The following is a 57,671-nucleotide window of genomic DNA, read 5'->3' on the forward strand; positions in this document are numbered from 1 at the left end:
GAAGGATATAATTGAATGTAGAGGTGGCAAAATACCATTAAAAAGTTTTGCATGCTTTTAAGATAATATATCCACATCCTATGGATGTGAATTTTAATAAAAAACTAATTTTAGCAACTATTCCTTTTGATGCCCAACACGGAACATACCAATCTGTTATTTCTTATTTTGGCGGCGAAGATAATATCTTGAGTGGTCCGGGGTTATGGGATAGTGCTAAAGAAGATGTCGATGAGCAGAAAGATACATTTAGTGTAGGGGACACAATCTACTTAGGAAAAATATCATCCAATGGGAAATATGTTGCACCTAACGATTTAGATTGTTCAGCTGATTCATTCCCTGGTGTATGGGATGTGGAAAAAAGATGAAGGTTGTATTTACATCAGATAAAGATGATTCAGTTGTTGAAAGTAAATGCCAGGAACTATTTTTAGGAAGTAAGACTCTGAATGAGTTAGGAGGGATTCTCCTCCCCAGGAACATTGGGCATGGGGCTAAGTGAATAAACCATCTATCATGGGAGGACTCAGTAGTACGGAGAATAAATCCAGGGAAAATGGCGTTTAAGGACGTAAGATGGCCTGCGTTTAAGCACGGCTGGTATGTGCTTAACGATTCTACAGAACAAGAAGCCGATTATTTTGCCATTAAGGAATAAATATGAAATGTTTAAAGCCGCTAGTCGTGTTATTTTTGTCGATGACCTTTTCTGCATTTGCAATGAGTTCAAATTCAAAATTAACTCCTCAGCAGACTGTCATTAATTTTATAAGTGATTATGAACGGTGGAATGAAGAAGCTACGCAAAATCTAAGTCAAGACACAGATTTCCAGGCAAAAGATGAGTACATTAAATTACTTGACAAATATTGCACTCAATCTACAAGCAGGATTGGTTATGATGTCTATGGGCAATACTCGTTGCATATTTCTGATGGGGAAAAAATACTCAGCACTAAAAAAAATGATCAAGAGATTATAATTAAAACAGGAATGCCGTCAAAATTTGGAGAGACGGACACTGATATGGATTATTTTGAATACCACCTAGTTTTGGATAAAAATAAATATTTAATTAAAGAAGTATATCAGTTATCAAAATCTGGTAAGAAAACCAAAACATTATAACTCCATGAGTTTGATTCTTAGATACTCTCTTGCAAAATGTTTGCTAGTGCATCTGATTTGAAGCTTGTTAAGTATAGTGTTTGAAGTTTTATTGTAGTTATTTGGCTGAGAAAATATGTTTTATTCCCTAAAGCATCTTCCTGAATGTTATCCACGACCCACCACACCAAAAATATCCCGCTGGTTTGCTGTCCTGGCGGCAATGCTGGCCATCAGTGTGATCCTCATGCGGATATTCGGGCGATACATCGATAACAACCACTTCTGGTTGTTTGCTATAGGCTCGCCTGTTGTTGTGTGGATTTTTAGTTTCGGTTTTCGCATGTGGCTCTGGTCATTACAGGACAGTAAAGCGAATAGTTTTGACAGGCGCCGGGAACAGTGGATTTTGCGTGAGACCCGCAGGGCACGCCGTGCGCTTCAGATACTGAATACGACATTTATAACTGCCCATCAGGAAGACGAACAGCGTTCTGTCGCTGTTGAGATGCTCAATAATCAAAGCATTATCATTTCTCAGTCCGACTGGGAAGGTGAAAAAAGCAAGAGGCTGAGCCGTATTACCACAGAGCCTGAAGATACTCCTGAATCGGTCGTCTCACGTCTGTTCTCTGAACTCATTGCTGATCTGCCAGTTGACCAGTTTCCGGAAAACGCCTCGCTTGTTGTCATCCTTGATGTTTCGTCATCACTGCCATTCCCTGCTGTCAGAGATATCTGGCAGGAAGCCTGGCACGAAAGTGGCATAACCTGTGCTGTTGAGTACATAGACAGTAATGGGCCGGGGGTAGTCAGCCACTGGCTGGATCACCGTATTAAAGATGAGGCGATGCTTTTGATTATCAGTCTCCAGATTGATCCGGTTGAATCAAACAATACTGCTGAAGCAGCCGTTGCGCTGCTTCTTGGTAACCGCCTGACACAGGAGGCACTCGAACCTCTCGCGTTGTTACACCGGCCAGATGCTTCCCCTCCAGGTGAACTGAGCGAGGGAATGAACATGGCCGCCTGGAACGTCCCGCTCAAAGAAAATATCGTAAAAAATTTATGGCTTGCCGGAATGACGGGTGAGCAACGCGCAGAAGTGATCGCGTGCCAGAATGCGCATCCTGCGCAGTCTGTAGCGAACGACTCCGTTATTTCACTCGATATATCCATGGGGCATGCCGGAGCCGCAGCCCCCTGGCTGGCCATCGCAGCCGCCACTGAAATCGCCCGACAAACACAGTCCCCACAGATGATTATCTGCGGTGATACGACACAGAATGTGCTGTGGAGCACGCTCATTACCCCGATTGCTTCCCGACAGGAGATGGATCCGTGAAGCTACCTTTTGTTTTTGCACCGAAGTCTACGGAAGGCCGCTATCTTGCTGTCACATTGATTTTCTTTTTGTTGTTAGCCGCTATGACGTTCATGGTCTGGAAGCATCCGGATATTGCCGGGATTCAGGACGGTAGTCAGCAGCAAACTTACTGGCTTATCGCTGGCGGATGTATTTCAGGATGCACACTTATCATGCAGGTTGTGCACCTGTGGGCTGCTCTCAGTGCCGGTAAAAAGGAGTTTAATGCGCTTGTCGCCAATACCCGTGGTGATGATGAGAAAAAGAAGTGGGAAAATGATAACGTCCCTGTTAACCCTGCGGTGGTCATGTGTGACAGGATTCGGGTGCATCTCCGTTCCCGTATTAGTCTTTACTGGCGTGGCAAAGTCCGTCTTCTGCTGATCACCGGTGATGAAGCCGCAATTGAACAGCTGGTACCCGGCCTGCAACAGCAGCAGTGGCTCGAAGGTAACCGCACCGTGCTGATTTACGGCGGCAGCCTGACAACAGAACCCGACCGCGAAAAATACGCCGCGCTGCGTAAACTGCGTCGCGGGCGTCCGCTGGACGGGATTGTCCGTGTACTGCCGCAGTCGCTTAAGCTGACCCCACAAATCAGTGACAACGATTTACGCGGTCTGGAAAAAATCAGTGAACTGCTGCGCTATTCCGCTCCGGTCTGGCTGTGGCAGCTGTGCGACAGCAACTGGTCTCAGAGGACGCGTCCTGAGCAGGCAGTCGGGGCAACCTTTTCTCTGCGCGCAAAAGAAGACGATATTATCCGCCAGCTGGAGCGGATGCTGCCTGCATTGCGAACGCAGGGTGTGAGTCAGGTCACTGAGAACAACCGCCACGACTTCCTGCTGCGCCTGGGCCGGCATCTCCGGGACGGCGGTATCGTCCGCTGGGCTCAGCAACTGCTGCCATGGCTCCCTGTTTCTCAGCAACGCGTTCCGCTGCGGGGGCTGATGTTCAGCCTGCCGGAGAATCAACCTGCCGGTACGTCAGCGGGCACCGCCGATGCTGAACAGTATATCCCGGAATCACAGCGCCATGCCCTGACCCTGCCGGCAACCTGGCAGGGTATCGTTGACGACTGCACCCGCGTGCGTGGCCGCCGTGTCGGTATGGCGTGGGAACAGACACTTGCCTGGATCCTGATGGCCATCATTGGTGTCTGGGGGGCAGGGACGCTGCTGTCGTTTGCGGTTAACCGTTTACAGATAGTCTCTGTTGCGCAGCAGGCGCATGCCCTGGTGGAGCATCCTTCCGTATCGGATTACCAGCTGACGGCCCTGCATACTCTGCGCAATGATGCCGGCCGCCTGCAACACCGTATCCAGGACGGAGCGCCGTGGTATCAGCGCTTTGGCCTGGACCATAATCAGCAGCTGCTTGATGCGATGCTGCCCTGGTACGGCGTGGCAAACAACCGCCTGATACGCGACCCGGCAAATGAGGCCCTTAAGCAGAAGCTCAGCGCGCTGTCGAATACTCCCCCCAACAGCGACCAGCGGGTACAGTTGGCGAAATCGGGTTACGATCAGCTGAAAGCCTGGCTAATGATGTCCCGTCCTGATAAAGCCGATGGTGCATTCTATTCGCAGACTATGAAAACCGTGCAGCCGACACGGTTGGGCATATCAGCCGGCCTGTGGCAAAGCCTGGCGCCGGATTTGTGGGCGTTCTATATCACCGAACTACCCGCACAGAGACAGTGGAAAATCACACCGGATGAGCAACTGGTCAGCCAGAGCCGACAGGTGCTGTTGCAACAAATTGGACGGCGCAACGCAGAAAGTACTCTGTACGAGAATATGCTCAAATCCGTTCGTCGTAATTTTGCCGATGTTTCTCTTGAGGACATGACTGGCGGTACCGATGCCCGTCGCCTGTTTAACACCGATGAGGTGGTGCCAGGCATGTTCACCCGCCAGGCATGGGAGGGAGGCATTCAGCAGGCCATTGAGAAAGCGGCAAGCTCACGCCGTGAAGAAATTGACTGGGTACTGAGTGACAGCCGGAAAACGCTCTCCTCAGATCTGTCGCCGGAAGCTTTGAAAGCTCGCCTGACGCAACGTTATTTCACGGACTTTGCCGGTAGCTGGTTGAGCTTCCTTAACAGCCTGCAACTAAATCCGGCAGACAATATTGCAGACGTCACCGACCAGTTGACGCTGATGAGTGACGTCCGCCAGTCGCCGCTGATTGCCCTGATGAATACCCTCGCATGGCAGGGGCAGACTGGCCAGAAGAGTGAAGGGCTTTCGGACTCCATCATCAAATCGGCTAAAGACCTGGTAGGAGGGCAGGACAAACCGGCGATTGACCAGTCAGCGTCAGGCCCGCAGGGGCCATTGGATGAAACCTTTGGGCCGTTGCTGATGCTGATGGGTAAAAACACAGGCGGAAATTTCATGTCAGCTGATAACTCACTGAGCCTACAGACGTATCTGACACGCATCACCCGGGTGCGTCTGCGTCTGCAACAGGTAGCCAGCGCCACTGACCCGCAAGAAATGATGCAGACCCTGGCGCAGACCGTGTTCCAGGGCAAAAGCATAGACCTTACCGACACCCAGCAGTACGGCAGCCTAATTTCGGCAAGCCTTGGAGAAGAGTGGAGCGGTTTTGGCAACACGATGTTTGTGCAGCCACTGACCCAGGCCTGGGAGACCGTGCTTCAGCCATCGGCAGCGAGCCTCAATGACAAATGGAGCCGCTCTGTAGTGGCGAACTGGCACACCGCATTTGACGGACGTTTCCCGTTTGCCGTCAGCAAAAGTGATGCCTCCCTGCCGATGCTGGCTGAATTTGTGCGCAAGGACAGCGGACGTATTGAGCGCTTCCTGACTACGGAGCTCAGCGGTGTGTTGCACAGGGAGGGCAGTCTGTGGGTACCGGATAAGGTCAATAGTCAGGGGCTGAGTTTTAACCCAGCCTTCCTGCGAGCTATTAACCAACTGACCCAGCTGTCGGACATTCTCTTTACCGACGGTAGCCAGGGCATCACCTTTGAATTACAGGCGCGTCCGGTACCACAGGTGGTGGAAACGCAACTGACTATTGATGGGCAAAGGCTACATTACTTCAACCAGATAGCTGACTGGCAGTCCTTCCGCTGGCCTGGTGACACGTACAAGCCAGGAACCATGCTGACATGGACCACGGTTAACGCCGGTGCGCGTCTTTTCGGGGATTTCAGCGGACCTTGGGGTTTTATTCGTTGGCTGGATCAGGGTAAGCGCCAGCAGCTTGACCGCAGTCAGTGGATGATGAGTTTTACCGCGCCTGATGGTCGCACCTTACAGTGGGTACTGCGCTCACAGCTGGGCCGCGGCCCGCTTGAGCTACTGGCGTTGCGTGGCTTCACGCTGCCGGATCAGATATTCAGCGTCGACAGTGTGGCTATGGCGCAGGCTCTGATGAATAACACAGAAAACAGAGACATGGACGGAATCGAATAATGGACTCTTTGCAGAATCTTATCATTGCCTGTCAGGTGGATGAAACCCTGCTGCGACAGCAGGCGCGGTCACGTACCGAAAGCTGGAAACTCTGGCTTGCTCCGGTCAGTGAGACCAGTCCTACAGGAGAAGACCCGGGTTATGACGATGATTTTCAGCGTATCCGGGAGGAGGTCAATAAACTTTCCGGGATTGATACCGGGCTAATTTGCCAGCTGGCTGAAAAGTTGCTGACCACTGTCGCCAAAGATCTCCGGGTTGCGACTTACTACTGCTGGGCGCGCCTGCACCAGGACGGTGAAACCGGTTTTGCTGAGGGGCTTGAGCTACTGGCAGGATTGCTAAAGCGTTATGGAACGCAACTCCATCCACAGCGCGAGAGAAGCCGTAAACCGGCGCTGGAGTGGATCGCAGGCTCTCGTCTGCTTGACAGTCTGTTGCTCTGGCCGGAAGTGGTACGCGACGATGTCCTCCGTACGACAGGTGCGCTGCTGCTCATCCAGGACAGTCTGGAAACTGAGTCAGAAGCTTCGCGTCCAGATCTCAGTGCCCTGTACAGCGCGCTGGGCTCCCGTCTGATGAAAGCCGGTGGTCTTGATGCTGTAATACCGCAGAATGCCAGCAATCAGTCACGCGCTAAGTCAGCATCTCACACAACAGAACAGGATACGCCATTACTGAACCGCATCACGTCCGGTCAGGATTTGCTGGCTCAGGCACGAACCCTCACGAGATATCTGCGTGAGCAACCTGATGGCTGGCTTGCCGCGCACCGGCTGATGAAAAGTCTTCGTCACGACACGCTGAGAGCTATCCCTGCACCGGACGCCGAAGGGAAAACGCGCATCGAACCGCCTCGGGCTGACCAGCGGGCGATGCTCAAGCGTTTGTACTTGCAGCAAAGTTGGATGGAGATACTTGAGCAGGCGGACAGCACTTTCTCACGTGGTGCCAATCATCTCTGGCTGGATTTACAGTGGTACATCCATCAGGCCCTGATCAAGTCGGGCCAGGAAGTGCTGGCCGATATCATCACCGCTGATCTGAAAGGACTGTTGCTGCGTCTCTGCGGTCTTGAAACGCTGGCCTTTAACGACGGCACACCGTTTGCCGATGAAATCACGCTGAACTGGATAAACCAGAGTGTGATGGACCAAATGTCCAGTTGGCGGAATGAGCCGGTCACTACTGTCAGTGAGACGAACAACGATATTCTGGCCCTTGAGCCGGAAGCGCTGGAGAAAGCAGACACCGATGGACTGGATGCCACACTCCACTGGATTCAGACGCGCCCGGGTATGGACTCTACGAAAGACAAATGGTTACTGCGCCTGCTGATGGCACGTGTGGCAGAGCAAAAAGGTAAAAATGAACTAGCCCTTCATCTGCTGGGTGAACTTGACGGTGCAGCACAGTCCATCACCCTCACGCAGTGGACGCCGGCGCTGTTGTTTGAAGTTAAATCGCGACGTCTCAGGCTGCTGCGCATGAAAGCTGCCCGCAGTGAGACTGATAAATCGCGGCTTCAGCCAGAGATGGACCAGCTTCTGGCCGGTCTGATTGCACTTGACCCGGCCGGCAGTGCGGTACTTTGCGGATAGACAGGACTGAATTCAGCGAAAAGGAGAACATATGCCAGCAAAAGGCTTTTATCTGGTGCAGGGCGACAGAACGACCTGCGGGGGGAGAATTATCACGGGCGCAGAAGATCATACTCTGTTTGGTAAACCTGTTGCCCGGGAACAGGACGGCGTGACCTGCGGTCTATTTATAGGGCTTTACAAGGTAGCCGGTGGCATCGATAACGATACCATTCACGGCAGGCGAATGGCCGGGACTCTCGACAGCTACAGCTCCTGTCCGTGTAAGGCAAAGTTCATTCCATCGATGATGGATGATACGTACGAGAAGAGTGTAGGGAGCGCTAATTCTGCAGGGGGAACAACGGTAGCCACAGCCACTACACCGGCAACTACCTCTTCAGCAACGACTACCGTTCAGTCGTCAGATCTTAAGGGTAATCCGCATTGTCAGCATACTGATGGCGCAATAAAGGTCGCTGAATACATTCTCAAAGAAATTAAGACGAATGTCATAAGTCAGACTGCTGAAACAATCAGATATTTAATCGATGAGGATACTTTGAATCTAAGGCGTGCCGAGTGGAGTAAACTTCCTTTTTATGCAAAGTTGGGTACATATCCAAAACCAGATTTGCCTGCTGCAATGGCTGTCTGGTATCAGACTGTAAAAACGGGATCTACCTGGGATCACAAATCGAAGATTCGCGATATATTTTCGTCGGTTGCAGTTGCACGACCATTACCCAGAAAAGGGAAACCATCAAGATCTTATTACCACAAGTTCAAACAGCGTGATTATTTTTATGATGTTTGGTAAAATATACATTATGGCTATGTTGGCCTTAGTGTCGGATTTTCAGAATCATTGCTCTTAAAGGGTTCCACCTGGGAACAAAACATGACGCCTGGAGCAACTGGTGACGATACGGTGGACGATGTTACGAGCATGAAAATCGGTTTTGCGCTGTTCCATCAATACGGGAAATATGCAGATGGTTTGACTGTTGTTAATATACTTGACGCGCTCGAGCAAACGTCTGAAGTACTACTACCTCACTCAAAGGAAAAACATTGGTGCTGGAATACAGATAATCCAAATAAAATTGAGGAATGATTATGAAAAAGAAAATAGCTATGGGTTACCTGGTATTGTTTTCGGGGCTATTGGTGCTAATTTCTCACATCTTCCCGATACGTCCTTTCGTTACTATTACAAATAATACTAACAAACCTGTTTTCATATATGCTGGCGAGAGCATCTATGGCGTCGACCCCGAACCTGAAGAAGTTGAGCGAATTGTAAGGTCAAAACCTGAAATTATAGCTCCAGGCGAGAAAAGCAAATTTACTGCCTCATTTATATCTCTGATTAGAAGCGATGCAGCATTAGATATTGGATGGAGGATCGGTGGCCGATATGCATATAATTCAACTGGTGGTGGAGGCCAGAATTTCATTCTTTCCTCAACAGCAGGTGCGTGTTCTGTGTCGATCAAAATAAATAACGGGTTTAATAATGAGATTCTGGAGAATGTTCCTGGCGATTTGTGTTTTAAAAAAATAAAAGCATTTAAGTACAAATATTGACCTGCAATCTATTGTTTGGAAAAGACTATTTAAAGTTGAAATTTCCAATGTTTAATAAATGATAATGAATTAATATAAATATATGAACGATTTAACCCTGCGTTACTACGGCGCTGAAATGCGCTACCTACTTGAAGCCGGCGAGGAATTCGCCCGTGCTCACCCTGAGCAGGCGGCAATGCTCAATCTCGATAAAGCGGGCGCACGCGACCCGCACGTGGAGCGCCTGTTCGAGGGCTTTGCCTTCCTGATGGGCCGTCTGCGCGAGAAACTTGACGACCTGCCTGAACTGACCGAAGGACTGGTCAGCCTGTTATGGCCACATTATCTACGCACCATTCCGTCGATGTCGTTGGTGGAGTTCACACCCGACTGGCGGGAGATGAAAGAGCCGATGCGTATCGTTAAAGGCTTCTAAGTTAGCTCCCGGCCAATCTATACGGAAAAATAAATATTATTGGTTGGTGAGGGTTAAGGAATTCAGAGGATGAGTTAGGTTACATTTCAAACTGACAAAACACAGTGTATGAATACAGATAATTCAGGAAAGATAGGGTATTTTTTGGGAAAATAAAAAATCCGTTATCTATTGCATTCTTTTGGGGTTATTAATGTTAGTAGCACATATTATCCAGTTACGTTCTTTCGTTACAATTATATATAATACTAATAAATTGCGGCTCGTATAAGCAGGTGAGAACATCTCTGCTGGGTGAACTTGACGGTGCAGCACAGTCCATCACCCTCACGCAGTGGACGCCGGCGCTGTTGTTTGAAGTTAAATCGCGACGTCTCAGGCTGCTGCGCATGAAAGCTGCCCGCAGTGAGACTGATAAATCGCGGCTTCAGCCAGAGATGGACCAGCTTCTGGCCGGTCTGATTGCACTTGACCCGGCCGGCAGTGCGGTACTTTGCGGATAGACAGGACTGAATTCAGCGAAAAGGAGAACATATGCCAGCAAAAGGCTTTTATCTGGTGCAGGGCGACAGAACGACCTGCGGGGGGAGAATTATCACGGGCGCAGAAGATCATACTCTGTTTGGTAAACCTGTTGCCCGGGAACAGGACGGCGTGACCTGCGGTCTATTTATAGGGCTTTACAAGGTAGCCGGTGGCATCGATAACGATACCATTCACGGCAGGCGAATGGCCGGGACTCTCGACAGCTACAGCTCCTGTCCGTGTAAGGCAAAGTTCATTCCATCGATGATGGATGATACGTATGAGAAGAGTTAAGCCGGGGCAATTTCAGTTGCAGAAGGATCTGGAAAGAAATCGTTTCTGGCTGGCTCACAGACTGATACAATGTCAGCGCCGGGCACTGATAGTAGCCAGTCTGGTCAAAATGACCTCGTGCGAATGTGTATTGCAGAACAGAATGAACTGGACGATGGCGTTTTCCTTTGGACAGAAACCCAAGGTGCAGGACATGATTTCGTTTCAATACACATTAAAAATATAATCTATGTGTTCACCTACGGACGATATGATCATGAAGCATTTAGCCCTGTAGGTGAAGGAGTGTTGATTAAATATTCCGGCGAAAGAGCAGAAGGATTTTACACAAAAGAACTTTATCGAATGAGAGCGTCAGTTTTTAAAATACTGGACGTTAATGAATATAAAACACTATCAATATTTAATGCTTTATGGGCATCCAGCAGTATTCACCCTGATGAAAAAAATACCAGTGCGGAGATAAAAGAAGATGGCCGCGTTATTGATGAATATAACCTGGTAGTCAACAACTGTACTACAACGTCAGTTACGGGACTTAAAAAAGCAGGCACAGGAATATTTGACGTGAGACTACTTGACTCTTTTGGCTACAGTGAAGACTTTGCGATCCCATCGTCCCTGAATGCTTATCTGGAGGATTTAGCTATAAATCCAGCTGATATGCGAATAATAAGAATGACTGACGAATTTAAGAATAACTATCATAACGCTTCAAATTATAAGGAAATTGAAGGTGCAGGTAGCGGTAATGAGACTGCTGGGGCAATAGGTAAGGTAAGTGGGCTCGCCGGAAAAGGTTCGAGCGGTTATGCTCCCACAACATTCAGCCAGTCCCAGGGAGTTGAGAATGATTAAACATCTGTTGCTTATTTGTGCACCCGTAGCTTTATTTTTACTGGTCAGTACAGCCGTTCTTTCCCTTTCATTTATAGATATCAAATACACGTATGAACCTGTGTTAACTGGAACACGCCTGGATTATCTTGTTGACGAAACCTATTCCATGGCTTGGTTATTCTTTTGTACGTCAAATATTGCATTTTTTGCTATTTATAACGTATTTTTACTGGTTTTTAAGCGATTAAGTAAAAAATGTTAGTCGGTAATATCTCATTTCATTAAGTTGTAAGCTGTCATGGCTTCGCTTTATTCCTGAACACAGTAAAACACTCAATCATATTGGTTATCTATGGACAACTTAACCCTGCGTTACTACGACGCTGAAATGCGCTACCTGCTTGAAGCCGGCGAGGAATTCGCCCGTGCTCACCCTGAGCAGGCGGCAATGCTCAATCTCGATAAAGCGGGCGCGCGCGACCCGTACGTGGAGCGCCTGTTCGAAGGTTTTGCCTTCCTGATGGGCCGTCTGCGCGAGAAGCTTGACGACGACCTGCCGGAACTGACCGAAGGGCTGGTCAGCCTGTTGTGGCCGCATTATCTGCGCACCATTCCCTCGATGTCGGTGGTGGAGTTCACTCCTGTCTGGCGTGAGATGAAAGAACCGATGCGTATTGCCAGAGGTTTCGAGGTCAATTCGCGGCCGATCGGTGAAAAAGGGACGCGTTGTCGCTACACCACAACTAAAGAGATAACCCTTCAGCCACTGGCGTTGGAGCATGCCCGCCTGTCGACTGATCCTGATGGGCGCTCGGTCATCAGCCTGCGCTTTAGTTGTAGCAATCTTGCCGACTGGAGCTGTGTCGACCTCAGCCAAATCCCGTTCTACTTCAACGCTGACGCACCGCTGGCCTGCGCCATGCATGAAGCCTTCACCATGAACACTGCACGCCTCTGGCTGCGCATGCCGGGTGTAGTAGACAGAAGGCTGCTGGACGGGTATTTCACCGCACTGGGATTTGGTGATGATGACAGACTTTGGCCGAAGGGTGAGAGCAGTTTCAGCGGTTACCAGTTGCTGCTGGAGTATTTCACCTTCCGCGAGAAATTCATGTTCATGGGGCTGCGCGGGCTTGAGAAGGTGGTCTTTCCCGCCGAGCTCCCTTGGTTTGAAATCGACGTGGTGCTGGCGGAACGCTGGAAGCATGACTTCAGCTTTACCGAAAAGCATCTGCGCCTGAACTGTGTGCCAGTGATTAACCTGTTCCCGCTGGAGTCCGATCCGCTGACGCTCAACTCTCTGCAAAACGAATACATGCTGCGCCCGATGCGTGTGCAGGATGGCCATACCGAGATATACACCGTGGATTCGGTGATGTCGTCGAGTCAGCATATCTACGTGCCGTTCTCAAGTTTTCGCCATAAAGGCGGAATGATGCGTCATGAAGCGCCGGAATATTACTACCATACCCGCGTGCGCCGCGGCCCTTCCGGTCTGCATAACACCTGGCTCATCCTCGGCGGCGAAGCATTTGACAACCATACCGTCCCGGAAGACGAAAGCCTGTCGCTGACGCTCACCGGCACAAACGGTCAACTGCCACGACGTGCGTTGCAAAGCACCGTGCTTGATACGGTGATGAAAACCACTTCGGTCAGCATTGCCGTGCGCAACCTGTGTGCGCCGACGCTGCCATGTTACCCACCGGCGCAGGACCGTTTCCACTGGCGCGTGCTGAGTCACCTTGGCAGCGGATTCCTGTCCATGATCGATAACGCCGACGTGCTGCGCGGTACCCTGGCGCTGTACGAGTGGACCGACAGCGAGATGAACCGCCGTCGGCTGGAAGCCATAATTGACGTGAAGCACAGCGAAACCGAACGCTTTGAGCAGGGCTACCTGGTGCGTGGCGTGCAGATTGAGGTGACGCTGGACAGCCACGGCTTTGCCGGACGCGGCGAAATCTGCCTGTTTGGTGAGATGCTGAGTCGTTTTTTTGCGCTCTACACCGACATTTATCTGTTTAACCGCCTGATTATCATCCTGCAACCTACCGGAGAGCGCCTGGCATGGGAAGAAAAGCACAACCGCCGCATTCCCGGTTGACCTCGCGGCTGGAAGCCGACATGCACCGCATGAATTTTTATCGTTTCTGCCAGTTGCTGGAAAAGCGTAATCCGGGCTGCCCACTGATTGGCTCAACCAGTCATCCCGCAGATGACCCTGTACGCTTTGCACCGCATCCGGGGATGGGGTTCCCGTCTGGTGAACTGAAGAGTGTCGAATATGACGAAGAAGACGACAGCAAGCCTCCGGTTATCCGTACGACATTTATGGGGATGTACGGCGTCGATTCCCCTCTTCCGACGTCGTATCTTGATGACATCACTCAGCGTCGTGAAGGGCATGAAGCGCTACAGGGCTTTCTGGATATCTTCAGTCACCGCATTCTGACGCAGTTCTATCGTATCTGGCGAAAATATTCTTACCCGGCCACGTTTGAGCCTGGTGGAACCGACAGCATTTCGCAATCGCTGCTGGGGCTGGTAGGACTCGGTATTCCCGGCACCGCAAACCACATTGCCACACCCGTATCCCGCTTTCTGGCGCTGTTAGGTGTGCTGCAACAACCGGGGAAAACTCAGGAGGGGATACAAAGCCTGGTTACCCTGTTGGCGCCGAATACCACCGTGAACGTCAGCCCGTACTGCCTGCGTCCAGTGGAGGTCAGTCAGCCACTGGGTTTCTTTGGTGATAACGATTTTCTGCTGGATGGCAACACCCCACTTGGCGATGAAGCGATGGATGCCAGTAGCCAGTTGCTGATCGCACTGGCTACCGATAACGAAGAGGAGTCGCAGGGCTGGAAACCGGATGGTCTGCTCTACCAGGATTTTCTGGTCATGCTGCGTGTCTACCTTGGGTGGCGTTTTAAGGCAAAAATCACCCTGACTACTCTGACCTGCCTGCTGGCTGTTCCGCCGCTCGGCGAGGGACCATTCTGGCTCGGCATGAACGGCGTTCTGGGGGCTGGTGAGGATGAGAATGCAGCTGATATTCCGCAGAACTTTACGACGGAACTGGGCTGTTACACTGGCCTGCAACGTGAAACACCACAACAAGGAAACATTCGTGTTACGTACAAGTTTGATTAAACCCGCGTGCTGGCTGCCTGTACTGCTAGCGTTTAGCCTGACGGGCTGTGGGGTGACGCAGGGTGTCGTCGATGGTACCAAATCGGCGTTTAATGCTGTGTTCTACAAAAATATTAAGGTGCTCCATCTGGATTTCACGGCGCGTGAAGCACTGAACACTGATCCCCGCGAGAGTAACTCACTTTCTGAGTCGGTGGTGGTCCGTGTTTACCAGTTGAAAGACCGCAAAACCTTCGATAAAACGGTCTACCAGCAATTGCTAAAGGATGGCGAAACCATTCTGAATGCCGACCTGCTGACAACCCGCGATGTGGTAATAAAACCGGGCGGGGATGCGAATCTTGATATGCCAATGGAAGAAGAAACGCAGTTTGTTGCGGTAGTCGGTTTTTTCCGTCACCCGGACACAGTAAAAAATACCTGGCAGCAGGTACTTAAACGTGAAGATCTCGATTCAGATAAGCCGCGCATTCTGGAGGCCGGAAATAACTACCTGGCGTTACAGCCGCTGAAGGATGACTGATGCCAAAGGGTCACAACACGCCATCGCTGTATGAAATGCTGTGCGGAAATTTTTCTGGCGGCCTGAGTCTCGGCCAGGTCAGCGAACAGAACCAGGTGATTTTATCGGTACTTGATAACATGCAGCGCGTGCTCAATTGTCGCGCCGGGACGCTGGCGCACCTCCCGGACTACGGACTGCCGGATATGACTAAAATCCTCCAGGGCATGCCCGGGACCGCCCACCAGCTCATGACAACATTGTCAGCCGTGCTGCTGAAATACGAGCCGCGCCTGAGCAAAATTAACGTTGTAATGCAGGAACAGTTACAGCCCGGTGAACTCCGCTATGCCATTGACGCGGAGTTAAAGGGCGTCGGTCTGGTTCGATACGGTACGGAATTTATGCCCGAGGGGAGAGTACTAATCCGCCACCTGAAACATCAGCAGTACCTCGACACTCGCGACGCAATCTAGCTTTCACATACAGAAATCACCATGACACCACAACCTGAACGCCACCTTAAAACCGGCGGAGACCCGCGCACGCTTGCGGATTACGCCGCCTTGCGCGATGAAATGAACAAGCTCATTCATCCGGCACGGCCGGACGTTAACTGGCAACACGCGGAAACGCTCTGCTTGTCACTGTTCGAGCACAACGGTGTAGAGCTGCAAACAGCTGCCTGGTATACGCTCGCACGTACGCATTTGGCTGGACTGTACGGCATGAATGAGGGGCTGGCGGTACTTGCTGCACTGGTCGCCCGCCAGTGGGGAAACCTCTGGCCACAGCCTGTTCATGCGCGAATCGAAATCCTGAGTGCCCTCAGCAAGCGCCTGAAACAGGTAGTACGAACGCTAACGCTGACGTACGCCGACTTACGGCAGCTGTATCAGGCTGAGGAGCATCTGAATGCGATGGGGGACGTGTTGCAGCGCCTGGAACTCAAGCATGCTGCTCAGCTTGATGCTCTGCGCACGATGATGCAGAACGCAGCTGTGCGTCTGGAAAACAGCGAAAATACGGGCGTGAGTTTGCCCGGTGACGCGTTGGGTTCCGCGGAAATTCATCTCGTCGAACCGACAGAGCGCAGTAAATGGGTATATGTGGTTCAGCCCGAGTCGGTGCCGAACGTCCAGTTAGATAAAGAGCCTCCAGTGTCGGTGAAGCCCTGGAAGCCATTCGCTGCTGGTATGTTGACCATGCTGGTGGCAGCCAGTGTCGTCGTAGGAGGATGGCAGATATTGCATGCGCCAGATTCGGCACAAACGCAGCTCGCCGTGGCTCTGGCTCCTTTACCTCAAGGACTTTCGAAGGCGCAGTTACAGGCGCTGCAACAAACGTCACCGTCATCGGAAATGGGGATTGGCAGAACACAACAGCTGTTAGCGCAGCTTATACAGTTGAAACCCGACTGGGCAGTGAGCTACGGCGACAGTCTGGTGCAGCAGGCGCTGACGCTGTGGCCGGCAGAGGCCAAACCCCTGGCGCTGCATTGGCAAAAACAGATGAGTGTTGCTGCGCTAGCAGAGTCAGATCTGAATGGCTGGCATCAGGGTATGGCGCAGTTGCAGCTGCTGACGAACAGGCTGAATGCACTGGATGAACAGAAAGGAAAGTACATGACGGTGAGTGAGCTGAAATCAGCCGTGTTTGCCATGTCGCAGTCCTTTAGCCATACCATTCCGCTTGAAGAGCAGCTTCGTCTGCTCGCCGCTTTACCTGCCGGGCAACCCCTGTCAGCAGCGCAGCAAAACAAGATCGAACAACATCTTCAGCAGTTGATTATCAGCTACGCTCTGCTGAAGCACAAAAAAGAACAATGAGACTGGCGAAAAACACGGAGTTGACATGTCAGCAAGAGAGCGTTTTTTTAATAAAGTGCAGCAGAATAACGTGAATAAACCGATTCATATTAATACGGCTGAAGCCGAAGTCAGGGCATTTTGTCAGCGAATGGATGATCTTGCGCAGCAAATTAGTGTTTGGTTTGAGGGTTCTGGAATCGACGTCATGTTATCCCAAAAACATATCACCGATTTAAGCACGGTCGGCTACAGCCTCAGTAGCAGTATATGTCGTTATGCCATCACGACTGTCACTCTGCAAAATGGAGACCGCAGCGTCACGATTATACCAGAACAGGTAATCAGGGGAGCCGAGAAGGGGTGTATGACAATGTGCATTAAAGCCCCCGGCAGTATAGCGGGGGAGAGGATATACCATTTAAGCATGGCGCCTGAAACAGGCTGGTATATACGTCGCGAACATCAAAGTGCGAAAGAGAATGTCCTCATGACAGAGGACTATTTTTTCCATGCCGTTGACTGTCTGGCCTGAACGTAAGCCACCCTCGGGGGAGAAGTCACTGAAACGTAGTTAATATATATTAACTACGTTAACTTATTAAGCATGACTAAACACTGTTGCCCAACGGTACTCATCCTAAAATAGGTAAATGCTAATATTTAAGGGGAGCGGTAACCAGACTATAAACCGAATATTTACCGCATAGAATGCTTTTTCTCTGTCTTAAGTGAAACTGCGCAAATCAAACTGCAAAACAACAAACCAGCGACGAACGTGAGGACAAATTTCTGTGGCAATGCTATAACCCTAAGTGCCCACCAAAATATAAAGCTGTAGGAAAAACTATGCTAAGAAATATTAGTGTCAGAACCTTCATTGTCTATTTCCTTTTATGTGTATTTTTGGTAAGTGATGGAGTTATAGCGCTATTTTCAGGGAGTTTTTCGCTTTTTATTGCAGTCGTTATCGTACAATGCATCGCCTTGATTTTACTCTGGGCGTATATGACAAAATATCTTGTGACGCCGATCAATACTGTGAAAAAAAGTATTGAAGAAGTGACGTCAGGTAATCTCGGCGTGTCGATACCTGAATTTGGCAACAACTGTGCGGGACGTCTGATCCCGGGCATTAATAGCCTGTCCAGCAACATTGCAACGCTGGTCCGTGAGATCCGCGCCTCCGCGCAAACCGCGATGACGCTTTCAGATCAGCTCTCTTCACGCAGCGCGCAGCTTTCGGTCAAAACAGAACAGCAATCTGCCTCGCTGGTGGAAACGGCTGCCAGCATGGAACAGATGGCTGCAAGTACAAAAAATAATGCCGACAATACCCGTTTAGCCAGCGAGCAGGCGAATATCGCGACGTTGCAGGCGCGTAAAGGCGGAGAGTTAATGGGTCAGGTCTCAAACAATATGCAATCAATTACCGACTGCGCCCAGCAAATGACGGAGATTATATCCCTGATTGACGGGATCGCTTTCCAGACCAATATTCTGGCGCTAAATGCCGCCGTTGAAGCGGCAAGAGCGGGCGACCATGGTAAAGGATTCTCTGTGGTGGCCGGTGAGGTCAGAAGCCTGGCGCATCGTAGCGCCGAGGCGGCAAAAAATATTAAATCACTGATTGAAGTTACCAGCCATAACGTGACGCAGGGCGTGAACGTGGTCTCTGAGGCCGAAAAAAACATGCACGACATTGTTACCGGTTCTGGTAACGTGAGCCGACTGATGGATGAAATTTCCGCCTCAACGTCAGAACAGGAAAAAGGCATATCACAAATTACGCAGGCATTGTCGGAGCTGGAACGCGTAACGCAAAGCAACGTGTCGATGGTTGAAGAACTTAGTGGTTCGTCAGATGTGCTGCGCAATCAGGTGATTGAGTTACAGGCGCGAACACGCAATTTCCGTCTGGAAAATGCGTACGAGACTGACAATGCGTTAACACGCCGCGAGTGGGCGGTGAATTCCTGAGCGTATTCAGGACGATGCCTCACATAATTATTGCTTAACCCTCGACGAAAGCTAGACTGACACCGGAAGAGATAAAACGGTGGAGGCGCAGTGGAGAGCATTAAAGGGTCTGAAGTTAACGTACCTGACGCGGTTTTTGCATGGGTATTTGATGGACGCGGGGGCGCAAGGCCGCTTGAAGATCAGGATCAAATCGACAGCGAACATCCGTGCTGGCTGCACCTTAACTACACGCATCCGGACAGCGCCGAGTGGCTCGCGTCCACGCCGCTATTGCCCAACAATGTCCGGGATGCGCTGGCGGGCGAAAGTCTCCGACCCCGCGTCAGCCGGATGGGTGAGGGGACGTTAATCACGCTGCGTTGCATAAATGGCAGTACGGATGAACGTCCGGATCAGCTGGTGGCAATGCGTGTTTACATGAATGAACAACTGATTGTTTCTACCCGGCAGCGTAAAGTGCTGGCGCTTGATGACGTCATTAACGATCTGAAAGAGGGCACGGGGCCTACGGATTGCGGAAGCTGGCTGGTGGATGTATGTGATGCGCTAACCGATCATGCCAGCGAGTTTATTGAAGAACTCCACGATAAAATCATCGATCTGGAAGATAACCTGCTCGATCAGCAAATTCCTCCGCGTGGTTTTCTGGCGTTGCTGCGTAAACAGCTCATCGTGATGCGCCGCTATATGACCCCGCAGCGTGACGTATATGCGCGACTGGCCAGCGAACGCATGACCTGGATGAACGACGATCAGCGTCGCAGAATGCAGGATATTGCCGACCGGCTTGGCCGTGGTCTGGACGAGATCGATTCATGTATCGCCAGAACGGCGGTCATGGCGGATGAGATAGCGCAGGTGATGCAGGAATCCTTAGCCAGGAGAACGTACACCATGTCGCTGATGGCGATGGTCTTTTTACCGAGTACGTTCTTAACCGGGCTTTTTGGCGTCAATCTGGGGGGGATACCCGGCGGGGAATACCACTATGGCTTTACCACGTTTTGCGTCATGTTAGTGGTTTTGATTGGGGGTGTTGCATGGTGGTTGCATCGCAGTAAATGGCTGTAAATTTACGTTTTTATGATGCTGCGGCTGCTTCAAAACGACATTTTAATTGAGCGAAGTCAATAAACTCCGACCATGTTAGGTGCAATATTACTCCCGCAGGTGAATGCAACGTCAAGCGATGGGCGTTGCGCTCCATATTGTCTTACTTCCTTTTTTTGAATTACTGCATAGCACAATTGATTCGTACGACGCCGACTTTATAGTCGGCTTTTTTTTGCCTCCTGTTTATCTGCGTCTACCCTTTAGGGGTCAGCACCCAAATCTGGAGGAAAAGATGAGTATGCTACTTGCCCTGCAACGCCTGACCACCTGGCAGTCCGATCCGGTGCCCACCGATCCGACCCCGATACCCGATCCCATCCCACGTCCGCAGCCGATGCCGGATCCGCCACCGGACGAAGAACCGATTAAATTGTCGCATCGTTAGCGGAGATCTGCGAGGATACGCGCCATCTGACTGCAATCATTACCACGAGAGTATATTGTGACCGCTTTTTCCACGCTGAATGTTCTGCCTGAAGCCCAACTGACTAATCTGAATGAGTTGGGCTACCTCACTATGACCCCCGTCCAGGCCGCCGCCCTGCCGGCTATCCTCGAAGGCCGTGACGTGCGCGTGCAGGCGAAAACCGGCAGTGGAAAAACGGCTGCCTTCGGACTCGGCCTGTTGCAGCACATTGATGCAACCCTGTTTCAGACCCAGTCCTTGATACTCTGCCCGACGCGTGAGCTGGCCGACCAGGTCGCGGGTGAGCTGCGTCGCCTGGCGCGTTTTTTGCCAAACACTAAAATTTTAACGCTCTGCGGCGGGCAACCGTTCGGTGCGCAGCGTGATTCTCTTCAGCATGCGCCGCATATCATTGTGGCGACGCCGGGCCGTCTGCTCGATCATCTGCAAAAAGGCACCGTGTCACTCGATGCACTGCAAACGCTGGTCATGGACGAAGCTGACCGCATGCTGGATATGGGCTTCAGCGATGCGATTGACGAAGTGATCCGCTTTGCCCCGGCCACACGTCAGACGCTGCTCTTTTCTGCCACCTGGCCTGAGGCCATTGCGGCGATCAGCGGGCGTGTGCAGAAAAATCCGCTGACCATTGAAATCGATACTGTCGATGCCTTGCCGGCGATAGAGCAGCAGTTCTTTGAAACCTCTCAACAGGGCAAAATTCCACTGCTGCAAAAATTGTTGAGCCAGCACCAGCCGGCGTCCTGCGTAGTGTTCTGTAATACCAAAAAAGACTGTCAGGCGGTGTGCGATGCCCTGAACGATGCCGGGCAGAGTGCGTTATCGCTGCATGGCGATCTGGAGCAGCGCGATCGCGATCAAACGCTGGTGCGTTTCGCAAACGGCAGCGCTCGCGTGCTGGTTGCAACGGATGTGGCAGCCCGTGGCCTTGATATCAAATCGCTTGAGCTGGTGGTGAATTTCGAACTGGCATGGGATCCGGAAGTGCATGTCCACCGCATCGGACGTACCGCGCGTGCGGGTAACAGCGGTCTCGCTATCAGCTTCTGCGCCCCTGAAGAGGCGCAGCGCGCCAATATTCTTGCGGAAATGCTGCAACTTAAACTCAACTGGGTAAATGCCCCGGTGAACACCAGCGTTGCTCCACTGGCGGCGGAAATGGCCACGCTTTGCATCGACGGCGGTAAAAAAGCCAAAATGCGACCCGGTGACGTTCTGGGGGCGTTAACAGGAGATATCGGTCTCGACGGGGCAGATATTGGCAAGATCACGGTTCATCCTGCACATGTCTACGTCGCGGTTCGCCAGTCGGTTGCCCACAAGGCCTGGAAACAGTTGCAGGGCGGGAAGATTAAAGGGAAAACCTGCCGCGTTCGGCTGCTGAAGTAAGGAAAAAAGCGTCTCAGAAGCAGTGTCTGAGACGCTGTCAGGTTATTTCACTTCCACCACGTTCAGGCGCAGTTCATCGAACTGTGCCTCTTCTTCCTCCGGCTGCCAGCCGGCAGGCTGCATCGGGATATCTTCGCGGTCAAAGGCCAGGTCCCCGCCATTCACTACTTCTGAACCGTGATTAATGCCTTTGAAATCGAACAGCTCAACGTCGGCCAGGTGCGAAGGCACCACGTTCTGCATCGCGCTAAACATGGTTTCGATACGGCCCGGATAGCGTTTATCCCAGTCACGAAGCATGTCGCCAATGACCTGACGTTGCAGGTTCGGCTGTGAGCCACACAGATTGCATGGAATGATAGGGAAGGCTTTAGCCTGAGAGAAACGCTCAATGTCTTTCTCGCGGCAGTAGGCGAGTGGGCGGATCACAATGTGTTTGCCGTCATCGCTCATCAGCTTCGGCGGCATGCCCTTCATTTTTCCGCCGTAGAACATGTTCAGAAACAGCGTTTGCAGAATGTCGTCCCGGTGATGACCAAGCGCAATTTTTGTAGCACCCAGTTCTGTTGCGGTGCGGTACAAAATGCCGCGACGCAAACGTGAGCAGAGCGAGCAGGTTGTTTTGCCTTCTGGGATCTTCTCTTTAACGATTCCGTAGGTATTCTCTTCTACGATTTTGTACTCAACGCCCAGGTTCTCCAGATACTCGGGGAGAATATGCTCCGGGAAGCCCGGCTGTTTCTGATCGAGGTTAACCGCGACCAGGGAAAAATTCACCGGTGCGCTTTGCTGAAGATTACGCAGGATCTCCAGCATGGTATAGCTGTCTTTACCGCCCGACAGGCAGACCATGATGCGATCGCCTTCTTCAATCATGTTGAAGTCTGCAATGGCTTCGCCCACGTTGCGGCGCAGTCGCTTTTGCAGTTTATTCAGGTTGTACTGTTCTTTCTTGTTAATTTCTTGATTTTCTTGCATTTATTTGTTACTCAGATCTCAAATGGGGCACAAGGCGAGGAAAACGATTTCAAAGCGTCAGCTTCGTATCCCGCTTTTCCACCTGTTCGCTGTTCATCTCTTCTCTGCATGTAGCATAGATTTCATACACCATCTGCGCATTATCGTGCCCCATCTGGTTAGCAATAAAAGACGGGTTTGCGGCTGCCGGTAAAAACCAGCATGCGAAAGTGTGCCGTGTATGGTACGGATTGCAGCGACGAATGCCAGCACGTTTTACAATTGAGTCCCACAAGGCGAATGGGTTGTCTACACTTAAAGCTTACGCAGTAATAAAACGGAGGTGAAAATGACTGACCGACCAGTTAATGGTGACCATCCTGATTTTAACCCCATCCCGGATAATCCGGAGAAGGATGGAAGTAAGTCCAAAGACGATCCTGGCTCAGCGCCTGAATCGGGTGATAAAGATCCAGAGTGATGACAAGCCGCCTTCACGAAGGCGGTTTTAACAAAATGTACAGCACCTCTTAGCTTTCCATTATCTACGATACCATGAAGAATAAAGACGAACAGACAGGATTAGTTGGGCTGGCGATTGGTGCCGCCGTTATTGGGCTGGTTTCATCACAGAAGATCATCAACCGCCAAAGTATTATCGATGAGCTGGTCAGGCTCGGCAGGCAGAAGGGGGATGGTGTCGAAGATGAAGTCTTTTTAAAAGCAGCTGAGTTAGTGAGAAAAGGGGGTTAAGCGATGGCTGAAATTCGGCAAGCACAGTGCCATTGTGGGGCGGTACAGTTTACCGTTGAGCTGACAGACGGCCTGAATACCGCACGCCGCTGTAGCTGCTCATTTTGTCGTATGCGTGGGGCGGTAGTCGTATCTGCGCCGTTGACGGGCATTAAGGTGATACAGGGGGAAGACAGGCTCACTGAGTACCGCTTCAACACCGGCACTGCGCGCCATTTCTTCTGCTCGGTCTGCGGTATTTACACGTTCCATCAACGACGCTCCAATCCCAACGAATACGGTGTCAATGTCGCCTGCCTCGAAAATGTCACGCCATTCGACTTCCCGGAAGTGGCGGTGATGGATGGGGTAAATCATCCCATGGATGGTGACAGCGGGGTGGTTGGTTATCTCTCATTCCGTAAAGAAGCATCGAAACATCATTAAACGTTAGCCCGCAGATTTCTGCGGGCTGATACCATTAGAACTGATAAACCAGGCCCAATGCGACAACGTCATCAGTACCAATGCCGTTGTTTTTGTAGAATGAATCATCTTCATCCAGCAGGTTGATTTTATAATCAACATAGGTAGACATATTTTTGTTGAAATAGTAGGTAGCACCTACGTCAGCATATTTCACCAGGTCTTTATCGTCCTGGCCATTGCCCAGATCTTTGCCTTTGGATTGTAAATACGAAATAGCCGGACGCAGGCCAAAGTCAAACTGATATTGCGCAGTGACTTCTACGTTCTGCGTTTTATTTGCTACCGCATCTGCATTGTCACCGTACGGCGTCATATTACGGGTTTCGGAATACATTGCCGCCAGGTAGATATTGTTGGCATCGTATTTCAGACCTGCGGTCCATGCATCCGCAGTGTCGCCGCCCGCAGTGGTGTAATTTACCTGATCGTTGGTACGGTCAGAAGAGGCGTATGCGGCGCCCGCACTGAAGCCCATGCCGAAATCATAGGTGGCGGAGATACCGTAACCATCACCGTTTTCATGGCGAGTGTCACGGCCGTTGTTGGTTCCTTCGTTGGTAGAGCAGAAATCCTCGTCGCAGTTGTTACCTTCATTATTACCCTGATACTGCACCGCAACGTTCAGGCCCTGCACCAGACCAAAGAAGTCGGTGTTACGGTAGGTTGCAACGCCATTGGCACGACCGGTCATAAAGTTGTCGGCATAAGTGTAAGAATCGCCACCAAATTCAGGCAGCATATCGGTCCAGCCTTCTACGTCGTACAGTACGCCATAGTTACGGCCGTAATCGAAGGAGCCATAGTCGCCCACCTTCACACCCGCGAAGGCCAGACGCGTCCATGACTGTTTGTCAGAACCTTCGGTGTTGTTTGCCTGAATGTTGTATTCCCACTGCGCGTAGCCGGTCATCATGTCGTTGATTTGGGTTTCGCCTTTAAAACCCAGACGCATATAGGTTTGGTCGCCATCTTTCGACGCGTCGTCAGAGAAATAATGCAGACCATCGACTTTGCCATACAGATCCAGTTTATTGCCGTCTTTATTATAAATTTCAGCTGCGTGAGCGGTTCCAGCCATTAACAAAGCGGGGATCATCAGTGCCAGTACTTTTCTTTGCATTTGGATTATTCCTTTGCGGTTGTTTTTTTATTACTTGGTGAACTTTCCGGACTGGAAAGGTGTCCCATGCTAAATCACTCTGATGGCGGATGAATAAAATATAATTGTTACGGGTTAAGTAAAATCTCAACCAAATAATGCGGCTGAAATGACGATTGATGTCGTGAATAAATCACGGTGACAGATACAAAATAAAAATTATTAATTGCGTAGTAAACAAGGTAATCTTCCCGGCGTTATATGCCTTTAAGATTTTTTCATCCATAATTGCCGTGAATATTGTTCAGAAGATTGAGGCAATTTTCACCGATCTTTGGATTCGCCCGGTGCGCATGCATCGGGCTTTTTTTATGGCAAAAAAATGCCCGGACAAGCCGGGCATAAAGGTTATTCGCTGGTGGATTTTTCCGCTTTCCCCGCTAGTTGTGCCAGGAAGTCATACCGCTTCTGAAGATCCGCTGCCGCATCCTTCCAGAGCTGCTCTGCTACTTCTGGCTGCTGAGCGTTCAGCCTGCGGAAACGTTGCTCCTGAAGCAGGGTCTCGGCGAGGGCGTCTGACGGTGGACGCGAATCCAGCGCCAGCGGCAATTTCCCTTCATCGGCACGGCGCGGATCGAAGCGGTACAGCGGCCAGAATCCGGTTGCGGTAAGCTGACGCATCTGGTCGTGGCTAAGCGCCAGATCGTAGCCATGTTCCTCGCACGGGCTGTAGGCGATGATCAGCGACGGGCCAGGATAAGCTTCCGCTTCCTGAATGGCTTTTACCGTCTGGTTGAGCTGTGCGCCCAGCGAAATCTGCGCGACGTAGACATGGCCATACATCATCATGCTGACGCCGAGATCCTTACGCGCCTTGCGTTTGCCATGCTCACCAAATTTCGTGACCGCCCCCAACGGCGTCGCTTTCGAGGCCTGTCCACCGGTGTTGGAATAGCACTGGGTATCAAGAACCAGAATATTGACGTTTTCGGTCAGGCTCAGCACGTGATCGAGTCCACCGAATCCAATATCGTAGGCCCATCCGTCACCGCCGATGAGCCAGATCGATTTTTCTACCAGCGCGTCGGCATCGGTCAGCAGTTGTTCAGCCCCTTCAATACCCTGAAGCGCAATGCGCAGTTCAGCAACCTGCGCGCGACGAACGTCAGGCGTGGCCTCCGCATGCAGCGCGTCATTCAGCTCTGCCGGGATTTTATCGGCAAACTCTTCCAGCAGACGCATTACGCGGGCACGGTGCTGGTCGACCGTCAGACGGAAGCCCAGACCAAATTCTGCGTTATCCTCGAAAAGCGAGTTTGCCCACGCCGGACCGCGGCCGTTCGCGTCGGTGGTATACGGCGTTGACGGCAGGTTTCCCCCATAAATTGACGAGCAGCCAGTCGCGTTGGCAATCAGCATTCGGTCGCCGTAAAGCTGGGTAAGCAGTTTAATGTACGGCGTTTCACCGCAGCCAGAACACGCCCCGGAGTACTCGAAAAGCGGCGTAATGAGCTGTGAGGTACGAATGTCAATGCGTTCCAGCTTGTTGCGGTCGATTTCAGGCAGGTCGAGGAAGAAATCATAATTCACTTTCTCTTCTTCAACATGGTCCAGACGCGACATCATATTGATGGCTTTGATTGTCGGATCCTGACGATCTTTCGCCGGGCACACCTCAACGCACAGGTTACAGCCGGTGCAGTCTTCTGGCGCCACCTGAAGAACATATTTCTGGCCACGCATATCGCGGGATTTTACATCCAGCGAGTGCAGGCTCTCCGGCGCGTCAGCCATCGCTTCCGGCGATACCACCTTGGCGCGAATGGCCGAGTGCGGACAGGCCGCCACGCAGTGGTTGCACTGGGTGCACAGCTCTTCTTTCCAGATGGGGATCGCTTCGGCAATATTGCGTTTTTCCCAGCGGGTCGTGCCCATCGGCCAGGTGCCGTCAGGTGGAAGTGCAGAGACGGGCAGGGTGTCGCCCAGTCCGGCAAGCATCGCCGCCGTTACGGTTTTGACAAAATCCGGTGCGGCGTCAGACACCACTGGCGGTCGGTTCGGGCTGCCGGCATTGACCGGCTGCAACGGCACTTCGAACAGCGACTCGCGCGCCAGCGCCAGCGCCTGCCAGTTGCGTTCAACCAGCTCCTGACCTTTGCTGCTGTAGCTTTTGGCAATCGCCCCCTGAAGTTCCATCAGCGCGCTGTCGCCCGGCAGAATGTTGGTCAGGTGGAAGAACGCCATCTGCATGACCGTATTGATTCGCGCTGCCAGGCCGCACTCGCGGGCAATCTTCGCGGCGTTAATGACATACAGGCGCGCCTGTTTCTGGTTCAGTACTGCCTGGACTTCCTGGGGCAGGCGCGCCCAGACCTCATCAGCGCTGTACGGGGTGTTGATCAGGAAAATACCGCCGGGCTTCAGGCGCTCGGCCATCTGGTATTTATCAATGAACTGGAGCTGGTGACAGCCAACAAAATCTGCCTGAGAAATAAGGTACGCCGAGCGGATTGGGTGTTCGCTAACGCGCAGGTGGGAGACGGTCAGCCCGCCCGCTTTTTTGGAGTCATAGACGAAATACCCTTGCGCATACCACGGCGTGGAGTTACCGATAATTTTGATGTTGTTTTTGGTCGCCGAGACGCTGCCGTCGCTGCCCAGGCCGTAGAACAGCGCTTCCAGTTTCGCATTCGAGGGCAGGGTGTTTTCCGGCAGCGGGAGAGAAAGGTTAGTCACGTCATCATAAATGCCGACCGTAAAGCGCGGTTTCGGTTTTGCCTCGCGCAGTTCAGTGAATACGGCCAGGACGCATTCTGGCCCGAACTCTTTGGAGGATAAACCATAACGCCCGCCAATGACGCGCGGCAGCGTTTCGCGTTCGCCAGCATTGAACGCCTCAGCCAGCGCCGTCATCACATCAAGATAGAGCGGTTCAGCCTGTGCGCCAGGCTCTTTGGTGCGGTCAAGTACCGCCACGGCACGCGCGCTTTCCGGCAGGGCTGCGAGCAGGTGTTTCGCTGAGAATGGACGATAGAGGCGCACTTTGAGGACGCCCACTTTTTCCCCACGCGTCAGCAATTCATCGACCACCTCTTCACAGGTGCCGATGGCTGAACCCATCAGGACGATCACGCGCTCGGCCTGCGGATGGCCGTAATATTCAAACGGCTTATACGCGCGACCCGTCGCAGCGGCAAAATCGTTCATCGCCTGTTCGACATGATCGTATACAGCGTTGTACCACGGGTTTGTCGCTTCGCGCGACTGGAAATAGGTGTCCGGGTTTGCCGACGTTCCCCTAATCACCGGGTGTTCCGGATTGAGGGCACGCGCGCGATGAGCATCAATGTCAGCCTGCGGCAGCAGGTTCAGAATAGTGTCGTCCGGCAGCGGAACGATTTTATTGATCTCGTGTGACGTGCGGAAACCATCGAAGAAATGAATAAACGGCACGCGGCTTTTCAGCGTGGCAATATGCGATATCAGCGCGAAGTCCTGTGCCTCCTGCACGCTACCGGCGCAGAGCATAGCGCAGCCGGTCTGACGTACGGCCATCACGTCCGAGTGATCGCCAAAAATAGAGAGCGCGTGAGTGGCCACGGTGCGCGCGGCAACGTGCAGGACAAACGGCGTTAACTGTCCTGCCAGCTTGTAAAGCGTGGGGATCATCAGCAGAAGACCCTGTGACGACGTAAACGAAGTCGACAGGGCACCGGTCTGCAACGCACCGTGCACGGTGGCAATGGCGCCGGCTTCGGACTGCATCTCAACGACGCGCGGGACGTCGCCCCAGACGTTTTTTAGGCCATTCCCGGCCCAGGCGTCTGCCTGTTCAGCCATTGTTGAGCTTGGAGTAATTGGGTAGATGGCGATAACTTCGCTGGTACGAAACGCAACCGACGCGACTGCACCATTGCCGTCAATAGTTTGCATAGGACAACACCCTTACATTGCGCAAAAAGAGGGGCCTGTAAAACGACGACAGACCCTGAATATTATCTGTGTATTTTAGCAAAGCTCAGGGTTTGCGATTTTCGCTTTTGTGTCCTCGGTATGCGCTGTATCAATGACTGGATGGCTAGTTGCGTTAAAAAATTGCGAGAAATTGTTACCAGAGCGCATAAATACGCACATCCGCTCTCGACGATGCGGCGCGTGATGCCTATTATGCTTAGGTTTCGCTTTAATTATGGGGAGAAAGGTATGCGTTCAGCATTTTGGGTAGGATGTGCCGCGTTACTGTTATCGGCATGCAGCAATGAACCTGTACAGCAGGCGACAGCAGCACACGTTACGCCAGGTATGAGAGCGGCTATGTCCAGCTCTGGACAAGCTAACTGCGCAATGATTGGAGGGTCACTTTCCGTTGCCCGCCAGCTCGACGGCTCCGCCATCGGCATGTGCGCATTGCCTAACGGCAAACGCTGTAGTGAGCAGTCGCTAGCCGTAGGGTCGTGCGGAAGCTACTGAGTTATTCTACTCGCTTAAACATTAATGACTTATCGGCTGTTGCCAGCGTTAACTGGTCTTCGGTCAGGTCTACCTGTGCGCCTTTGCTTAGCATATCGGCGATGGTCTGATCCAGTGCATTAAGCTGCGGCTCGGTGCAGAGTTTCCGCGTCATGGCCAGCGTTTTGACGGTCAATTCTCCTTCGGACAATTTCCCCTGTCCGTTGAAGCCGTTGCACATCGTGCCGGAGACGACAATGTTGTTAATCAGGCTGATATTAGGCTGCGCACTGAAGCGAATTTCAGGCTGCGTTTTACCGACTTTCACCGCTTTGCCATCAACGTTTTCCAGCACGAAGCGGTGGTTCTCTAGCTGTTCGGTCTGAACGGAGGCTTTGCCAGGGTTAACGCATCCAGCCAGTGCGAGGCTGATTAAACTTACTGCCGCGAGCTTTTTCATTTTTCTTCTCAAACTATCAATGCTGTAAATATTTTTTCAGTGTAACGATACCCTCCTGGGTGTTAATGGGGTTTATCTGAAAGTGCGAGAAAGGACCGGGCGGCGGCGCACCCGGTGAGATACTTAATGAGATTTAAATCCAGCCGCTGCCATCAGCATTTTGAAGAGCATACTGACGCAGGCCAGCGCCAGTACGCTGCCGCCCCAGATGATGGCAAGCCACATCAAACGTTTCCATACAGGTTGTTGCATCAGTGATAACCCTCCCCATGCTGTACTTTTCCGCGAAAAACGTAATAACTCCAGAAGGTGTAGACCAGAATGACGGGAATGATCAACAGTGCACCCACCAACATAAAGCCCTGGCTTTGGGGTGGGGCGGCGGCCTCCCAGAGGGTAATGTCCGGTGGGATGATGTGTGGCCAGATGCTGATCCCAAGCCCACTAAAACCAAGGAATACCAGTCCTAAGGTCATGATAAACGGCAGGGTATGGCTCGCCGGATTATTCAGGCAGCGCCACTGACACAGGCTCAGGATCACAACCAGCGCAGGGACGGGCAGCAGGTAAAACAGGTTCGGCAGCGTAAACCAGCGTGCGGCAATGGCCGGTTGCGCCAGAGGCGTCCAGATACTGATTGCTGCAATGCACCCCAGAAGGAGAAGCAGGAGTACCTTCGATACCTGACGCATCCGCCGTTGCAGGGCATTTTCGCTTTTCATGACCAGCCACGTTGATCCTAACAGCGCGTAAGCCACCACCAGGGCCGCACCGCAAAAAAGAGTAAACGCGGTAAACCAGTCAAATGGACCGCCGCTGTAAGCGCGACCGGTGACGCTGAATCCATGGATCACCGCGCCGACGGTAACGCCCTGGCTGAACGTCGCCACAATCGACCCGCCAATAAAGGCCTTATCCCAGAACGGGCGGTGCGCCGGAGTCGCCTTGAAGCGAAATTCAAAGGCAACTCCGCGAAATATAAGCCCGATCAGCATTATGGTCAGGGGGATGGTGAGCGCGTCAATGATGACCGCATAAGCGAGAGGAAAGGCACCAAACAGAGCCGCACCGCCAAGCACCAGCCAGGTTTCGTTTCCGTCCCAGACCGGGGCCACGCTGTTGACCATCACATCGCGATCGTCTGCATCCGGCGTTGCCGGAAACAGGATGCCTATCCCCAGGTCAAAACCATCCATTACGATATACATCAAGGTGGCGAAAACGATAATAACGAACCAGATAATGGAAAGATCGATACCCATTACGGTTACTCCTTACATTCAGTGGTGACGGCAGAAAGCGGACGAGCAGGGCGGCCGTCGGATTCGGTCGCAAAGGATCCATGGGGCTGCGGCCCTTTTTTAATCAGACGCACCATATAGCTGTAGCCCACGCCAAACACCGCGGTATAAACCACGAAGAAAGCCAGCAAGCTAATGCTCATGTGCAGATCGCCATGCGCGGAAACCGCATCTTTTGTGCGCTGTAGCCCATAGACGACCCAGGGCTGGCGGCCGACCTCCGTAGTTACCCATCCGGCGAGGATGGCGATCAGCCCGGACGGCCCCATCAGCTGAGCAAACCACAGGAAGGGACGCGAGGTATAGAGGCGGTGTTTGTAACGCAGCCACAGTGCCGCCACGCCCAAAAGCAGCATCAACATCCCTAAACCGGCCATAATGCGGAAAGACCAGAAAACAATTGTGGCGTTCGGACGATCTTCTTTCGGAAACGCCTTCAATGCCGGAACCTGTTTATCAAGGCTGTGGGTCAGGATCAGGCTGCCCAACGCGGGTATCGCCAGTCCAAAACGGGTCCGTTCCTGCTCCATATCCGGCCAGCCAAACAGCAGCAGCGGCGTAGGCTCACCCGGCGGGTTCTCCCAGTGGCCTTCTATAGCGGCTATTTTCGCGGGCTGGTGTTTTAACGTGTTCAGCCCGTGCATATCGCCCACCAGCGCCTGGACAGGGGCGACGATCAACGTCATCCACAACGCCATGGAGAACATGGTGCGAATGGCGGGCGTGTTGTTGCCGCGCAGCAAATGCCACGCCGCAGAGGCACCGACAAACAGCGCGCTGCTGAGGAAAGCCGCTATCGACATGTGCAGAAGGCGATAAGGGAAGGAGGGGTTAAACACCACGGCAAACCAGTCCACAGGAACCACCTGACCGTTTACGATTTCATAACCTTGCGGTGTCTGCATCCAGCTGTTTGATGAGAGGATCCAGAACGTAGAAATGATGGTTCCCAACGCGACCATGCAGGTTGAAAAGAAGTGCAGCCCCGGCCCGACCTTATTCCAGCCAAATAACATCACCCCGAGGAAACCTGCCTCCAGGAAGAACGCGGTGAGCACTTCATAGGTCAGCAGGGGGCCGGTAATACTGCCCGCGAACTGCGAAAACCCGCTCCAGTTGGTGCCAAACTGATAAGCCATCACCAAGCCGGAGACCACGCCTATGCCAAAGTTGACGGCGAAGATCTTCGACCAGAAATGGTACAGCGAACGCCAGACGGGATTTTTGGTTTTTAGCCACAGCCCTTCCAGCACGGCGAGATAGCTCGCCAGGCCGATGGTGATTGCTGGAAATATAATATGAAAGGATACGGTAAAGGCGAACTGTATTCGCGCAAGATGAAACGCATCTAGACCAAACATGCAAAACTCCGCAGTGCAAAAAATTCGATGCGATTTTAAGCTGTGCCAGGTCTGGGTTGCAGAGACAGACAGATGTTATTTATCTATAACAGTTTTCTTGACCGTCTATGTGAAACTTGTATCGGGCGGTAATATTACCGCCCATGTTAACGCTCACTTTCGTAATGCCCAAAGGTAGATCAATACGGCGTTAAGCAGAAAGGAAAAAATAAAAAGTAATAATGTGTAGCTTTCACTCCATTCAAGTTCAGTTACAAATCCAAAATGTCTGGTGTAGAGGTGATAAAGCAAAACATCCGGCATGATGTAGCATACCAGCGAATAAATAATGAAAAGCATCAATGTTTCGACCACCCACGTCAGGGCATGTTTCTTTGCATTCATCAATATACCTGTATGGTGCCAAGTGCATTTAATCCAGCAGCGACTTTTATTGTGCCGGACGCCAGTAGTCCATGCATTAATATTCTGAAGTGAGCATGGTTTGGTAATGTGATGCATCCATTACTAATACCGGACTGTCCCGCAGGGTGTAGGCGAAAAGATCCCCGCTCAACTCTGTTGATAAAGGTTGTGTCGTCAATGTGATTATCATGACGATAAAGAGCAAACCAAAAATCACGGTTCGATCCACTTTCAAACTCTTTGATAACATCATGCCAGTGGGTAGCTAACCCACCTCGAGGACGTGTAACGATATAGTAGAGTCCGGGCGGTAATGGCCCCACCGCAGGCGTTGCAACGGCATCAGGGTTGTTTCTGTTGTGGCCTGCGTTTCCTGAATATGCGGGGAAAAAGCCCAGGCCAGGACAGCTCAGCGTTGAAAGTTGCCCCCCATTTAAATGAAAAGTACATCGAATCATCTGTCTTTCCATTCATCAGAGAAAAGAATATTCCCGTCGCAATGCTTCCAGGTAATCTTTTCGTAGCGAAGTGCGATACTTTCGAGATGGTTATGTTTTTCAGTCGCGGGATTTTTTATATCATGCATGAGTGGACAGATAGAGACAACTTTCACGTTCTCCAGCAGCATGTTGAAGTATTCGACCTCCTGGCCTGCATCATTGATATGATACCACTTAAACTCAGCGCTTTTTAAGGTTTGTCCTTTTGCTACTGCTTTGTACAAATAGGGGCTTGAGCTGTCGAACTCTTTTTCAAAATTAAGTGGGCTATGAATACGGGTGCCTGTGATCTTACCGGTCATGTTGTCGGTAGGGAGATACAGGCCGTGCCCAAAACTCAAAATTTCAATACTTCCCTCACGATTCAAAACATCGACAGAGCCCTTAATACTCGCGCCGCCGTCATCTTTTAGCCAGAGGTATGCTGGAATTGCCATCCTGTAGATCCCTTTTTCTGAGTGAATCTGAAAAGTTAATACCTCTGGTGAACCAACCAGGTAGGCATAAAATGTCATATAAAACATTTATATTTCAATTGGTTATGTGTTGGTGCTTCGAAATCGGTTTCTTGAATAATCAATGATGCTGTAGACAATCCTGAATAAAAAAATTCTTTTTATGATTTTTACGCATTAAACAGCTTGCTTTGTCACCAGCAACATGCGTTAATGGATTTCTGGTTTTGAATCCAAATAAATATCTGACGTAGTTTTATAAAGCAGTTCTCATCACGTTGTGCCTCTCCGCAGCCTCTCTTGGGTCTTTATCTACATTCCGATTCGTTTTGTATCGAACCATTTATGCCTGATCGGCTCATGAGTAATTTACGTTTTTACGTTTACAGGAGAATCCTATGACTTCTTATATCCATTTCCGCTGCCCATGCTGTCATGGTTCGCAGTACCGCACCTCAGCTTTTGACGTGTCTGATAAAAACCCGTTCGGCGCGAAATGCATTTTCTGCAAATCGCCGATGATCACGCTCGACCACCTGGCCGCTGCGCATTCTGCTCAGAATCACGTTACCGAATACCGTAAGTAAGCCACCGCATTTACCATAACAGTTAGCAAAATCTTCTCTTTTTCTCCTGCTGATATACACTGTCAGAAATAAGGAGAATCTGATGAAAAAATACCAGCGTCTGGCGCAACAAATAATCTCGCAGATTGAGCTTGGCGTATGGTTGCCGGGCGATAAGCTGCCTTCCCTGCGAGAGCAGGTGGCAAGCAGCGGCATGAGCTTTATGACCGTGGGCCACGCGTATCAGATGCTGGAAAGTCAGGGGCGCATTGTTGCCAGACCGCAGTCGGGATACTACGTTGCCGCGCGCCCGACCACGCACCAGCCTGCACCGCCCGCGCAGGTGATGCGCGACGAAGTGGTAGACATCAACACCTATATCTTCGACGTGTTACAGGCCAGCCGCGACCCCTCCGTTGTCCCTTTTGCCTCAGCATTTCCCGATCCGCGCCTCTTTCCGCTTCAGCAACTCAACCGCTCGCTGGCTAACGTCAGTAAAACCGCCACGGCCATGAGCGTGATTGAAAACCTGCCGCCGGGTAACGTCGACTTACGTCATGCCATTGCCCGTCGCTACGCTCAGCAGGGGATGAATATCTCCCCGGATGAAATTGTGATCACCGCGGGCGCGCTTGAGGCGCTCAACCTCAGCTTACAGGCCGTCACGGAACCAGGTGACTGGGTTATTGTTGAAAACCCCTGTTTTTATGGCGCACTCCAGGCGCTTGAACGTCTGAAGCTGAAAGCGCTGTCGATTGCCACTGACGTGCGGGAAGGTATCGATCTCAATGCCCTTGAGCAGGCGTTAAACGACTATCCGGTAAAAGCCTGCTGGCTGATGACTAACAGTCAGAACCCGCTCGGCTTTACGCTGAGCGCAGAGAAGAAAGCCCAGCTGGTGGCCTTGTTAACCCGGCACAACGTCACGCTGATCGAAGACGATGTTTACAGCGAACTCTATTTTGGCCGCGAAAAGCCGCTTCCGGCAAAAGCCTGGGATAAGCAGGACATGACGTTGCACTGCTCCTCATTTTCCAAATGTCTGGTGGCCGGTTTTCGCATTGGCTGGGTGGCGGCGGGAAAACATGCGCGCCGTATTCAGCAGTTGCAGCTAATGAGTACGTTATCGACCAGCTCTCCCATGCAGCTGGCGCTGGTGGATTATCTGGCGACCAAGCGTTACGACGCCCACCTCCGTCGCCTGCGGCGTACGCTTGCTGAACGTAAACAGCAGGCCTGGCAATCGCTTCTGCGCCATATGCCTGCCGGCGTCAAAATCCATCATAACGACAGCGGATACTTTTTATGGCTGGAGCTGCCTGAACAGCTGGATGCGGGGCTGTTAAGTGAAAAGGCATTAACCCATCAAATCAGCATTGCCCCCGGCAAGATGTTTTCCACCTCCGACATCTGGACGCCGTTTTTCCGTTTCAATACCTCCTGGGGTTGGAGCGAGCAGGAGGAACAGGCTGTCGTCCAGCTGGCGGCGCTAATTCGCGAAATGATGCTGCCGCCAGTCACACCTTGATGAAAATTCCTGAAGCGGCAGGGCGCGCGGTCTACCTTTAATATGGGGGTACGGCTTAAAAGCGTGACGTTGTCACGTATCGATCCGACAAACGTGTGCTGACAGCGAAAATAATGTCGACTTTAACAGGACGGTGCTATGCAAAATCAATTGCTGATTAATGGTGAACTGGTGGCCGGCGAAGGTGAGAAGCAGGCGGTTTATAATCCTGCCACGGGTGAGGTGCTGCTTGAGATTGCTGAAGCATCGTCTGCACAGGTGGACGCCGCCGTCCAGGCTGCCGATCGTGCGTTCACAGAGTGGGGACAAACGACGCCGAAAACGCGCGCCGACTGTCTGTTAAAGCTGGCTGACGTGATTGAAGCCAACGCCGACGCGTTCGCGCAGCTGGAATCCCTTAACTGCGGAAAGCCGCTCCATTGTGCCCTGGGGGATGAAATTCCTGCCGTGGTTGATGTGTTTCGCTTCTTTGCCGGGGCCGCCCGCTGCCTGAATGGGCTGGCTGCCGGAGAATATCTGGAAGGACATACCTCGATGATTCGCCGCGATCCGGTTGGCGTTGTCGCCTCTATCGCGCCCTGGAACTACCCTCTGATGATGGCGGCGTGGAAGCTGGCCCCCGCGCTGGCAGCGGGAAACTGTGTCGTCATCAAACCATCAGAAATCACCCCGTTGACGGCGCTGAAGCTGGCAGAACTGGCGAAAGATATCTTCCCGGCAGGCGTGCTGAACGTGCTGTTTGGTCGCGGCAAGACCGTAGGGGATCCGCTGACCGGTCACGAAAAAGTGCGCATGGTTTCCCTCACCGGCTCTATCGCCACCGGGGAACATATCATTGGTCATACCGCATCTTCTATCAAACGTACCCATATGGAGTTGGGTGGAAAAGCGCCGGTCATTGTCTTTGACGATGCAGATTTGGATGCCGTGGTTGAGGGGGTGCGTACGTTTGGCTTCTACAATGCCGGTCAGGATTGTACCGCAGCCTGTCGAATCTATGCCCAGGAAGGAATTTATCCCGCCCTGGTTGAAAAGCTGGGCGCAGCCGTTGCCAGCCTGAAAATGGGCGCACCGGACGATGCATCAACGGAGCTTGGTCCGCTCAGCTCCGCAGCGCATCTTTCCCGCGTTTGTGCTGCCGTGGATGAAGCCAAAGCCCTTGAACATATCCGCGTCGTCACCGGCGGCAGTAAAGCAGAGGGGGGCGGATATTACTTCCAGCCAACGCTGCTGGCCGGGGCAAAGCAGGAAGATGCGATCGTCCAGCGAGAAGTGTTTGGTCCGTTAGTCAGCGTGACGGCGTTTGAGGATGAAGCGCAGGTGCTGGCCTGGGCCAACGATTCGCAATACGGCCTGGCCTCGTCCGTCTGGACAAAAGACGTCGGGCGCGCACATCGGCTCAGTGCACGGTTGCAGTATGGCTGCACCTGGGTGAATACCCATTTTATGCTGGTGAGTGAAATGCCTCACGGCGGGATGAAGTTATCCGGTTACGGCAAAGATATGTCGATTTACGGCCTTGAAGATTACACGGTTGTGCGACATGTCATGATCAAACACTAAACACTTATGCCCGGCACAGTGCCGGGCGATTGTGCTTACCAGCCACACACGTCGTGTTCATTTTCCGTATCGTAGGCGCGAACGGTATTCACCAGATCCTTCACGACATCTGCCGCGACATCCGGGATCAACAGCTCCATGGGAGCCTCTGTCTCATAATCTACCGACACGCCGTTGCTGTTGTTGGTGACGGTCACGGTATAGGTTGCCTTACCCATAACTTACTCCTTATGCGTGTTGACCACTTTACCGATACCCGCCCCGCTGAGCGTGACGGCAGGATCCGCGAAAAAGTCGATATTAAAGTAAGTATCGTCGGTTAATAGCTCAATGCGGTGCCATTTTTGCGGAGGGGAGATGCCAAAAGAACCGGCCTCAATCACCACTTCCAGATCGGGTTCGATGGCATCGCCATCGGCAAAGCCAAAGTAACGCACCGCACCCTGCATAACGGACAAACGCCCGTACACGCCAGCTTTGGTGTTGTGATGGGTAAAAAGCGCTTTTGGGGCGGTCTCTTTATTCCAGAACGGGGTAGAGCGGGTGTGAACAAAGTTTTCAGGAATACGTAACATAATAGTTTCCTTCATGATATCGGGCGCTTAAAGGGACTTAAGCACCTCAGGTTCAACAAAGAATTCAATATTGAACAGGGTGTCGTCGGTCATCAGCTCAATGTGATGCCATCTCTCTGGCGGGAAAACGCCGAAATGACCCGCCTCAATGACGAGTTCGCTGTCAGGTTCGGGCGTAAATTCATCAGCATAGCCCAGATAACGCACTGCGCCGCGCATCACCGACAGGCGAGGGTAAACGCCCGGACGCGTACCCGTATCAAGGTGGCGTTTAAAAATGCCGGCGGGGGCCGTTTCTTTGTTCCAGAAAGGCGTGGAACGGGTGTGAATGCAACTCTGTGGAATGCGTAGCATGTTTCCTCCCTTGAAAGCCTGCTCTTATTAGACTGCTTTCTGAGGGAATGGATTTGTCAAAAAGTGCATTTTATATGCACCTTATCAATAATAACCGTTTTGCTTTACCCGGCGTTGTTACACAAGATACTCAGTTGTTATTATCCTTAGTATTTAAGTGGTTATGATGTAATGAAAAAACTTGATCTGTGTCAACATATGACGCATATTGCGTGCGGTTATTTTTTGGCTCAGGTAAACAGAATGACGTTGTATCAAAAGATGTTGGTGTTTTACGCAATCATGGCCTCTGTCTGTGCATTAATCACCTGGTTCCTGTCTAAAGATCGAAAACGTATTCGCCTGTTAAGCGCATTCCTGGTGGGCTCCACCTGGCCGATGAGCTTTCCTGTTGCCCTGTTGATCTCACTTTTCTGAAGCACGCTTCCAGAATTGTCATCCAGACATAGCATTCCATAAATTGAGCCTGTATAAATATACAGTCATCATACATGGAGTGCTTATGAACAGTTTCTATTCACAGCAAGCAGGCTGTACCGTTCGCTGGCAAGATCTTCCCGTATTCGGTGACCCGGTTGTGTTTATCCACGGGTTGGGCTGTGCATCGTCGTATGAATATCCTCGTATTGTCTGTGATACCCGTTTCGGCGGGCGCAGAGCCATTCTGATCGATCTTCCCGGTAGCGGTTACAGTGACAAACCTGGCAACTACCGTTATCGCACAAGCGAACAGGCACAGGTGGTGGTTGAACTGTTAAACCATCTCGGTCTGGATAGGCTCTGGCTCTATGGTCATAGCATGGGCGGGAGTATCGCGATCGAAACGGCAACGCTATTGAAGTTGCGCGTGAAGGGCCTGATCGTGTCTGAACCCAATTTTCGTGCAGGTGGCGGGATGTTCAGCCGATCTATTGCGGCCCAAACCGAACAAGATTTTCTGGAGCAGGGATATGATGACCTGCTGCGGGCGGAAACGTCGGCGTGGGCGGGAAGCCTTCAAAGCAATGCCCCCTGGGCCGTCTGGCGCGGCGCAACGAGCCTCGTCGAGGGCATTAAACCTGACTGGGAACACCTGTTCTTGTCATTGAACTGCCCGATAAGGTTAATTTTTGGTGAGAGGTCTCTGCCTGATGAAGATTTTAATCGCCTGCAACAAAAAGGCGTTCCGGTAAAAATTATTCCCGATGCGGGCCATTCAATGTCCTGGGAAAACCCCTCCGCGTTGGCTCAGGCTTTGTCTGACTTTCTGAGCGGAGCATGAATGGGCAGCCCGCACTTAAGCGGGCTGCAATGATTAAGACAACAGGGCAGACAGTGCTTTGCGCGCGGCAGGCTGAACGTCATACGGACACTGATAATCCACGTTTTCAATGGCGCGGGTGTAGAGCGCAACCAGCCAGTCATAAACGTAAGCTGTCGCAGCATGAACAGGCTGCTCACCCAACCGGGTGAGGCGGGGTGAGGCGCTGCTCACAACCGGCGTCACAAAAATGGCCTGACCTTTGCGGATCCGGCTTGCAGGCCGTTCAGCGACGGGAGTCAGTTCATATCCAAGCCAGCCGATGAAATTGCCTATCGCGGCGTGCAGCTGTGCGGCACTACTTTTATCGGTTTCTACAATGCGTTGCAGTTGCAGCGGCAGGTTAAGCCGGTAGCTGGTGACGATCAGCACATCGGCAATCTGCTGTAATACGCCTGCGTCCAGGCCCAGCCGGGCAGCCGCCGCGTCGTTGCGACTCCACTGACGAAGATGGTTAACCCACACGCTATGGGCCATTCGCGCCTTGTCCTTGGTCTGCAACACGCCAGGATTTTCCTGCGCCTCTTCCGCAAACAGATCGATAACGTCGTTAAACAGGCCGTTGACCTGTTCCTCACGAGGCTGGTGAACCGTCAGCAGCGTCTCAAACGCTTTTAACGGCGGCAGAAGCCCTTCAAGCAGTTCACCGTGACGAGCGGCGCTGCCTTGCAGCGTTCGAACCATTTTTTCGGCCTGAGCCCGCTCAGCTATTGGGTCGCGGGTAAGAGGGCCGATATACGGGCGCATCAGTGCCGACAGCGACTGTTGCAACACGCTTTTAAGCGTTTGAAGACGCTTCTGGCGCTGGGACCGCAGGGTAGCCTGCGACAGCCATTCGATCACCCGCTGCATGCTGTGGGAATCAAGCGCCTGGAGGGTGCCCCAGCGCAGACCCGGCTGGCCCAGCAACTGCTGCACCGCTTCGTCAAGGTTCTGCTTCGTGGTGAACCGCGCATCATGAGGGGTAATGGCCCAGACCAGCCCCGGCAATGCGGACTCTTCCACCGGCTGTGTCTCTTTGACCCAGTTTTGCAGGAGCCTGGCCGTTTTTGCCGTCTGCTGGTGGTGCGCTGTTGCGTTGCAGATAACGAGCACATCCGGCTGAATTTGCTGACGATAATGCTCCAGCAACCACTGGCATTTTGCCTGCGTCATCAGCGGCGTGTTTTCCTCAGTAATGGCCGGAATATCAATAATATCGACGTTATTGAGGGCGCAGCTCTCAACGGGCAGCACCAGTTCGCGGGTCAGACATGCCAGTACATCGACGGGCAGGCTAATGGCATTAAGCAGCTCGCCGTTATTGATCGGGTGAAGCAGGGTTTCCTGCGCTTCTGGTACGGTAAATGCCCCATGAATCAGGAAGCCTTCACACGGCAGGCCAAAGCTGTCCACCAGAAGACTCAACGGCGCGGCAAGCGCGCTGGCATGGCCGGTTTGATGCAGCACATGGGCGAGTTTAAGCCACTGCTGGGTTAACTCCTGTTGCTCACCCCACAGCAGGGACCAGACGCTGGCGCGCGTGCTGAGATCCAGCGACGGTATCAGCAGGGCAAACTGATGCCACAGGGCATCGTCAATCTGCTGCTTAGCAGCCGGGACCTTGCTCTGCCAGAAACGGGCAATGGTCGCCACTTCCTGTTCGGTCATTCCCGGCACGCTCTGCGGTTGACGCAGCGCACGCCATTTTTCAAGCCGGGCTTCAATCACGGACTTATCCACCGCGCGGATCTGCGGATCCAACGTGGTGCGCGCGATAAACAGCTGCACCAACTCGGCCTCCGTCACCAGGCTCAGGCGCAGCGGAAACGCCTCATCGGCAATCTCGCCGGACGACCTGCTGAAACGAACGGCCATGTTGGTTGGCGCATGTCCCGGATTGATATGCGAGAAATAATCGAACGTGCGTTGACCCGGCGTGACGTTCAGCCGTTCGTCGCCGCTGCCGCACAGAGAGGCCAGCAGGTGTGCTTTCGCCGTCTGCGAGTGGCCGTATAAGCCAATGCTGCTCCGGCTGACAAGGGCGCGATCGAGCGCCTCTTCGCGCGCGCGGGCTGCGTTAAGGCGGGCAAGCAGGGCGTCGGCGTCGTTATCCAGCATCGGGGCGTGCTGTCGCGTCTCGTTGATCCACCCGATTAAGGCCTGGGTGGTGGCAGTCGTCCCGGTCATTTGAGGTATACGCTCCCGCTGTCGATCCAGTAATGGCTGCCGCTATGTCGGCGATCGGCCAGAGTATTCAGTTTAAACGTCAGGGCATCGGGCGGCACGGGCGTGCCGTCCTGGAGCCAGGCGTCGCTCAGCTCGAACGATTCCGGGCCTTCCTGCCTGTTGCCGCCACGCAGCTTCAGGCGCACGTTCAGCACGCCGTCGCCCGCAATGGCTTTCGCCAGCTCGGCAGAGTTGATGCTCAGGGTGTAAAGCGGCGTGGCGGGCCAGCGGGCATTGGCCAGCTGCCGGAAGCCGAGCGTAACGTTACCACGCAGCGGGAAGTGCAGCCGGGCGTCCAGTTTCGCGCCGGGTTTATCGAGGTCGATGTCGTGATACCAGACGTTCTCGTCCCGCAGGGTATTGATCGTGTTATCCAGCACCCCCAGATAACGCACCGTAGAGTACGCGCCAATATCGGCCGCTTTGAAGTTAAAGCGCGGCAGACGAAGATCCAGCGCCAGGCTACAGAGCATCGCCCCCACGGCGGCGGTGGATTTCGGGTTGCCGATCCGTCCCTGCTGGCTGAACGGATACCATTCATGAACCTGGTATTTATCCAGCCAGACGATACGATTGACGGGCACCGGTTGCAGGTGGCGAATCAGGGCCTGAACGCCCGGCAGGCAGCCCGGCCGTCCCGTGATCAGCAGAATATCGCAGCTGTAGTGAGAGATTGCTTCGCATACCGCATGAAGCGGGGCGGCGAGCGTGAACTGCCCCGCCAGCATGGCGTCCTGCATCTCCCGGAAATTGACGTGCAGCGGCACGCTGAACAGATCAAAGTGCTCTGAGCCAGCAGGCAACGCATGGTCGATCGCCTGCTGGAGATAATTCATTACGTTACGCGTTGGTTTTTGGGTCAGCAGATCGCCAAAGGTGGCGTGCAGCCCGGCCAGCGGATCGTCAATATCGCTCGATTCCCACGCCGCCAGGATCGCGTGACCGATCGGCATAAAGAGCTGAAGCGCCGTTTGCTGGCGCAATACTGCCTGGGTATCAATCCGCCCGGAGTCGCCGAACAGGGACGCCATCAGCAGGGAGGCATCGGCTATGCCGGATTTCTGAAGCTGGGTTTGCAGCGCGGGCAGTACGTAGCGCTGGATCACGTCCAGCAGCGTATCATCGCCGGCTACCTTGAACCCTTCGCGGAACAGCAACTGCGGGGTAATTTTGACGTTATTACCGGAGCCATCATCGAGCTGATAGTGTGTGATGGCCATATCCGTCGTGCCGCCACCGATATCGATAGAGGCAACGCGCAGCGCACGCCCCGGCTCAGGCGCGCGATCCGGACGGGCGAGGGAGGCGAAAAACGCTTCGGTCTGGCCGCCGAAGTGGGAAATGGCTTCGTTATACAGCCACACCAGCTGGCCGCAGCTGGCTTCGTCCCACTCCATCTGGATTTCAGGAACCGGAACCACGCTTTTTTCCTGCTGCTTCCGGCTGGCAAAATCTTCATCCTGCGGATGCCAGCCCATCGCTTTCCAGACGATGGCAATGGCTTCGAACATGCGGCGACGGAAGATCTCGCGCTCCTGTTTCGGCATCGCCGAAGGCAGGGTGAGGATCAGCGTACGCAGCTGGCGTGGAGAGGCCGGGAAGCCGAGCCGCAGGCGCGTGGCAACGCTGTTAATCTGGCCAAGCGCCTGCGCCAGCAGCTCACAGAGCATGTGCGTCATCAGGGTGCTGCGGCTGTACTGCGGAGAGAAGACCGGCAGGCGCTCATCCTGCGGCAGCGTGAAGAGCGGTTCCCCGTCGTCGTTCATCAGGTTCATCAGCGGAAACGCGGTCGCCAGCGGTTCGCGTTGAGTCTTGCTGTTCATCTGGCTGAAGCGCCAGTCCTGCACGACCGGCGTTTCGTCCCACAGGTAGCGACGCGGGCTCGAGATCCCGCTGTTGCCTTCAGTGCCCAGACGCTGCATCGCCAGCTTACGCGCTTCATCACCCACTCGGACAATAGATGGCCAGACGAACGCATCCTCACGGCCGCTTTCCACCGAGAAGTGTTGTTTGCCAAAGCGCGCTTCGGAAAATTCGAGACGGCTGGTAAACAGCGGCTCATTCAGGAACTGCGGCTCGCTCAGAGAGCGCACCTGGAGTTCAGCCGTCTGGCGCAGGCCGTCATTGGCATCACCATGATCTTCAATAATCACGCCGCAGGTGTGGGTGTTACCAACGTCAAGGATCAGATCGACAGGAATAGCAGGGGTGCTCAGGGTGTGGGTAACAAACTTCACTTCCGGCACAGTCAGTTGTTCACCGAGCATGGAGAGCAGGTTGAGCCAGTGTGCCTGATACTCAAAGCTGCGCATGGCCTGATGCAGCTCGCGTTCAGATCGTTTTTCAACTCCGTCGGCAAACTGCGTGAAGGCTTCGCGCAGCCAGCCGTCAATCCAGGTCTGGTCGAGGAAACTCTCAACTTCATTGTCGCGCCAGGCGAGTGCGAAACGCGTCCCGTTCAGGATATCGTTTTCAATCGGCGACAGCGCGGACGTTGCATGCTCTGCAATCTGGCTGTCGAGGGCGATGGTGACGCGGTGCGTGTTGCCAGCCGCGTCGGGTGTGGAAAGCTTTCGCACCTGAACGCGGGCCCAGTTGTCCGGGCCATCAACAAACGTCCGCGGCGGATTAAAACGCAGGAAAGGAAGCGGCAGCCAGACGCCGTCCAGCACGGTCAATGAGTCGTGCAGCGGAATAGTGCTTTCAGGCTTGACCACTTCCGGCTGCCCGCCATCGGCGGCAGGCAGCGTGTACCGGCCGTTAACCAGATCAAAATCCAGACGCAGCAGCGGGCCATTTGCCGTTTTACGCACGAAACGCCCGTTGCTCGCGGTATCCTGCGGCGTCAGGCCAAAATCGAGGAACTGTACGCCGCTGTTAGCAATCAGCGTAACGCTCTGTTTATAGTCGCAAAGATTAACCAGCATAGGATCAGGCACCTGCTTTCTTGAACGTCAAAGGAACGACGGTGTTGGCATCGTAACGTGCGGTGCATTCCGCCACATCGCTGGCACCCGCCTTACAGGTCACTTCCGGCATCGGATACCGTGAGCCGTCGGTGCAACGTGCGTTGCCGCGCGTTTTGATCAACAGCTCGCCGTTGCTGTGTAATCCGGAGAAGACGTCCACGCGGCAGACAATATTGTCGCCATGCACGACCCGGGCGAAACCTTTGTTGTTCTGGATTTGATAGCGCAGCGATGGCGGTTTGCCGGTGAGCGGGTCCTGCACATCGAGAAACGCGCGCCAGGTACCGTTCAGGAAGCGCGTTAACCCGGCCTTGACCTGGTTTGCCTCCATTACCATTGCATCTTTCGGTATCGCGGTAATGACCACAGGTTCGGCCGCCGGAGCAGGCGCTTTTACCTTCGGCTCTACCACTTCGGCCTGGTGCAGCGGGAGTTTTAACTCAAGCGGCTCCACCGTCTTAACCGGGACCGGCGCAATCGCCACGGGGGCTGGTGCAGGCGTGGCGGCCGGCACCGCGGTCGCGGCCTGTTTTGGCCACAGCAGCGGGGTGGCAATGGCCGCAACGATGACCGCGGCAACCGGCAGTAGCCACAGAGGGGAGCGACGCTTTTTCTGCACGACCGTCGGTGCGGGCTCTGGCGGCTCGACGTTCATGCGCACCGGCTCTGGCGTATAGAGTTCATCTTCGGTGATACGGACGGTAGCCGCAGGCGTGATAAGCGGGGCATCGGCCTGCTCAAAGGTCACCGCCGGGGCGGGTTCTGGCTCCGGTTCAGGTTCGACAATCACCTCTGGCTCAGGCTCAGGGATCAACGATTCGCGCAGGCAGTCCAGCACGTCATCGCGCGCATTCTCGTTAAGATTGACGAAACCCCAGAAGCAGATCACCGGCTTGCCATCGACGATATAGACAAAGTTCTCCCCGGGAAACTGGAAGGCTTTTGAAAGCAGTGAGCCAAACAGCTGCTGCGCCGTTTTCGGCGACTGGAGGCATTTTTTACTCAGCGACTCCACGCTGGCGAGCGTGTTTTCCAGATAGCGCAGGGCACGAAAGCGATCGTCTTCGTCCGCCGCCTTCCAGCTGGAGACCGTGCCCTCAACCGGGGAGTACCAGTCAACGCGGTCGGCGCCGTCATTGACCTGAGGAATGGCCAGACAATCGACGATAGCCTGCTGTTTGCGCAACCGAAGCGCTTCCCGAATTTGCAGGGCTGATTCAAAAACGGCCTGTCCGCCGCCGCCAACGGCCTGAAAATCATCCAGATTGCCGCTGCGTAAAAGTGTTTTTGCCACGATTTGGTCCTGTAGACTTTTTCACGCCGTTACTTTAGCTAAACGCGATTGCAAACAAACGGCTGAGGAGACGGCAAAAGGGACGATTTCTTGCGGCATTGATCGGGACGGTTGTGCTTGACGACTAACGCACCTTAAGGCAAATCGTTTTTCGTGGGCGGGTGCTTAAACCAGCGAAAAGTGCGGCTTTAGAATAACCTGATAGTGATTCGTTATTTGTCAGGTTATATCGCCTGTGCTGTTATTACTGTCCACTATAATAAAACCGAAAGGGTAATAACCATGTCTACAGGGAAAACCGTGCTCGCCCTCGCGCTGAGCGCGCTGCTGCCGGCAAGTGCCGCATGGGCGGCAAACAAAGACACCATTATCTACTGCTCCGAAGCGTCACCGGAGTCGTTTAACCCGCAAATCGCCAGTTCTGGACCCTCGTTTGTCGCCAGTTCGCAAACGCTGTATAACCGACTGATTAACTTCGATCCGGTGAAGAACACCCCCGTGCCTTCGCTCGCCGAGTCGTGGACCATTTCACCCGATGGCAAAACCTATACTTTTACCCTGCGAAAAGGGGTGAAGTTCAACAGCAATAAATTCTTTAAACCGACGCGCGACTTCAATGCCGATGACGTTATTTTCTCGGTCATGCGTCAGAAAGACCCTAAGCATCCGTATCACAACGTTTCCCAGGGTAATTACGAATACTTTAATGACGTGGGCCTCGACAAGCTCATTCAGGATGTGAAAAAGATCGACGATTACCATGTTCAGTTCACGCTGAGTGAACCCAACGCGGCATTTCTGGCCGACTGGGGAATGGACTTTGCCTCAATCCTCTCCGCCGAGTACGCGGATGCGATGCTGAAAAAAGGCACGCCTGAAAATGTGGATACCTGGCCAATCGGCACCGGGCCCTATGTGCTTCAGCAGTACAAGGTGGACTCGCTGATCCGCTACGTCGCCAATCCAAACTACTGGGACGGTGAAGTGCCGACCAAACACCTGATCTTCTCCATCACGCCAAACGTGGAAACCCGTCTGGCGAAGCTGCAAACCAACGAATGCCAGATCGTTCCTGCGCCGTCGCCCGTGCAGTTTGAAGTGATTAAGAAAAACAAAGACCTGACGCTGCACTCGGTGGACGCGCTGAACGTGGGGTATCTGGCGTTTAACACAGAGAAAAAACCGTTTGATAATGTGCTGGTACGCCAGGCCCTGAACTATGCGACGGACAAAAAGGCCATCGTGAACGCGGTCTTTATGGGATCTGGCAGGGTAGCCAAATCGCCGATCCCGCCGAACATGCTCGGCTTTAATAAAGTCCTGAAGGATTACGACTACGATCCGGAAAAAGCAAAAGCCCTGCTTAAGCAGGCGGGTCTGGAGAAGGGCGCGGAGGTCACGCTCTGGTCGATGCCGGTTCAGCGTCCGTACAACCCGAACTCCCGGCGTATAGCGGAGATGATCCAGGCCGACTGGGCGAAAGTGGGCGTGAAGGCAAAAATTGTGTCTTACGAGTGGGGTGAGTACCTCTCCGGCATGCGTAAAGGCGAGCATGATTCCGCGCTGTTCGGCTGGATGTCCGACAACGGCGATCCGGATAACTTCGCTGACGTACTGCTGGGTTGTAACAGCATTAAAACCGGATCCAACGCCGCGCGCTGGTGTGATAAGGGGTATGATGAGCTTGTGCAAAAGGCTAAGCTGACCAGCACCCCGGAAGAACGCGCGAAGCTTTACGGCCAGGCGCAGGAGATTTTCTACCAGCAGGCGCCGTGGATTGCGTTAGCTAACGGCAAAACGTTCTACGCGACCCGCAGTAACGTGACGGGTTACAGCGTGAGTCTGATGGGCAGTGATTTTTCGAAAGCGAAGCTGAACTGATAGTATTATTGCCGGGTGGTGCCAGGGTTTCCCAGCCTACATTCAGCACCCGTAGGCCCGGTACGCCTGGCGCCACCGAATACGTTAAAAGGAGTGACAATGTCACATTTAAACGATGTTATCGCGCGCGTTGATGCCGCCATCGAAGAGAGCGTTATTACCCACATGAATGAACTGCTGATCGCATTAAGCGATGATGCAGAGCTGAGCCGTGAAGATCGCTATACCCAGCAGCAACGCCTGCGCACCGCGATTTCACATCACGGTAAGCAACATAAAGAAGAAGCGGAGGCGCGCCATGCCCACCTTACGCAGGGCGGGACTATTCTGTAAGGGTTAAAACTGGCGCCGCGCCACCAGCCAGGCGCCGACCACCAGCAACACTGCGCCGCAGACCGGGCCAACCAGCGCGCGCAACGGGACGCCGTGGCTTTTAAGGATGTCCATCACCAGGCCGCCAATCAGCTGGCTTGCCACCAGTACGGCAATCGTCGTTGCCGCGCCCACGTTCTGATACCCGCTAATACTGGCAAAGACAAAAAACGAGCCAAGCAGCCCGGGGATCAACGTCCACCAGCGCACCGTTGACGCCAGTTCGCTAACCCCCGCCAGGCCATTTTTCACCAGCAGGATGCTGACAAACAGCACGATCCCCACCAGCGAATTGAGCAGCATGGCGATAAGAATGGTGGAGGAGGATTGCGTAATGCGCACCATCAGGGTGTTCTGGACCACCAGCCCAATCCCGGCGGCTACCAGAAACGCTAACGTCAACGATTGATTCATGGCAGAGCATCCGGATCGCTGCGCTGATCAAGCTGGAGCTGCATAAAGGTTAAATCCAGCCAGCGGCCAAATTTGGTGCCCACCTGCGGCATATTTCCGGTAGTAATAAAGCCCAGAGTTGTGTGCAGATGAATGGACGCCTGGTTCTGGGCCTCAATCCCGGCAACCATCACATGCTTACCGATCAGGCGGGCTTCATTAATTAATTCCTTCATCAGCAGCCGACCAATGCCTTTGCCCTGATGATCCGGGTGAACGTACACCGAGTGCTCCACCGTATGGCGAAAACCGTCGAATGCCCGCCAGTCGCCGAATGAGGCGTATCCCGTCACTACACCATCTTCTTCACTGACCAGTACCGGATAACCCACCATCGTACGCGCCTCAAACCATGCGATACGGTTATCGGTGTCGACGGTTTTATCGTTCCAGATGGCGGCGGTGTGCAGAACCGCATGGTTATAAATTTCAGCGATAGCGGCACAATCTTCTTTGCAGGCATGACGAACGATCATGGTTAACCTCTGGCTGTGTTGTTCACTATAGTAGTACGATCTGCTCACAATATTACACAGTTCTTGTATTGCACCGCTACGACAAAATCCCTATTTTTTTACCGCCAGACCGCCCAGATAGAGCATCCATACACTATAGTATGACGTCATGAACACAATAACAGACAATATGAATCAACGGATTAGCGCCCGTATCCGCCTGGAACGCGAGTCTCGGGGCTGGTCTATAAGCGAACTGGCCGAACGGGCGGGGATTTCGCGCGCCATGATCCACAAGATTGAGCGGGGCGACAGTAGCCCAACGGCGACGCTGCTTGCCCGTCTTTCCGGTGCCTTGGGTATCAGCATGTCAACGCTCATCGCGCGCGCGGAAATGCAGGAGGGCAAGCTGTTACGTCTGGCGAACCAGCCCGTGTGGCGCGATCCGCAAACCCACTATGTGCGTCGCCACGTGTCGCCGCGCACCGATCTGCCTATCGATCTCGTCCAGGTCGAACTGCCCGCGGGCAGCGATGTGCCAATGCCTGCCTCCTCCTATGCGCTGGCGCGACAGCTGATCTGGTTGCAGGCCGGTGAGCTGGTCTTTCTGGAGGGGGACACCCGCCATGAAATGAAGGCCGGAGATTGTCTGGAACTCGGGCCGCCGAACGACTGCCGGTTTATCAACGAAACGGATGAACCGTGCCTTTATCTGGTCGTGCGGCTTAATCAGTCCGGCTCATAATGCAAAAGCGATCCGCAGCATAACGTGCCAGGCTTGAATGACATTTTCAGCAGTAAGGAGAGATGAATGAGTCAATCTACTACGCAAAACCGACGCTGGGTACTGGCCTCCCGTCCGCACGGCGCGCCGGTCGCCGATAACTTCCGCTTAGAAGAACAACCTATCCCCACGCCCGCAGAGGGCCAGGTATTGTTACGCACCGTATGGCTCTCGCTGGATCCGTATATGCGAGGCCGCATGAGCGATGCGCCATCCTATTCACCTCCGGTCGAGATTGGTGCCGTGATGGTGGGCGGTACGGTAAGCCGCGTCGAGACGTCCCGCCATCCTGATTATAAAGAAGGTGAATGGGTTCTGGGTTATAGCGGCTGGCAGGACTATGAACTGTCAGACGGGAAGGGGCTGGTGAAACTGGGCGAAAACCCGTCGCGTCCTTCTTGGTCACTCGGCGTGCTGGGGATGCCGGGCTTCACCGCGTATATGGGGCTGCTTGATATCGGCCAGCCTCAGGCGGGGGAAACGCTTGTCGTGGCCGCAGCCACGGGGCCAGTAGGCGCAACGGTGGGGCAGATCGGTAAAATCAAAGGATGCCGTGTCATCGGTGTGGCTGGCGGTGAGGAAAAATGCCGTCATGCGGTTGATGTGCTCGGTTTCGACGCCTGTCTGGATCACCGTGCGGACGATTTTGCTGAACAACTGGCGAAAGCCTGCCCGCAGGGCATTGACGTTTATTACGAAAACGTCGGCGGTAAAGTCTTCGACGCCGTGCTGCCGCTACTGAATACCTCCGCGCGCGTACCGGTTTGTGGACTGGTCAGCGGCTACAACGCGACCAACCTGCCGGAGGGTCCGGACCGGTTACCGCTGCTGATGGGAACCATCCTGAAAAAACGCATCCGCATGCAGGGCTTTATTATCGCTCAGGACTATGGTGATCGTATCGACGAGTTCCAGCAAGAAATGGGCCGCTGGGTGCAGGAAGGCAAAATTCACTATCGCGAGCAGGTTACGGAAGGGCTGGAAGCGGCCCCTGACGCGCTGATTGGGCTGCTTGAAGGGAAAAACTTCGGCAAAGTCGTGATCCGCGTGGCGGCAGACTAATCAGGGCATCGGTTATGGCGGACGGGGTCCGCCATAATTATTTGTGCAGATACGATATATTGTCTTTAATTAACCCATAAGCTTTGCGCGCCTTCGGCCCAGCTCAGCCATAAGTGGTAAACGCACTATTATTTGAACGATTTTTTATTTTAACGCGCGCCCAACTTACCAGGCATGACGATACAGGATTATATCGAACCGGCGATGTTTTTTTAAACAGTCGCCGAAAATGGCATTTTGTTTTGGCTACGGGAATTTGACATGCTTGATTTGGATAATTTGGAAAAAGCACAAAGAATCAGTCTGACTATGCAAGTTGAGAACAGTTTAAAGGGAGCGTTAATTACGGGCTCATTAAAACCTGGGGCTCGACTCATCACCAAAGAGATTGCGGATAAATTAGGCACCAGCATCACGCCGGTGCGCGAGGCCCTGCTGCGCCTGGTGTCGGCGGGCGCCTTACAGGCCACGCCTGCGCAGGCGTTTTTGGTCCCGGAAGTCACGCTGGAACGGTATAACGAAATTAACGCCATCAGAAAGCAGCTTGAGCCGATGGCCGTTGCGGCGGCGTGCCAGAATATGACCGACACCAAACTGGATGCACTACGTGCGCTGGCTGATAATTTCAGCACCGCCATGCATCAGGGCGATGTGCAGAAAGCGATTCAGGCCAACCGCGTGTTCCGGTTTACCCTCTATCAATATGCCGAGATGCCGACCCTGAACTCGCTGATCGAGCAGCTGTGGGTACGGATAGGGCCGTGTATCAACTACCTGCATGAAGAGCTGAGTGACGTGCCCGCAGAGACCTATCATTATGACGATCTGCTTTCTGCGCTTGAGAAAAGGGATGTGGCGGCCAGCCGGGAAGCGATCGATAAAGCCATCGACGAAGCCAATATTCTTCTGCAACGGCAGTACTACAGTTAAGGCGCTTTCTGGCAGACTTATCTGTTTATACCTGTTTAACATTTACTGAATGAATTCCCGGCGCATCAGGCAACCGGGAATAATGTTATTTTTTTAATTTTTACCGGCAACGCGCGCTGCCGGAGACTGTTTTATTCAAAACGATATGAGACCGACAGGCCCACGCCATAGTTACGACCAGGGGCAGGTTCGTAATACCGGTTGTAGCCAGCGTTAACAATCTCTGAACCGGCGTACTCTTTATCGAACAGGTTATCGACGCGACCAAAGATGTCCATTCCCCATTTGCCGTAATTGAGCTTATACCCGGTATTCAGACCGACCACGGTATAAGAGGGCGCTTTGGCGGTGTTAGTATCGTTTGCCATAACGTCACTCATGTAGCGTGCATCTGCACCCGCGTACCAGCCTTCCTCCGGCTCCCAGCCAAACGATGCATACCCCATGTTACGGGCAATACCCGGCATTCGATTGCCGCTACAGTCTGCATTGTTACAGACGTTAGTACGGTAGGTGGTATCAAGATAGGTCCACGCCATTTTCAGCTTCCAGTTCTCAGCAAACTGCTGATCGAGCGCAATTTCCACACCCTGTCGGCGCGTTTTTCCCGCATTTTTGTAGGTGGTGCGGCCATCTTTGCTTTCGTCGACCACGATCTCATTGTCGGTGTCCGTACGGAACAGCGCTGCCGTCAGGATGCCATTGCCGATGCGGGTTTTGCTGCCGATCTCATAGGTATTGTTGGTTGACGGTTGCAGGTTGATATTGAGGCCACCTTTCCCATCAGAGCGATAGGAGAGTTCGTTGATGGTTGGGGTCTCAAATCCGCGTCCCGCTGCGGCATACAGGTTCCATGCGTCGGTCACGGCGTATTTCACTGCACCTGCCGGAAGCCATTTATGGTAGCTGGCGTCGCCGCTGTCATCGCCGTTTTGCGGTGTGATGTAACGATCGTTGGAGTCAAACCAGACGGAGCTGTACCGCACGCCCGCCTCAACGGACAGTTTTTGCGTTAGCTGCCACTGGGTTTGCAGGTAAGGATCCAGGTTCCACATCAGGTTACGTTCGTCCCGGCGTTTGTTGCCCTTCACGCCAAGTTCCGGCACGCCGTTGTCCATCACGAAGTTTTCATACCCGCGACGATTTTCACTCATGTTTTCGTAGTTCAGGCCGGTAGTAAAGGTCACCGGCACCAGCAGCTCGCCCCGGTGTGTCCAGCGCGTATCAATACCCTGATAGTGACGCTGCATATCAATCACGCCGCCCGCATGCGCAGGGTTTGCTGTCTGCGTGGTAGCAGGAATGGACTGGTACTGGGTCATTTCACGCTCACCGGCATACATCATCACGCTGAGGTCGTCCTGCTCGCTCAGCTGACGGTCGTAGCGGAGCCCGGCCTGGGTCTGCTTAATGGTCTTGCGCGTGTTGTACTGATCGCCGCGGGGTGATTGACGCGGATTGTTCTGCCACTCCTGATAGCTCAGTCCGCCCGGATCGTTGGCTTTCATGTCCACGCTGTTAAAAATCAGCGTCAGCTTGCTGACGTCATCAATGCGGACACCCAGTTTCGCGTTGGCGAGGTTTTTTCGTGCACCGCTGTGATCGCGATAGCCCTGGGTGGTGAAACGGGTGGTGGATACGGCGTAGTCCACGTCTCCCGCCTGCGTACCGTCGCCCACCGCGCCGGTGGCCTTCAAGCCGTAACGCCAGGTGCCGTAGCTGCCGTAATAGCTGCTGGCCTCAACGGTGGCAGGCTGTTGTCCGGTCTGGGTATTGATGTTGATCACGCCGCCGGAGGCATTCCCGTACAGGGCGGAGAAGGGGCCGCGCAGCACGTCGATGCTCTCTACGCTGCTGAGATCGATGTTTGACGTTTGCCCCTGGCCGTCGGGCATGGTCGCCGGAATGCCGTCCACGTACATGCGGATCCCACGTACGCCAAAGGTTGAGCGCGCGCCAAATCCGCGAACTGAAAGTTGCAGATCCTGGGCATAGTTCTGGCGATTCTGGATTTGCAGGCCAGGGACGCTCCCCAGAGATTCAGAGAGATTGATGCGCGGGGCGGCATGGCGCATGTCTTCACCCTGTACCACGCTGACTGCGGCTGGCGTATCCAGCTCGGAGACGGTTTGCGGCGTAGCGCTCACAATCAGGGTTTGTTCTTCTGCGGCCAACGCACTCAGCGGGCCAAAAGCGACGGGGACGAACAGCAGTGGTAGCGATGCCCTGCGGGCAGAAATGATTTTCATGGAATAAACCGTTTAAGAAAAATTCGAACCAAATCAACTGGAACCTGTGTATATATGTTAAATCCTTTGTAAATCTTATGAAAACTATAACCGCACATTTCGTGAATGTAATGGAATGAGGGAAAGAAATACTCCACATTCAACTCATTAATGATTACTATTCTCATTAAAATAGCGGCAAAGCGATGACTTTGCCCCCCGGAAGCGATGTCAGCGGTATATCTCCTCATTTAAAAAGGAATTGTTATGTCTTTACGTCATCTGTGCTCGCCGCGCCTGCGTGGGTCTCTGCTGTTGGGTTCTTTACTGATCGCCGGTACGTTCCAGGCTCATGCTGCTGAAGAGATGCTGCGCAAAGCGGTAGGCAAGGGCGCGTATGAAATGGCCGTCAGCCAGCAGGAAAACGCGCTGTGGGTTGCGACAACTCAAAGCCGCAAAACCGATAAAGGCGGCGTGGTTTATCGCCTGGATCCGGTCACGCTGGAAGTGACGCAGGCGATTCATAACGATCTCAAGCCGTTTGGTGCCACGATCGATAAAGCCACCCAGACCCTGTGGTTCGGAAACACCGTCAACAGCGCCGTAACGGCCATTGACGCCAAAACGGGCGAGGTGAAAGGGCGTCTGGTGCTGGACGATCGCAAGCGTAGCGACACGGTGAAGCCTCTTCAGCCGCGCCAGCTGGTGGCCGATGACGCGACCAATACGGTGTACATTACCGGTATCGGTAAAGAAAGCGTGATTTGGGTGGTGGACGGCGCAACGCTGAAGCTGAAAGACACCATCACGACCACCGGCACGTTCAGCACCGGCCTGGCGCTGGATGCACAGGCAAAACGTCTGTACACCACCAATGCGGACGGCGAGCTGGTCACCATTGATACCGCGACCAATAAAATCCTCAGCCGTAAGAAGGTACAGGACGACGGTAAAGAGCACTTCTACCTGAACCTGAGCCTGGACACTGCCGGTCAGCGCGCGTTCCTGACGGATTCTAAACAGCCAGAAGTGCTGGTGGTGAGCCTGAAAGATGGCAGCGTGATGCAGAAAATCGCCGCGCCAGAATCGCTGGCCGTACTGTTTAACCCGGCACGCAATGAAGCCTACGTGACGCACCGCGAGGCAGGTAAGGTGAGCGTGATTGACGCTAAAACTTACAAAGTGACCAAAACCTACGATACGCCGGTTTACCCGAACAGCCTGGCGCTGTCAGCGGATGGCAAGACGTTGTACGTGACGGTGAAACAGAAGTCTACCCGTCAGCAGGAAGCAACCCAGCCTGACGATGTGATTCGTATTGCACTCTGATGTGGGAATTGCCCGGTGGCGCTGCGCTTACCGGGCCTGAAAAACCAGGAAATGTAGGCCGGGTATGGCGAAGCCGCCACCCGGCTTTTTTATTAACGCGACGTCTCTTCCACCAGCGGACCGTCCTGTTTGCCCTCTTCAGGATGAACCGGTGCGGTACTGTGAATTTCGTTCACGCGTTTACGCACGCCAAACCAGCCGGCAATCAGCAACACCGCCAGCAGCGGGATCGTCGCGATGGTGTAAGTACCGTTCGGGTAGTCGAACGCCATCAGCACCAGCACGCTCAGCAGGAACAGCAGGGTAAGCCAGGAGGTCACCGGCGCGCCCGGCAGCTTGAAGCTGACGTCAGCCGCTTTCCCTTCTTTGATCGCCTTACGCAGACGCATCTGACACACCACGATAAAGGCCCAGGAGGCGATGATGCCCAGCGCGGCGACGTTCAGTACGATCTCAAACACCTGAGACGGAACCAGATAGTTCAGGAACACGCCGAAGACGTACACCACCAGCGTGGCCAGAATACCCGCGTAAGGCACCTGCTGCTTGCTCATTTTCGACATAAACTTCGGCGCAGATCCGCCCATCGACATGGAGCGCAGAATACGGCCTGTTGAATAGAGGCCGGAGTTCAGGCTGGAGAGCGCAGCGGTCAATACCACGATGTTCATGATGCTGCCCACGTACGGCACGCCCAGCTTAGAGAAGAAGGTCACAAACGGACTTTGACCCGCCTGGTACGCGTTCCATGGCAGCAGCAGTACAAGCAGCACCACGGAGCCAACGTAGAACAGGCCGATACGCCAGATTACGCTGTTGATCGCTTTTGGCACCATCGTCTGCGGATCTTTACATTCACCTGCCGCCGTACCGACCAGCTCAATGGAGGCAAAGGCGAACACCACGCCCTGCACCAGAACCAGGGCTGGCAGCAGGCCGTGCGGGAAGAAACCGCCGTTATCAGTTATCAGGTGGAAGCCGGTCGCGTTGCCGTCCAGCGGTTTACCGGTGCCGAGGAATACGGTACCGACCACCAGGAAGATCACGATGGCTAACACCTTCACCAGCGCGAACCAGAACTCCATCTCGGCGAACCACTTCACGCCAATCATGTTCATGGTCCCGACAATCGCCAGCGCGCCCAGAGCGAACACCCACTGTGGCACATCGCCAAACGCGCCCCAGTAGTGCATGTACAGCGCGACGGCGGTGATATCGACGATGCCTGTCATGGCCCAGTTTACGAAGTACATCCAGCCTGCGACATACGCGGCTTTTTCACCGAGAAACTCACGGGCGTAAGAGACAAAGCTGCCGCTGGAAGGGCGGTGAAGCACCAGCTCGCCCAGGGCACGAAGAATGAAGAAAGAGAAGATCCCGCACACCAGATAGACAAGGGCGAGAGCGGGGCCGGCCATTTGCAGACGTGCGCCTGCACCTAAAAACAGACCCGTACCGATAGCGCCGCCGATGGCGATCATCTGCACCTGACGGTTGCCCATCGCCTTGTGATAGCCCTCTTCGTGAGAGTTCAACCAGCGACGTTTCGCAGCATGATGATCGGCTGCGCTTTTATTGCTTGTTTTCATTGAGTTACCTGTTTGCCTGTCTGAACCATTAACGTGATAGTCCTGCCTGGCAGAGGCCGAAACAAACGATTGCTTCTGCGCAGACACATGCTGCCTTTCCAGTCATTCTGTGTATGGATAAGACAAAACATGGCGAGGCATCCTACCCGCAATTGATAAGCGACGCAAAATATAACCGTGTCGAAAGTGATGCATGTCGAAGGAAATCGTGTGGTCAGAGCAGACGGGGATCGCAATGCGCTGAATCGTGGCGCTTTTTTAGGCAAAAAGGCCGGTGAACGCTGATTAATCCATCAGGTTTACTTGATAATTACTGCCAGGTAGAGATTATGAATGCCGCAGGGCTTCAATGAGCAATGCAAAGGCAGTTGTGTGCTGGCGGCGGCTCGGATAATACAGATGGTAACCCGTAAATACCGGGCACCAGTCCTCAAGGACACGCACTAACCGTCCTTCAGCAAGCGCGTCGAGTA

53 protein-coding genes and 5 pseudogenes (1 of these 58 running past the window's edge) are annotated in these 57,671 nt (G+C 53.3%); 37 read left to right on the forward strand and 21 right to left on the reverse strand.

What is annotated here, in order from left to right; all coding sequences use genetic code 11:
* Positions 1-86: 86 nt before the first annotated feature.
* The 22 genes and pseudogenes from IM300_RS19000 to dbpA all read left to right on the forward strand — a co-directional run bounded on the left by IM300_RS19000 (position 87) and on the right by dbpA (position 21,550).
* Positions 87-371 (forward strand): hypothetical protein, encoded by a 285-nt coding sequence (locus IM300_RS19000; protein ID WP_193037796.1) that lies wholly within the window; start codon positions 87-89, stop codon positions 369-371.
* A gap of 292 nt (positions 372-663) precedes the next feature.
* A complete protein-coding gene (locus tag IM300_RS19005) occupies positions 664-1,131 on the forward strand; it encodes a hypothetical protein (RefSeq protein WP_193037798.1) in 468 nt (155 codons plus the stop codon).
* Positions 1,132-1,246: 115 nt separating this feature from the next.
* Complete coding sequence (locus tag IM300_RS19010; protein ID WP_193037800.1) at positions 1,247-2,455, forward strand: hypothetical protein; 1,209 nt, start codon at positions 1,247-1,249, stop codon at positions 2,453-2,455.
* Entirely contained in the window at positions 2,452-5,925 is a 3,474-nt protein-coding gene (locus IM300_RS19015) for an ImcF-related family protein (RefSeq protein ID WP_193037802.1), read from the forward strand. Before IM300_RS19010 ends, IM300_RS19015 begins: the two co-directional genes overlap by 4 nt.
* The gene (gene tssA, locus IM300_RS19020; RefSeq protein ID WP_193037811.1) at positions 5,925-7,526 is read left to right on the forward strand and encodes a type VI secretion system protein TssA; all 1,602 of its coding nucleotides are present in this window, start codon (positions 5,925-5,927) and stop codon (positions 7,524-7,526) included. The genes IM300_RS19015 and tssA overlap by 1 nt, the downstream gene beginning before the upstream one ends.
* A gap of 31 nt (positions 7,527-7,557) precedes the next feature.
* Positions 7,558-8,622: pseudogene (locus tag IM300_RS19025) on the forward strand (polymorphic toxin type 44 domain-containing protein).
* Between the two features lie 2 nt (positions 8,623-8,624).
* Positions 8,625-9,095, forward strand: coding sequence for a hypothetical protein (locus IM300_RS19030; RefSeq protein WP_226842369.1), 471 nt, complete (start codon positions 8,625-8,627; stop codon positions 9,093-9,095).
* A gap of 82 nt (positions 9,096-9,177) precedes the next feature.
* A pseudogene (locus IM300_RS19035) lies at positions 9,178-9,510 on the forward strand (type VI secretion system baseplate subunit TssF); the annotation flags it as partial.
* A gap of 290 nt (positions 9,511-9,800) precedes the next feature.
* A pseudogene (locus tag IM300_RS19040) lies at positions 9,801-10,016 on the forward strand (type VI secretion system protein TssA); the annotation flags it as partial.
* A gap of 31 nt (positions 10,017-10,047) precedes the next feature.
* A pseudogene (locus IM300_RS19045) lies at positions 10,048-10,326 on the forward strand (PAAR domain-containing protein); the annotation flags it as partial.
* A gap of 129 nt (positions 10,327-10,455) precedes the next feature.
* Entirely contained in the window at positions 10,456-11,190 is a 735-nt protein-coding gene (locus tag IM300_RS19050; protein ID WP_193037817.1) for a hypothetical protein, read from the forward strand.
* Positions 11,183-11,434, forward strand: coding sequence for a hypothetical protein (locus IM300_RS19055; RefSeq protein WP_193037819.1), 252 nt, complete (start codon positions 11,183-11,185; stop codon positions 11,432-11,434). The genes IM300_RS19050 and IM300_RS19055 overlap by 8 nt, the downstream gene beginning before the upstream one ends.
* 90 nt (positions 11,435-11,524) lie before the next feature.
* Complete coding sequence (gene tssF, locus IM300_RS19060; RefSeq protein ID WP_193037827.1) at positions 11,525-13,279, forward strand: type VI secretion system baseplate subunit TssF; 1,755 nt, start codon at positions 11,525-11,527, stop codon at positions 13,277-13,279.
* Positions 13,243-14,328, forward strand: coding sequence for a type VI secretion system baseplate subunit TssG (gene tssG, locus IM300_RS19065; RefSeq protein ID WP_193037829.1), 1,086 nt, complete (start codon positions 13,243-13,245; stop codon positions 14,326-14,328). Before tssF ends, tssG begins: the two co-directional genes overlap by 37 nt.
* The gene (gene tssJ / locus IM300_RS19070; protein WP_193037831.1) at positions 14,306-14,851 is read left to right on the forward strand and encodes a type VI secretion system lipoprotein TssJ; all 546 of its coding nucleotides are present in this window, start codon (positions 14,306-14,308) and stop codon (positions 14,849-14,851) included. The genes tssG and tssJ overlap by 23 nt, the downstream gene beginning before the upstream one ends.
* On the forward strand, positions 14,851-15,306 hold the full coding sequence (gene tssE / locus IM300_RS19075) for a type VI secretion system baseplate subunit TssE (protein WP_193037833.1): 456 nt from the start codon (positions 14,851-14,853) through the stop codon (positions 15,304-15,306). The genes tssJ and tssE overlap by 1 nt, the downstream gene beginning before the upstream one ends.
* Before the next feature lie 21 nt (positions 15,307-15,327).
* Complete coding sequence (locus tag IM300_RS19080) at positions 15,328-16,659, forward strand: VasL domain-containing protein (RefSeq protein ID WP_193037835.1); 1,332 nt, start codon at positions 15,328-15,330, stop codon at positions 16,657-16,659.
* Positions 16,660-16,684: 25 nt separating this feature from the next.
* Positions 16,685-17,173 (forward strand): hypothetical protein, encoded by a 489-nt coding sequence (locus IM300_RS19085; RefSeq protein ID WP_193037837.1) that lies wholly within the window; start codon positions 16,685-16,687, stop codon positions 17,171-17,173.
* Between the two features lie 314 nt (positions 17,174-17,487).
* Positions 17,488-18,618, forward strand: a complete 1,131-nt coding sequence (locus IM300_RS19090) for a methyl-accepting chemotaxis protein (protein WP_193037839.1) — start codon at positions 17,488-17,490, stop codon at positions 18,616-18,618.
* A 90-nt stretch (positions 18,619-18,708) separates the two neighbouring features.
* Positions 18,709-19,692 carry a zinc transporter ZntB gene (gene zntB / locus IM300_RS19095; protein WP_063866610.1) on the forward strand — a complete coding sequence of 328 codons (984 nt, stop codon included), beginning with the start codon at positions 18,709-18,711 and terminating at the stop codon, positions 19,690-19,692.
* Positions 19,693-19,972: 280 nt separating this feature from the next.
* Positions 19,973-20,119: a hypothetical protein gene (locus IM300_RS19100; RefSeq protein WP_369750614.1), complete on the forward strand. Its 147-nt coding sequence runs from the start codon at positions 19,973-19,975 to the stop codon at positions 20,117-20,119.
* 57 nt (positions 20,120-20,176) lie between these two features.
* Positions 20,177-21,550, forward strand: coding sequence for an ATP-dependent RNA helicase DbpA (gene dbpA / locus IM300_RS19105; protein ID WP_063449900.1), 1,374 nt, complete (start codon positions 20,177-20,179; stop codon positions 21,548-21,550).
* A gap of 42 nt (positions 21,551-21,592) precedes the next feature.
* On the opposite strand, the gene ttcA is transcribed toward dbpA, so the two are convergent.
* Both ttcA and IM300_RS19115 read right to left on the reverse strand, forming a co-directional pair.
* Entirely contained in the window at positions 21,593-22,528 is a 936-nt protein-coding gene (gene ttcA / locus IM300_RS19110; protein WP_063866612.1) for a tRNA 2-thiocytidine(32) synthetase TtcA, read from the reverse strand.
* A gap of 49 nt (positions 22,529-22,577) precedes the next feature.
* A pseudogene (locus IM300_RS19115) lies at positions 22,578-22,823 on the reverse strand (tyrosine-type recombinase/integrase); the annotation flags it as partial.
* A gap of 33 nt (positions 22,824-22,856) precedes the next feature.
* Here IM300_RS19115 and IM300_RS22780 point away from each other — a divergent pair.
* The 3 genes from IM300_RS22780 to IM300_RS19125 all read left to right on the forward strand — a co-directional run bounded on the left by IM300_RS22780 (position 22,857) and on the right by IM300_RS19125 (position 23,686).
* Positions 22,857-22,988: a hypothetical protein gene (locus tag IM300_RS22780; protein WP_255507681.1), complete on the forward strand. Its 132-nt coding sequence runs from the start codon at positions 22,857-22,859 to the stop codon at positions 22,986-22,988.
* A 74-nt stretch (positions 22,989-23,062) separates the two neighbouring features.
* Entirely contained in the window at positions 23,063-23,260 is a 198-nt protein-coding gene (locus tag IM300_RS19120; protein WP_193037841.1) for a hypothetical protein, read from the forward strand.
* Between the two features lie 3 nt (positions 23,261-23,263).
* Positions 23,264-23,686, forward strand: a complete 423-nt coding sequence (locus IM300_RS19125) for a GFA family protein (RefSeq protein WP_193037843.1) — start codon at positions 23,264-23,266, stop codon at positions 23,684-23,686.
* 34 nt (positions 23,687-23,720) lie between these two features.
* On the opposite strand, the gene ompC is transcribed toward IM300_RS19125, so the two are convergent.
* Together ompC and nifJ are read right to left on the reverse strand one after the other, a co-directional pair.
* Entirely contained in the window at positions 23,721-24,848 is a 1,128-nt protein-coding gene (ompC, locus tag IM300_RS19130) for a porin OmpC (RefSeq protein ID WP_193037845.1), read from the reverse strand.
* A gap of 387 nt (positions 24,849-25,235) precedes the next feature.
* Positions 25,236-28,760, reverse strand: coding sequence for a pyruvate:ferredoxin (flavodoxin) oxidoreductase (gene nifJ, locus IM300_RS19135; protein ID WP_193037847.1), 3,525 nt, complete (start codon positions 28,758-28,760; stop codon positions 25,236-25,238).
* A gap of 270 nt (positions 28,761-29,030) precedes the next feature.
* Here nifJ and IM300_RS19140 point away from each other — a divergent pair, with 270 nt between their 5' ends.
* Positions 29,031-29,297 (forward strand): DUF333 domain-containing protein, encoded by a 267-nt coding sequence (locus IM300_RS19140; protein WP_003856935.1) that lies wholly within the window; start codon positions 29,031-29,033, stop codon positions 29,295-29,297.
* A 1-nt stretch (position 29,298) separates the two neighbouring features.
* Here the strand turns inward: IM300_RS19140 and hslJ are convergent, their stop codons facing one another.
* From hslJ to IM300_RS19170, 6 genes are all read right to left on the reverse strand, one after another.
* Positions 29,299-29,736 carry a heat shock protein HslJ gene (gene hslJ, locus IM300_RS19145; RefSeq protein WP_102751091.1) on the reverse strand — a complete coding sequence of 146 codons (438 nt, stop codon included), beginning with the start codon at positions 29,734-29,736 and terminating at the stop codon, positions 29,299-29,301.
* A gap of 123 nt (positions 29,737-29,859) precedes the next feature.
* Positions 29,860-29,988 (reverse strand): DUF2474 domain-containing protein, encoded by a 129-nt coding sequence (locus IM300_RS19150; RefSeq protein ID WP_017693358.1) that lies wholly within the window; start codon positions 29,986-29,988, stop codon positions 29,860-29,862.
* Positions 29,988-30,998 carry a cytochrome d ubiquinol oxidase subunit II gene (gene cydB / locus IM300_RS19155; protein WP_193037849.1) on the reverse strand — a complete coding sequence of 337 codons (1,011 nt, stop codon included), beginning with the start codon at positions 30,996-30,998 and terminating at the stop codon, positions 29,988-29,990. Before cydB ends, IM300_RS19150 begins: the two co-directional genes overlap by 1 nt.
* 5 nt (positions 30,999-31,003) lie before the next feature.
* Positions 31,004-32,398, reverse strand: a complete 1,395-nt coding sequence (locus tag IM300_RS19160) for a cytochrome ubiquinol oxidase subunit I (RefSeq protein WP_193037851.1) — start codon at positions 32,396-32,398, stop codon at positions 31,004-31,006.
* A 383-nt stretch (positions 32,399-32,781) separates the two neighbouring features.
* Positions 32,782-33,261, reverse strand: coding sequence for a DUF2778 domain-containing protein (locus IM300_RS19165; protein ID WP_131636931.1), 480 nt, complete (start codon positions 33,259-33,261; stop codon positions 32,782-32,784).
* Positions 33,258-33,740, reverse strand: coding sequence for an Hcp family type VI secretion system effector (locus tag IM300_RS19170; RefSeq protein ID WP_193037853.1), 483 nt, complete (start codon positions 33,738-33,740; stop codon positions 33,258-33,260). Before IM300_RS19170 ends, IM300_RS19165 begins: the two co-directional genes overlap by 4 nt.
* Positions 33,741-34,156: 416 nt before the next feature.
* On the opposite strand from IM300_RS19170, the gene IM300_RS19175 reads away from it, so the two are divergent.
* From IM300_RS19175 to patD, 3 genes are all read left to right on the forward strand, one after another.
* A complete protein-coding gene (locus IM300_RS19175; RefSeq protein WP_063866623.1) occupies positions 34,157-34,345 on the forward strand; it encodes a hypothetical protein in 189 nt (62 codons plus the stop codon).
* Between the two features lie 82 nt (positions 34,346-34,427).
* Positions 34,428-35,852, forward strand: coding sequence for a PLP-dependent aminotransferase family protein (locus IM300_RS19180; protein WP_193037855.1), 1,425 nt, complete (start codon positions 34,428-34,430; stop codon positions 35,850-35,852).
* A 138-nt stretch (positions 35,853-35,990) separates the two neighbouring features.
* The gene (gene patD, locus IM300_RS19185; RefSeq protein WP_193037857.1) at positions 35,991-37,415 is read left to right on the forward strand and encodes an aminobutyraldehyde dehydrogenase; all 1,425 of its coding nucleotides are present in this window, start codon (positions 35,991-35,993) and stop codon (positions 37,413-37,415) included.
* 35 nt (positions 37,416-37,450) lie between these two features.
* On the opposite strand, the gene IM300_RS19190 is transcribed toward patD, so the two are convergent.
* Genes IM300_RS19190 through IM300_RS19200 form a run of 3 tightly spaced genes read right to left on the reverse strand, consistent with a single transcriptional unit; the run spans position 37,451 to position 38,344 of the window.
* The gene (locus IM300_RS19190) at positions 37,451-37,633 is read right to left on the reverse strand and encodes a DUF1869 domain-containing protein (RefSeq protein WP_063449914.1); all 183 of its coding nucleotides are present in this window, start codon (positions 37,631-37,633) and stop codon (positions 37,451-37,453) included.
* A gap of 3 nt (positions 37,634-37,636) precedes the next feature.
* On the reverse strand, positions 37,637-37,990 hold the full coding sequence (locus IM300_RS19195) for a DUF1971 domain-containing protein (protein ID WP_193037859.1): 354 nt from the start codon (positions 37,988-37,990) through the stop codon (positions 37,637-37,639).
* A 27-nt stretch (positions 37,991-38,017) separates the two neighbouring features.
* The gene (locus IM300_RS19200) at positions 38,018-38,344 is read right to left on the reverse strand and encodes a DUF1971 domain-containing protein (protein WP_063866626.1); all 327 of its coding nucleotides are present in this window, start codon (positions 38,342-38,344) and stop codon (positions 38,018-38,020) included.
* A 243-nt stretch (positions 38,345-38,587) separates the two neighbouring features.
* On the opposite strand from IM300_RS19200, the gene IM300_RS19205 reads away from it, so the two are divergent.
* Together IM300_RS19205 and IM300_RS19210 are read left to right on the forward strand one after the other, a co-directional pair.
* Positions 38,588-38,761, forward strand: a complete 174-nt coding sequence (locus IM300_RS19205; RefSeq protein WP_032670341.1) for a GhoT/OrtT family toxin — start codon at positions 38,588-38,590, stop codon at positions 38,759-38,761.
* A gap of 85 nt (positions 38,762-38,846) precedes the next feature.
* Entirely contained in the window at positions 38,847-39,605 is a 759-nt protein-coding gene (locus tag IM300_RS19210; protein WP_193037861.1) for an alpha/beta fold hydrolase, read from the forward strand.
* Between the two features lie 33 nt (positions 39,606-39,638).
* Here IM300_RS19210 and IM300_RS19215 read toward each other — a convergent pair whose 3' ends face one another.
* From IM300_RS19215 to IM300_RS19225, 3 genes are read right to left on the reverse strand one after another with little or no spacing between them, the layout of a single operon-like run.
* Positions 39,639-41,813 carry a virulence factor SrfC family protein gene (locus IM300_RS19215; protein WP_193037863.1) on the reverse strand — a complete coding sequence of 725 codons (2,175 nt, stop codon included), beginning with the start codon at positions 41,811-41,813 and terminating at the stop codon, positions 39,639-39,641.
* Positions 41,810-44,779, reverse strand: a complete 2,970-nt coding sequence (locus tag IM300_RS19220) for a virulence factor SrfB (RefSeq protein WP_193037865.1) — start codon at positions 44,777-44,779, stop codon at positions 41,810-41,812. Before IM300_RS19220 ends, IM300_RS19215 begins: the two co-directional genes overlap by 4 nt.
* Before the next feature lie 4 nt (positions 44,780-44,783).
* Positions 44,784-46,115 (reverse strand): SrfA family protein, encoded by a 1,332-nt coding sequence (locus tag IM300_RS19225; protein ID WP_193037867.1) that lies wholly within the window; start codon positions 46,113-46,115, stop codon positions 44,784-44,786.
* Between the two features lie 282 nt (positions 46,116-46,397).
* Here IM300_RS19225 and IM300_RS19230 point away from each other — a divergent pair, with 282 nt between their 5' ends.
* Both IM300_RS19230 and IM300_RS19235 read left to right on the forward strand, forming a co-directional pair.
* Positions 46,398-47,996: an ABC transporter substrate-binding protein gene (locus tag IM300_RS19230; protein WP_193037869.1), complete on the forward strand. Its 1,599-nt coding sequence runs from the start codon at positions 46,398-46,400 to the stop codon at positions 47,994-47,996.
* Between the two features lie 99 nt (positions 47,997-48,095).
* Positions 48,096-48,329, forward strand: a complete 234-nt coding sequence (locus tag IM300_RS19235) for a YdcY family protein (RefSeq protein ID WP_107535429.1) — start codon at positions 48,096-48,098, stop codon at positions 48,327-48,329.
* Positions 48,330-48,332: 3 nt separating this feature from the next.
* Here IM300_RS19235 and IM300_RS19240 read toward each other — a convergent pair whose 3' ends face one another.
* Both IM300_RS19240 and IM300_RS19245 read right to left on the reverse strand, forming a co-directional pair.
* Positions 48,333-48,782, reverse strand: a complete 450-nt coding sequence (locus tag IM300_RS19240) for a DMT family transporter (RefSeq protein ID WP_131636921.1) — start codon at positions 48,780-48,782, stop codon at positions 48,333-48,335.
* On the reverse strand, positions 48,779-49,297 hold the full coding sequence (locus tag IM300_RS19245) for a GNAT family N-acetyltransferase (RefSeq protein ID WP_193037871.1): 519 nt from the start codon (positions 49,295-49,297) through the stop codon (positions 48,779-48,781). Before IM300_RS19245 ends, IM300_RS19240 begins: the two co-directional genes overlap by 4 nt.
* A 148-nt stretch (positions 49,298-49,445) precedes the next feature.
* On the opposite strand from IM300_RS19245, the gene IM300_RS19250 reads away from it, so the two are divergent.
* From IM300_RS19250 to IM300_RS19260, 3 genes are all read left to right on the forward strand, one after another.
* Entirely contained in the window at positions 49,446-50,021 is a 576-nt protein-coding gene (locus IM300_RS19250; RefSeq protein WP_193037873.1) for a helix-turn-helix domain-containing protein, read from the forward strand.
* 66 nt (positions 50,022-50,087) lie between these two features.
* On the forward strand, positions 50,088-51,122 hold the full coding sequence (locus IM300_RS19255; protein WP_193037875.1) for an NADP-dependent oxidoreductase: 1,035 nt from the start codon (positions 50,088-50,090) through the stop codon (positions 51,120-51,122).
* A gap of 261 nt (positions 51,123-51,383) precedes the next feature.
* Positions 51,384-52,052: a GntR family transcriptional regulator gene (locus IM300_RS19260; protein WP_063449925.1), complete on the forward strand. Its 669-nt coding sequence runs from the start codon at positions 51,384-51,386 to the stop codon at positions 52,050-52,052.
* 131 nt (positions 52,053-52,183) lie between these two features.
* Here the strand turns inward: IM300_RS19260 and pqqU are convergent, their stop codons facing one another.
* Positions 52,184-54,301, reverse strand: coding sequence for a TonB-dependent receptor PqqU (gene pqqU, locus IM300_RS19265; RefSeq protein ID WP_193037877.1), 2,118 nt, complete (start codon positions 54,299-54,301; stop codon positions 52,184-52,186).
* Between the two features lie 246 nt (positions 54,302-54,547).
* On the opposite strand from pqqU, the gene IM300_RS19270 reads away from it, so the two are divergent.
* The gene (locus IM300_RS19270) at positions 54,548-55,609 is read left to right on the forward strand and encodes a YncE family protein (RefSeq protein ID WP_193037879.1); all 1,062 of its coding nucleotides are present in this window, start codon (positions 54,548-54,550) and stop codon (positions 55,607-55,609) included.
* 92 nt (positions 55,610-55,701) lie between these two features.
* Here IM300_RS19270 and ansP read toward each other — a convergent pair whose 3' ends face one another.
* Together ansP and IM300_RS19280 are read right to left on the reverse strand one after the other, a co-directional pair.
* Positions 55,702-57,198, reverse strand: coding sequence for an L-asparagine permease (gene ansP, locus IM300_RS19275; protein WP_063866638.1), 1,497 nt, complete (start codon positions 57,196-57,198; stop codon positions 55,702-55,704).
* Positions 57,199-57,525: 327 nt separating this feature from the next.
* Positions 57,526-57,671, reverse strand: the final stretch of a protein-coding gene (locus IM300_RS19280; protein ID WP_107535422.1) for a LysR family transcriptional regulator. 745 nt of this gene lie beyond the right edge of the window; the window shows 146 of its 891 coding nt (coding positions 746-891); the start codon falls outside the window, past its right edge; it ends in the stop codon at positions 57,526-57,528.

It is taken from the genome of Enterobacter cloacae complex sp. I2, assembly GCF_014896205.1.
GTDB lineage: Bacteria > Pseudomonadota > Gammaproteobacteria > Enterobacterales > Enterobacteriaceae > Enterobacter > Enterobacter quasihormaechei.

Coding starts and splice junctions, on each gene's coding strand:
- IM300_RS19180 (WP_193037855.1), top strand. CDS start 34,428: ATGAAAAAATACCAGCGTCTGGCGCAACAAATAATCTCGCAGATTGAG.
- IM300_RS19140 (WP_003856935.1), top strand. CDS start 29,031: ATGCGTTCAGCATTTTGGGTAGGATGTGCCGCGTTACTGTTATCGGCA.
- IM300_RS19240 (WP_131636921.1), bottom strand. CDS start 48,782: ATGAATCAATCGTTGACGTTAGCGTTTCTGGTAGCCGCCGGGATTGGG.
- IM300_RS19080 (WP_193037835.1), top strand. CDS start 15,328: ATGACACCACAACCTGAACGCCACCTTAAAACCGGCGGAGACCCGCGC.
- pqqU (WP_193037877.1), bottom strand. CDS start 54,301: ATGAAAATCATTTCTGCCCGCAGGGCATCGCTACCACTGCTGTTCGTC.
- cydB (WP_193037849.1), bottom strand. CDS start 30,998: ATGGGTATCGATCTTTCCATTATCTGGTTCGTTATTATCGTTTTCGCC.
- IM300_RS19030 (WP_226842369.1), top strand. CDS start 8,625: ATGAAAAAGAAAATAGCTATGGGTTACCTGGTATTGTTTTCGGGGCTA.
- IM300_RS19100 (WP_369750614.1), top strand. CDS start 19,973: ATGCTACTTGCCCTGCAACGCCTGACCACCTGGCAGTCCGATCCGGTG.
- tssE (WP_193037833.1), top strand. CDS start 14,851: ATGCCAAAGGGTCACAACACGCCATCGCTGTATGAAATGCTGTGCGGA.
- IM300_RS19120 (WP_193037841.1), top strand. CDS start 23,063: ATGAAGAATAAAGACGAACAGACAGGATTAGTTGGGCTGGCGATTGGT.
- IM300_RS19250 (WP_193037873.1), top strand. CDS start 49,446: ATGAACACAATAACAGACAATATGAATCAACGGATTAGCGCCCGTATC.
- ompC (WP_193037845.1), bottom strand. CDS start 24,848: ATGCAAAGAAAAGTACTGGCACTGATGATCCCCGCTTTGTTAATGGCT.
- IM300_RS19230 (WP_193037869.1), top strand. CDS start 46,398: ATGTCTACAGGGAAAACCGTGCTCGCCCTCGCGCTGAGCGCGCTGCTG.
- IM300_RS19050 (WP_193037817.1), top strand. CDS start 10,456: ATGTGTATTGCAGAACAGAATGAACTGGACGATGGCGTTTTCCTTTGG.
- IM300_RS19235 (WP_107535429.1), top strand. CDS start 48,096: ATGTCACATTTAAACGATGTTATCGCGCGCGTTGATGCCGCCATCGAA.
- IM300_RS19170 (WP_193037853.1), bottom strand. CDS start 33,740: ATGGCAATTCCAGCATACCTCTGGCTAAAAGATGACGGCGGCGCGAGT.
- IM300_RS19260 (WP_063449925.1), top strand. CDS start 51,384: ATGCTTGATTTGGATAATTTGGAAAAAGCACAAAGAATCAGTCTGACT.
- IM300_RS19125 (WP_193037843.1), top strand. CDS start 23,264: ATGGCTGAAATTCGGCAAGCACAGTGCCATTGTGGGGCGGTACAGTTT.
- IM300_RS22780 (WP_255507681.1), top strand. CDS start 22,857: ATGACTGACCGACCAGTTAATGGTGACCATCCTGATTTTAACCCCATC.
- patD (WP_193037857.1), top strand. CDS start 35,991: ATGCAAAATCAATTGCTGATTAATGGTGAACTGGTGGCCGGCGAAGGT.
- IM300_RS19090 (WP_193037839.1), top strand. CDS start 17,488: ATGCTAAGAAATATTAGTGTCAGAACCTTCATTGTCTATTTCCTTTTA.
- IM300_RS19085 (WP_193037837.1), top strand. CDS start 16,685: ATGTCAGCAAGAGAGCGTTTTTTTAATAAAGTGCAGCAGAATAACGTG.
- IM300_RS19200 (WP_063866626.1), bottom strand. CDS start 38,344: ATGCTACGCATTCCACAGAGTTGCATTCACACCCGTTCCACGCCTTTC.
- IM300_RS19160 (WP_193037851.1), bottom strand. CDS start 32,398: ATGTTTGGTCTAGATGCGTTTCATCTTGCGCGAATACAGTTCGCCTTT.
- IM300_RS19195 (WP_193037859.1), bottom strand. CDS start 37,990: ATGTTACGTATTCCTGAAAACTTTGTTCACACCCGCTCTACCCCGTTC.
- IM300_RS19055 (WP_193037819.1), top strand. CDS start 11,183: ATGATTAAACATCTGTTGCTTATTTGTGCACCCGTAGCTTTATTTTTA.
- IM300_RS19205 (WP_032670341.1), top strand. CDS start 38,588: ATGACGTTGTATCAAAAGATGTTGGTGTTTTACGCAATCATGGCCTCT.
- IM300_RS19165 (WP_131636931.1), bottom strand. CDS start 33,261: ATGATTCGATGTACTTTTCATTTAAATGGGGGGCAACTTTCAACGCTG.
- IM300_RS19010 (WP_193037800.1), top strand. CDS start 1,247: ATGTTTTATTCCCTAAAGCATCTTCCTGAATGTTATCCACGACCCACC.
- tssF (WP_193037827.1), top strand. CDS start 11,525: ATGGACAACTTAACCCTGCGTTACTACGACGCTGAAATGCGCTACCTG.
- ansP (WP_063866638.1), bottom strand. CDS start 57,198: ATGAAAACAAGCAATAAAAGCGCAGCCGATCATCATGCTGCGAAACGT.
- IM300_RS19175 (WP_063866623.1), top strand. CDS start 34,157: ATGACTTCTTATATCCATTTCCGCTGCCCATGCTGTCATGGTTCGCAG.
- IM300_RS19150 (WP_017693358.1), bottom strand. CDS start 29,988: ATGCAACAACCTGTATGGAAACGTTTGATGTGGCTTGCCATCATCTGG.
- IM300_RS19255 (WP_193037875.1), top strand. CDS start 50,088: ATGAGTCAATCTACTACGCAAAACCGACGCTGGGTACTGGCCTCCCGT.
- IM300_RS19220 (WP_193037865.1), bottom strand. CDS start 44,779: ATGCTGGTTAATCTTTGCGACTATAAACAGAGCGTTACGCTGATTGCT.
- IM300_RS19005 (WP_193037798.1), top strand. CDS start 664: ATGAAATGTTTAAAGCCGCTAGTCGTGTTATTTTTGTCGATGACCTTT.
- hslJ (WP_102751091.1), bottom strand. CDS start 29,736: ATGAAAAAGCTCGCGGCAGTAAGTTTAATCAGCCTCGCACTGGCTGGA.
- nifJ (WP_193037847.1), bottom strand. CDS start 28,760: ATGCAAACTATTGACGGCAATGGTGCAGTCGCGTCGGTTGCGTTTCGT.
- tssG (WP_193037829.1), top strand. CDS start 13,243: ATGGGAAGAAAAGCACAACCGCCGCATTCCCGGTTGACCTCGCGGCTG.
- IM300_RS19190 (WP_063449914.1), bottom strand. CDS start 37,633: ATGGGTAAGGCAACCTATACCGTGACCGTCACCAACAACAGCAACGGC.
- IM300_RS19215 (WP_193037863.1), bottom strand. CDS start 41,813: ATGACCGGGACGACTGCCACCACCCAGGCCTTAATCGGGTGGATCAAC.
- IM300_RS19270 (WP_193037879.1), top strand. CDS start 54,548: ATGTCTTTACGTCATCTGTGCTCGCCGCGCCTGCGTGGGTCTCTGCTG.
- ttcA (WP_063866612.1), bottom strand. CDS start 22,528: ATGCAAGAAAATCAAGAAATTAACAAGAAAGAACAGTACAACCTGAAT.
- tssA (WP_193037811.1), top strand. CDS start 5,925: ATGGACTCTTTGCAGAATCTTATCATTGCCTGTCAGGTGGATGAAACC.
- IM300_RS19210 (WP_193037861.1), top strand. CDS start 38,847: ATGAACAGTTTCTATTCACAGCAAGCAGGCTGTACCGTTCGCTGGCAA.
- IM300_RS19245 (WP_193037871.1), bottom strand. CDS start 49,297: ATGATCGTTCGTCATGCCTGCAAAGAAGATTGTGCCGCTATCGCTGAA.